Source organism: Amycolatopsis keratiniphila subsp. keratiniphila (assembly GCF_001620365.2).
Lineage (GTDB): Bacteria > Actinomycetota > Actinomycetes > Mycobacteriales > Pseudonocardiaceae > Amycolatopsis > Amycolatopsis keratiniphila.
The window spans coordinates 439837-483523 of record NZ_LQMT02000005.1 but is presented as its reverse complement, the minus strand read 5'-3'; the positions used below and the strand labels follow the sequence as shown (position 1 = coordinate 483523).

The 43687-nt window shown below is 71.5% G+C and carries 14 protein-coding genes (1 of these 14 cut by a window edge); 3 read left to right on the top strand and 11 right to left on the bottom strand.

Going from position 1 to position 43687, the window contains the following annotated elements; all coding sequences use genetic code 11:
• The 8 genes from AVR91_RS04090 to AVR91_RS04055 all read right to left on the bottom strand — a co-directional run.
• On the bottom strand, window positions 1-1764 hold a 1764-nt coding region (locus AVR91_RS04090; RefSeq protein ID WP_143253864.1), incomplete at its 3' end, for a type I polyketide synthase.
• A 3-nt stretch (window positions 1765-1767) separates the two neighbouring features.
• Window positions 1768-18900: a type I polyketide synthase gene (locus tag AVR91_RS04085; RefSeq protein ID WP_063270871.1), complete on the bottom strand. Its 17133-nt coding sequence runs from the start codon at window positions 18898-18900 to the stop codon at window positions 1768-1770.
• A 22-nt stretch (window positions 18901-18922) separates the two neighbouring features.
• Window positions 18923-30418: a type I polyketide synthase gene (locus AVR91_RS04080; protein WP_063270872.1), complete on the bottom strand. Its 11496-nt coding sequence runs from the start codon at window positions 30416-30418 to the stop codon at window positions 18923-18925.
• Window positions 30419-30771: 353 nt separating this feature from the next.
• On the bottom strand, window positions 30772-32307 hold the full coding sequence (locus AVR91_RS04075; protein WP_063270873.1) for a long-chain-fatty-acid--CoA ligase: 1536 nt from the start codon (window positions 32305-32307) through the stop codon (window positions 30772-30774).
• 12 nt (window positions 32308-32319) lie between these two features.
• Complete coding sequence (gene hemA / locus AVR91_RS04070; protein ID WP_063270874.1) at window positions 32320-33528, bottom strand: 5-aminolevulinate synthase; 1209 nt, start codon at window positions 33526-33528, stop codon at window positions 32320-32322.
• Window positions 33525-35090, bottom strand: coding sequence for an AMP-binding protein (locus AVR91_RS04065; RefSeq protein ID WP_063823074.1), 1566 nt, complete (start codon window positions 35088-35090; stop codon window positions 33525-33527). The genes hemA and AVR91_RS04065 overlap by 4 nt, the downstream gene beginning before the upstream one ends.
• Window positions 35091-35094: 4 nt before the next feature.
• Window positions 35095-36318, bottom strand: coding sequence for a glycosyltransferase (locus tag AVR91_RS04060; RefSeq protein WP_063270875.1), 1224 nt, complete (start codon window positions 36316-36318; stop codon window positions 35095-35097).
• Window positions 36319-36353: 35 nt separating this feature from the next.
• A complete protein-coding gene (locus AVR91_RS04055) occupies window positions 36354-37694 on the bottom strand; it encodes a UDP-glucose dehydrogenase family protein (RefSeq protein WP_063270876.1) in 1341 nt (446 codons plus the stop codon).
• 304 nt (window positions 37695-37998) lie between these two features.
• Between AVR91_RS04055 and AVR91_RS04050 the strand changes: the two genes are divergently transcribed.
• On the top strand, window positions 37999-38487 hold the full coding sequence (locus tag AVR91_RS04050) for a hypothetical protein (RefSeq protein WP_063270877.1): 489 nt from the start codon (window positions 37999-38001) through the stop codon (window positions 38485-38487).
• Window positions 38488-38780: 293 nt separating this feature from the next.
• Here AVR91_RS04050 and AVR91_RS04045 read toward each other — a convergent pair whose 3' ends face one another.
• Window positions 38781-39536 (bottom strand): thioesterase II family protein, encoded by a 756-nt coding sequence (locus tag AVR91_RS04045; protein WP_063270878.1) that lies wholly within the window; start codon window positions 39534-39536, stop codon window positions 38781-38783.
• 200 nt (window positions 39537-39736) lie between these two features.
• Here AVR91_RS04045 and AVR91_RS04040 point away from each other — a divergent pair, with 200 nt between their 5' ends.
• Window positions 39737-40876 carry a sensor histidine kinase gene (locus AVR91_RS04040; RefSeq protein WP_063270879.1) on the top strand — a complete coding sequence of 380 codons (1140 nt, stop codon included), beginning with the start codon at window positions 39737-39739 and terminating at the stop codon, window positions 40874-40876.
• Between the two features lie 91 nt (window positions 40877-40967).
• Here AVR91_RS04040 and AVR91_RS04035 read toward each other — a convergent pair whose 3' ends face one another.
• Window positions 40968-41636 (bottom strand): response regulator transcription factor, encoded by a 669-nt coding sequence (locus AVR91_RS04035; protein ID WP_063270880.1) that lies wholly within the window; start codon window positions 41634-41636, stop codon window positions 40968-40970.
• 177 nt (window positions 41637-41813) lie between these two features.
• Between AVR91_RS04035 and AVR91_RS04030 the strand changes: the two genes are divergently transcribed.
• The gene (locus AVR91_RS04030; protein WP_063270881.1) at window positions 41814-42353 is read left to right on the top strand and encodes a DUF1453 family protein; all 540 of its coding nucleotides are present in this window, start codon (window positions 41814-41816) and stop codon (window positions 42351-42353) included.
• A gap of 62 nt (window positions 42354-42415) precedes the next feature.
• On the opposite strand, the gene AVR91_RS04025 is transcribed toward AVR91_RS04030, so the two are convergent.
• Window positions 42416-43687, bottom strand: partial view of a flavin monoamine oxidase family protein gene (locus tag AVR91_RS04025; RefSeq protein WP_063270882.1) — the 3' portion only. It continues 390 nt past the right edge of the window; only the last 1272 of its 1662 coding nucleotides appear in the window; its start codon lies off the right edge, out of view — the gene reads right to left on this strand; the stop codon is at window positions 42416-42418.

Here is a 43687-nt window from a genome sequence, read left to right as displayed (position 1 = left end):
CGACTCCGCGAACACCGGAGCAGCCAGCACAAGGTCCTCCGCCATCCCCACCCACTGCGAACCCTGCCCCGGGAACACGAACACAGCCTTACCCGGCTCGGCGGTACCGGTCACGACCCGTGCGGTGGGTTCGCCCTCACTGAGGGAACGCAGGCCGCCGAGCAGTGCACCGAGATCTTCGGCGAGCACCACCGCCCGGTGCGGCAACGACGACCGCGTGTCGGCGAGGGCTCGCGCGATGGCCGTCGGCGCGGGCTCGCCAGTCAGATACGCGGCCAGCTTCGACGCCTGGGCGGACAAGGCCTCTTCACTGCGACCGGAAAGCACGAACGGCAAGGCCGCGGAGTCGAGCACGCGAGTGTCCACAAGAGACTCGGCTTCGACGGCCGGCGCCTGCTCCAGGATCACGTGCGCGTTGGTACCGCTGATCCCGAACGACGAGACCCCGGCCCGGCGCGGTTCCCCGGTCTCCGGCCACGGTTGTTCCCCGGTCAGCAGCGAGACCTCACCCGCCGACCAGTCCACATGCGACGACGGAGCGTCGACGTGCAGCGTGCGCGGCGCGATCCCGTGCCGGATGGCCTGCACCATCTTGATCACCCCGCCGACCCCGGCGGCGGCCTGCGTATGCCCGATGTTCGATTTGAGGGAACCCAGCAGCAGCGGGCGTTCCCGGCCCTGGCCGTAGGTCGCCAGCAGCGCCTGCGCCTCGATCGGGTCGCCGAGGGTGGTGCCGGTGCCGTGTCCCTCGACGACGTCCACCTGCCCCGGCGAGAGCCGGGCGTCGGCGAGTGCCTGGCGGATGACCCGCTGCTGCGCGGGACCGTTCGGCGCGGTGAGCCCGTTCGACGCACCGTCCTGGTTGATGGCACTGCCCCGCAGCACCGCGAGGATCTGGTGGCCGTTGCGCTGGGCGTCGGAAAGCCGTTCCACCAGAAGCATTCCGACGCCTTCACCCCAGCCGGTGCCGTCGGCAGCGTCAGCGAAGGCCTTGCAGCGGCCGTCTGCGGCGAGCCCGCGCTGACGGCTGAAGTCGACGAACGCGGCGGGATGGGTCATCACGTTCACCCCGCCGACGAGGGCGAGCGTGCATTCCTCCCGACGTAAAGACTGCGCGGCGAGATGCAGCGCGACCAGCGAAGACGAGCACGCCGTGTCGACCGAGACCGCCGGCCCCTCGAGGCCGAGGGTGTAGGCGATGCGGCCGGAGGCGACGCTGCTGAAGTTCCCGTTGCCGAGATAGGGCTCCAGCTCCGGCGGGATGTCGGTGAGCACGCCGGTGTAGTCGTTGTGGATGACGCCGGCGAAGACGCCGGTCCGGCTGCCGCGCAAGGTCGCCGGGTCGATCCCGGCGCGTTCGAGCACCTCCCACGCCGCTTCGAGCAGCAGCCGCTGCTGCGGATCCATCGCCTGGGCCTCACGCGGTGAGATCCCGAAGAACGCGGCGTCGAAATCCCCGGCGTCGTAGAGGAATCCGCCTTCGGAGACGTAGGTCTTGCCCGGCGTGTCGGGGTCGGGATCGAAGAGCCCGCCCAGATCCCAGCCCCGGTCGACGGGGAACTCCGACAGCGCGTCGGTCCCGGAGGCGACCAGGTCCCACAGCTGTTCGGGCGAGCGGACCCCGCCGGGGAAGCGGCAGCTCATCCCGACGACGGCGATCGGCTCGTGCCCGGCCTCCTCCAGCTCGACCAGCCTGCGCCGCGCGCGCCGCAGCTCGCCGGTCGCCCACTTCAGGTTCTCCAGCAGTTTCTCATCGCCCGACACGGGTCACGACCTTCCGAATTCCTTGTGCAAGATGTCGAACAGCTCGTCGGCGCTGGCGTCGGCCAGATCGCCGTCACCCTCGTCCTCGGCCGGGCCGCGGGCCTCGGTCCACCGGGCGAGTACCGCGCGCAGCCGGTCGGTGATCCGGTCCGCGGTCTCGTCGTCGGTGACCGCCGCGGCCAGTGCGGTCTCCAGCCGGTCGAGGTCGGCCAGCACCGCCACCTCGGGCTCGGCGCCGGCCGGTTCGCCCAGTTCCGCCAGGAGGTGCCGGGCGAGCGCGGCCGGACTCGGCTGATCGAAGACCAGCGTGGACGGCAGCCGCAGCCCGGTCGCCGCGCCGAGCCGGTTGCGCAGCTCGACCGCGGTCAGTGAGTCGAAGCCGAGGTCACGGAAGGCCAGCTCCGGCCCGACCTTGGCGACCGACGCGTGGCCGAGCGCGGCCGCGGCGTGCGAGCGCACCAGATCCAGCAGGAACGGCTCCCGGTCCGCGGCGGGCAGTGCCGCCAGCCGCTGGGCGAGCGACGGTCCGCTCGTGGCGGCCGCTCCCGCGACCCGCTTGGCCGGAGCACCCGCGAGAACACGCAGCAGGGCGGGCACTTCGGCCTGTCCTCGGAGCGCGGCGGTGTCCAGGTGCACGGGCACCAGCGCCGCCACGTCCCGTTCCCCCGCCGCGTCGAACAGCGCCAGACCATCCACAGAGGACAGTGGACTGACGCCGGATCGCTTCATCCTGGCCACGTCCGCCTCGTCGAGATGGCCGGTCATCGCACTTCGCTCGGCCCAGAAACCCCACGCCAGTGCCTGCCCGGCGAGCCCTTCGGCCCGGCGGTGCTGGGCGAGTGCGTCGAGGAAGGCGTTGGCCGCCGCGTAGTTCCCCTGCCCTGCGGCGCCGAACGTCGCCGCGGACGAGGAGAACAGCACGAACGCGGCCAGTCCGAGGTCGCGGGTCAGTTCGTGCAGGTGGACCGCGGCGTCGACCTTGGGGCGGAACACGGTTTCGAGCCGCTCCAGGGTCAGCGCCGGGATCAGCCCGTCGTCGAGCACGCCGGCGGTGTGCACCACGGCGGTCAGCGGATGCTCCGGCGGGACCGAGCCGAGCAGTCCGGCGACCGCGGCGCGATCGGCGACGTCGCAGGCCACGACGGTCACCGTGGCCCCGAGCCCGGTCAGGTCCGCGACCAATTCCCGCGCACCCTCGGCGTCGAGCCCGCGCCTGCTCGTGAGCAGCAGACGCCGGACGCCGCGCGCGGTCACCAGATGCCGGGCGAACAAGCCGCCCAGCACGCCGGTGCCGCCGGTGATCAGCACCGTTCCCTCGGGGTCGAGGACGGCGGGCGGTTCCAGCACGATCTTGCCCGTGTGCTTGGCCTGGCTGAGGAACCGGAACGCCTCGGGGGCGCGCCGGACGTCCCACGCGGTGGTCGGCAGCGGCCGCACCACGTCCTTGCCCGCCAGCGCCAGGAGTTCGCCGAGGATCTCCTGGATCCGGTCGTGCCCGGAGTCGATCAGGTCGAAGGCGCGGTAGGTGACGCCGGGATGGGCGGCCGCGACCTCGTCCGCGTCGCGGATGTCGGTCTTGCCCATCTCGACGAACCGCCCGCCTTCGCGCACCAGCCGCAGCGACGCGTCGACGAACTCCCTAGCCAGCGAGTCCAGCACCAGGTCGACCCCGCGGCCACCGGTCGCTTCGCGGATCTTGTCCTCGAAATCGAGTGTCCGGCTGGACGCGATGTGGTCGTCGTCGAAGCCCATCGCCCGCAGCGTGTCCCACTTCGCGGGGCTCGCGGTCACGTAGATCTCGGCTCCGAAGTGCCGGGCCAGCTGGACCGCGGCCATACCGACCCCACCGGCGGCGGCGTGGATCAGCACGGTCTGCCCCGGCCGCAGCTCGCCGAGGTCGGCCAGGCCGACATAGGCAGTCAGGAACGCGACGGGCGCCGAAGCGGCTTCGGTGAACGACCAGTCGTCCGGAACGGGCGCGATCAGCTTCCGGTCGGCGACGGCGACCGGGCCGAACGACGCGTCGAACATGCCCAGCACGCGGTCGCCCGGCACCAGATCGGTGACGCCGGGGCCGGTCTCGGTGACCACGCCCGCGCCTTCCCCACCGATGCCTTCCTGCCCGGGGACGAGCCCGAGGGCCACCACGACGTCCCGGAAGTTGAGCCCGCCCGACCGCACGGCGATGCGGACCTGCCCGTCGGCGAGCGGCGCCAGCAGATCGGGCCGGTCCCGTAGCACCAGGTTCTCCAGAGTGCCGCCGCCGAGGGTGTCGACGGTCCACGCGCGGCTGCCCGAAGGCGGGACGAGCGCGGTGTCGGCGGACGCCTTGACCAGCCGGGCGCCCAGCACCGTTCCGGCCCGCAGCGCGAGCTGGGGCTCGTCGAGCGCCAGCGCCGCGTCCAAGACGGCCTCGGAGCCATCGGTGTCGAGAAGACCGAACCGGCCGGGATTCTCCTCCTGCGCCGTGCGCACGAGACCCCAGACCGTCGCGTTGGCCGGGTCGGTGACCGGTTCGTCCGCGGCCACCGAGACCGCGCCCGAAGTGCGGAAGACCAGCCTGGCGCCGGAGAACCGGTCGTCGGCAAGCCAGTTCTGGACGAGCGCCAGCGCGTCCTTCGCGGCAGCGTGCGCGCCCTCGGCGAGGTCGCCGGTGACGGGTGCGCAGGTCGTGAGCACCACGTCGGGCGACGGCCTGCCCGCGTCGAGATCCGCGGCGAGCTCCGCGAGGTCCGCGCAGTCTTCGCCGAGCACGAGGACCGACGGTGCGATGACGTCCTTTGTGGACAGATCCGTCCATTGGACCTGGAACAGCGAATCCGCCGGATCCCGCCGGGCACCGGCGAGCTGAGCCTCGGCCACCGGCAGGAACACCACGGAGCCGATCGAGGCGACCGGCGCCCCGGCGGTGTCGGCGAGGTCCACCGTCACCGCGTCCTCCCCGGCGGGGGAAAGCCGGACGCGCAGGCTCGGCGCGCCGACGGCCGACAGCGAGACTTCGTTCCAGGAGAACGGAAGTCGCAGTTGCCCGTCGTCGGGGAGCAGCCCGAAGCCCAGCGCGTGCAGGGCGGCGTCGAGGAGCGCGGGGTGCAGGCCGAACGCGGCGGCCTCGGCGAACCGGTCTTCCGGGAGCGCGACTTCGGCGAACACGTCGTCGCCCCGGCGCCACGCGGCACGCAGCCCGCGGAACGCCGGACCGTAGCCGTAGCCCAGTTCCGCGAGGCCTTCGTAATGGCCGTCGAGGGAGATCGCTTCGGCTCCCGCGGGCGGCCACTGGGTCAGGTCCGCCACGGGGGTTTCCCCGTCCGCGGCGAGCAGACCGGTCGCGTGCCGGATCCACTCCGTGCCAGCGGTTTCGTCCCGGGAGTACACGGCGACCTCGCGAGTGCCGTCGTCAGCGGACGCCCCGACGGTCACCTGCAGCCGCGCGCTCCCGGACTCCCCGAGGACGAGCGGCGCCTCGATGGTCAGTTCGGCGATCCGGCCGCAGCCGGTGCGCTCCCCCACCGTGAGCGCCAGATCCACGAGCGCCGCGCCGGGCAGCAGCAGGGTGCCGCCGACGGCGTGATCGGGCAGCCAGGTCTGGTTCCGCGCCGAGATCCGGCCGGTCGCCACCAGGCCGTCGCTGCCCGCCAGCGGGACGACGGCCCCGAGCAGCGGATGCCCGCCGTCGTCCAGACCGGCCTGTCCGGGATCGGCCGAAGACCGCGTCCGCAGCCAGTAGTGCTCGTGCTGGAAGGCGTAGGTCGGCAGGTCGACGCGGGTTCCGGGGGCCAGCGCCGTCCAGTCCGGGCTGAGGCCGTGGACGTGGGCTTCGGCCAGCGAGGTGAGGAACCGCAGCGGCCCTCCCTCGTCCCGGCGCAGGCTGCCGACGGCGACGGCGCGTTCTCCCGCGTCCTCGGCGGTGTCGGCGATCCCGGTGACCAGGACCGGATGCGGGCTCGCTTCGACGAAGAACCGGAACCCGTCGTCGAGCAGCCGCCGGACAGTATGTCCGAAGTGGACGGTCCCGCGCAGGTTCCGGAACCAGTACGCCGCGTCCATCACCGGATCGAGCGGCTCCCCGGCCACCGTCGAGTAGAACGGGATCTCCGGCACCCGTGGCTCGATCCCGTCGAGCGCGGCCAGGACGTCCTGTTCGATGGCATCGACGTGCGCGGAATGCGACGCGTAGTCCACCGGGATCCGCTTCGCGCGCAGCCCGCTCGCCTCGCAAGCGGCCATGAGCGCGTCCAGACCGGCGACGTCACCCGACACCACCACCGACGCGGGACCGTTCACCGCGGCGAGCGACACACCCTCGGGCAGCAGCTCGCGGACTCGGGCTTCGGGAGCGGCGACGGAGACCATGCCACCCCGGCCCGAAAGCGCCGTGATCGCCTTGCTGCGCAGGCAGACCACCCGTGCCGCGTCATCGAGCGACAGCGCGCCGGCGACGCACGCCGCCGCGATCTCGCCCTGCGAGTGCCCGACGACGGCGGCCGGCTCGATGCCACTGGCACGCCACAGCCTGGCCAGCGACACCATCACCGCGAACAAGGCGGGTTGCACGACGTCGACCCGCTCCAGCGCGGTCGCGTCCGAGAGCACCTCGGTCAGCTTCCAGTCCACAGAGGACAGGAGCGCGGTTTCGCACTCGGCCATCGACTCGGCGAACACGGGTGCGGACGCCAGCAACTCGACCGCCATCCCGGCCCACTGCGAACCCTGGCCGGGAAAGACGAACACCGCCTTCCCGCTGGTCGCGGTCCCGGTCACCACCGAACCCGACGGCTCGCCCGCGGCCAGCGCGGCCAACCCGGCGATCGGGTCTTCGCCGACGACGACCGCGCGATGCTCCAATGTGGTCCGCGCGGTCGCCAGCGAGTAGGCCACGTCCACCGGACGTTCGCCGGTCAGGAAGGACTTCAGCCGTGCCGCCTGCGCGGCGACGGCCTCGGGTTCCTTCGCCGACAGCGGCCACGCGAAGACGTCACCGAGCAGCCCAGGCGAGGTTTCGTCCCGTGTCTCGACCGCTTCGGCCTGTTCGAGGACGACGTGCGCGTTGGTACCGCTCATCCCGAACGACGACACCGCCGCCCGGCGCGGGCCACCGGTCTCCGGCCACGGGGTCGGCTCGGTCGCGAGCGTGACCCGGCCGGCCGCCCAGTCGACCCGCGAAGTCGGCGTGTCGACGTGCAGCGTGCGCGGCAGTGTCCCGTGCCGCATCGCGAGCACCATCTTGATCACGCCGGCGACGCCCGCCGCCGCTTGCGTGTGCCCGATGTTCGACTTGACCGAACCGAGCAGCAACGGCCGTTCCCGATCCTGGCCGTAGGTCGCCAGCAGTGCCTGCGCCTCGATCGGGTCGCCCAGCGTGGTACCGGTTCCGTGCGCTTCGACGGCGTCCACTTCGGACGGTTCGAGCCGCGCGTTCGCCAGTGCCTGACGGATCACCCGCTGCTGCGAAGGACCGTTCGGCGCGGTGAGGCCGTTCGACGCGCCGTCCTGGTTGACCGCGCTGCCCCGCAGCACCGCGAGCACCGGATGCCCGTTGCGGCGGGCGTCGGAAAGCCGCTCCACGAGCAGCATCCCGGCGCCTTCGCCCCAGCCCGTGCCGTCGGCGCCGTCGGCGAACGCCTTGCAGCGGCCGTCGGCGGCCAGCCCGCGCTGACGGCTGAACTCGACGAACGTACCCGGCGTGGCCATCACGGTCACCCCGCCGGCCAGGGCCAGCGAGCATTCGCCCTGCCGCAACGCTTGCGCCGCGAGATGCAGTGCGACCAGCGACGACGAACACGCCGTGTCGACGGTGACCGCCGGGCCTTCGAGACCGAAGGTGTAGGAAACGCGGCCCGAGGCGACACTCGCCGAGGTGCCGGTGGCCAGGTAGCCCTCGACCCCGTCGGGGACCTCCGCCGAACCGGACACGTATTCGTTGTCCATCACCCCGGCGAACACACCGGTGCGGCTGCCGCGCAACGTGGCCGGATCGATCCCGGCCCGTTCGAACGCCTCCCACGACGTCTCCAACAGGAGCCGCTGCTGCGGATCCATCGCCAGCGCCTCACGCGGCGAGATCCCGAAGAAGCCCGCGTCGAACTCCCCGGCGGTTTCGAGGAAGGCGCCTTGGCGGGTGTAGGAGGTGCCCCGGCGGTCCGGGTCGGTGTCGAACAGCCGCTCCAGGTCCCAGCCACGGTCGGCGGGGAACTCGCCCAGCGCGTCCCGGCCCTCGGCCAGCAGGGCCCAGAGCCGTTCGGGGGTGTCGGCGTGGCCGGGGAACCGGCAGCTCATCGCGACGATCGCGATCGGCTCGTCGGCCGTCACGGCCGCCTGCCCGGTCTCGGGCCCGCCCTGCGCACCCAGGACGCCTTCGCCGATGTGGGCGGCGAGTGCTTCCGGGGTCGGGTAGTCGAAGATCAGCGTCGCCGGCAGCCGCAGCCCGGTGGCGGCGGTGAGCCGGTTGCGTAGTTCGACGGCGGTCAGGGAGTCGAACCCGATCTCCTGGAAGGACCGCGTGGCCTCGACCGCGTCCGCCGCGGTGTGCCCGAGCACGGTCGCGGAATGGGTGCGCACGAGGTCGACCAGCAGGGTCGCCCGGTCGGCGGCGGGCACGGCGAGGAGCCGGTCCCGCAACGAGTCCGCGTCACCGGTGGCCCCGGCGGACGCGGCGCGGCGGACCGGGCCGCGGGCGAGGCCGCGCAGCAACGGCGGAAGACCGTCCGCGCCCATCGCGGCGACGTCCAGGCGCATCGGCACCAGCACCGGTTCCGCCAGCGCACCCGCGGCGTCGAAGAGCTCCAGGCCGTCCTGTGTGGACAGTGCGGCGGTACCGCTTTGGGCCATCCTGGCCAGCTCGGCCTCGCCGAGCGTGCCGCCCATCCCGCCCGTTTCGGCCCACAGACCCCACGCCAGCGATCGCGCGGGCAGCCCGTGCACGGCGCGCCGGACGCTGAGCGCGTCCAGGAAGCCGTTGGCGGCGGCGTAGTTCGCCTGTCCGGCGTTGCCGAAGACTCCGGCCGCCGAAGAGAAGACGACGAACTCGGCGAGATCCGCGCCAATGGTCAGTTCGTGCAGGTTCAGCGCCGCGTCGACCTTCGGCCGCAACGCCTTCGCCAGCCGCTCCGGGGTCAGCGAGCCGACGAGGCCGTCGTCGAGAACACCCGCCGTGTGCACCACGCCGGTCAGCGGATGCGCGGCCGGGATCCCGGCGAGGACGGCGGCGAGCGCGTCGCGATCCGCCGCGTCACACGCCTCGACCGTCACCGACGCGCCCGCCTCGGTGAGCTCGGCGACCAGCTCGGGTACGCCCGGGGCGTCGTGGCCGCGCCTGCTGGTCAGCAGCAGCCGCCGGACGCCGCGTTCGCGCACCAGATGCCGGGCGAAGAGCGCGCCGAGGGCGCCCGTTCCGCCGGTGACCAGCACGGTGCCGTCGGGATCGAGGGCGGCGGGCATGGTCAGGACGTTCTTGCCGACGTGCTTGGCCTGGCTGAGGAAACGGAACGCGTCGAGGCCGCGCCGGACGTCCCAGGCGGTGACCGGCAACGGCGTCAGAGCCCCGGCCGCGAACAGCTCCAGCAGCGCGGCGAGCATCTCGTGGATGCGCTCGGGTCCGGCGTCGATCACGTCGAAGGGGTGGTACTCGACGCCGGTCTCCCCCGGTTCCCGGATGTCGGTCTTGCCCATCTCGGCGAATCGCCCACCCGGGGCCAGCAGCCGCAGTGACGCGTCGACGTAGTCGCCGGCCAGCGAGTTCAGGACGACGTCGACACCGCGTCCACCGGTGGCATCGCGGAACTTCTCCTCGAAGCCGAGGTCACGGGAGGAGGAGAGGTGGGTGTCGTCGAAACCGTTGGCACGCAAGATGTCCCACTTGCCCGGACCGGCGGTACCGAACACCTCGGCCCCGGCGTGGCGGGCCAGCTGGGTCGCCGCCATGCCGACGCCGCCCGCCGCCGCGTGCACCAGGATCGACTCTCCCGCTTCGAGCCGCGCGAGGTCGAACAGCCCGTAGTAGGCGGTGAGGAACACGATCGGGACCGAGGCCGCCGTGGCGAACGACCAGTCCTCCGGCATCTTCGCCAGCGTCCGGTGATCGGTGACGACCTGAGGGCCGAACCCGTTCGACATCAGGCCGAACACGCGGTCGCCGACATCGAGGCCGGTGACACCGGGACCGATCTCGGTGATCACGCCCGCGCCTTCACTACCGAGGGTGGCCGCGCCCGGGTACATGCCCAGCGCGATCAGGACGTCGCGGAAGTTGAGTCCGGCGGCCCGCACCGCGATCCGGACCTCGCCCTCGGCCAACGGCGCGACCGCTTCGGGCGACGGCACCAGGGCGAGGTTCTCCAGGGTGCCGCGGCCGGTGGTGTCCAGCCGCCAGGCTCCCTCGGGCGGGGTCAGTTCCGTGGACGAGGCGGTGGTGGCCAGGCGCGGTGCAAGAGCCCGGCCGTCGCGCAAGGCGATCTGAGGCTCGTCGATGGCCAGGATCCGGCCGTCGGGCACGGTCTCGGCGTCGACCAGTACGAACCGCCCGGGGTTTTCCGACTGCGCGGCGCGCACCAGTCCCCAGACAGCGGCGTGCGCGAGGTCGGTCACCGCTTCGCCGTCGCCCGCGGTGACCCCGCCCCGGGTGTGGACGACGAGCGGACCGTCCGGTTCGTCGTCGAGCCACCGCTGGACGACTTCGAGAACGGCGGCCGTCGTCTCGTGGACACGCTCGGCCGTGTCCCCGCCGCGTGGCACGGAGAAAACGGACTTCGCGGGCAGGGCTTCGCCGGTCTCCGGGAGCGGGACCGGACGCCAGGCGACCCGGTAGAGCGAGTCGTGTCCCTTGCGCGCCGAGGCGTAGATCTCGCGTAGCGTCAACTCTTCGGCTGAGACGACCGGGCGACCGGTGCCGTCGGCGACCAGGACCTCGAACCCGTCGGGACCGGACGGCCGCAGCCGGACACGGAGCCGGGTCGCGCCCGCGGCGTGCAGGCGCACCCCGGACCAGGCGAACGGAAGCCGAGTGCCGTCGTCGCCGCCCGCGAGGCCGAGGGTGTGGAGCGCGGCGTCGAGCAGCGCCGGATGCACGCCGAACCGGGCGGCGTCGGCGTGCTGGTCCTCCGGGAGTTCGACCTCCGCGAACAGGTCTTCACCCGCTCGCCACGCCGCCCGGAGGCCACAGAACGCCGGACCGTACTCGAGACCGGTGGCGGCGAGCCGCTCGTAGACGTCACCCACCGGGACGGCTTCGGCGTTCTGCGGCGGCCAGGTCGTCAACCCGGCCGGTTCGACGGCGCCGGCGGCCGAAAGCAGCCCGGTCGCGTGCCGCTGCCAGCCGTCTTCGCCTTCCTGACGTGAGTGGATCTCGACGGTCCGGCGACCGGTGTCGTCGGCCGCGCCGACCAGCACGGACAGCTGGGTCGCACCGCGTTCGGGCAGGACGAGCGGCGCTTCGAGGGTCAGGTCTTCGAGGTGACCGCAGCCCGCCTCGTCCCCCGCGCGCAGGGCGATCTCGACGAACGCGGTGCCGGGCAGCAGGACCACGCCACCGACCCGGTGTTCGGCCAGCCACGGCTGGGTGTGCCCGGACAACCGGCCAGTGAGCAGGAATCCGCCGTCACCGGGCAGTGCCGCGGCCGCGCCGAGCAGCGGGTGGTCGGTGGTGCCGAGCCCGGCCGCGGTGACGTCGCCCGCCGCTCCGCCCGCTGAGGACAGCCAGAAACGTCGGTGCTGGAAGGCATACGTGGGCAGGTCGACGGGCTTTCCACCATCGAGCAGAGCGGTCAGATCGACGTTCACGCCGTGGGCGTGCAGCCCGGCCACCGCCGTCAGCAGCGTCTCCACCTCCGGCCGGTCGCGCCGGAGTGCCGGAACGACGACCGCGTCCTCGGCGCTTTCCTTGGCCATCGCGGTCAGGACGCCGTCGGGCCCGATCTCCAGGAACCGCGTGACGCCCTCGGCTTCCAGGAACTTGACCGAATCGTGGAACCGCACCGCGTCACGGACATGGCGGACCCAGTAGTCCGAAGTGGACACCTCCGCCAGGCCACCCGACACGATCGGAATCCTCGGCGCCGCGAACACCAGGCTGTCGGTGACGGCGCGGAACTCGTCCAGCATCGGCTCCATCAACGGCGAGTGGAACGCGTGACTCACGGTGAGCCGCTTGCTCTTGCGGCCCTCGAACTGAGAGACCACCGCAGCGACGGCGTCCTCCTCACCCGAAACGACCACTGACTCCGGACCGTTGATAGCCGCCAGCGACACCCGCTCGGTCAGCAGCGGTGTCACCTCGGCTTCCGTCGCCTGCAGCGCCACCATCGCGCCGCCGGTGGGCAAGGCCTGCATCAACCGGCCTCGCGCCGACACCAGCTTGGCGGCATCGTCGAGGGAAAGCACGCCCGCGACGTGGGCGGCCGCGATCTCGCCGACAGAATGCCCGGCCAAGAAGTCCGGTCGGACACCCCAGCTTTCCACCAGGCGGAACAGCGCGACCTCAAGAGCGAACAGCGCACACTGCGTGTTCGCGGTCTGGTTCAACTCGTCAGCCGACAAGTCCCTGAGCGGCTGCTCGAACCGGGAACACACCTCGTCATAAGCCTCGGCGAACACCGGGAAACGCTCGGCCAGCTCAACGCCCATCCCGAGCCGCTGACTGCCCTGACCGGTGAACAGGAACGCCGTCCGGCCCTCCGTCGCGCGACCGGTGATGGCGACGTTTTCCAGCCCGGCCAGCAGGGTTTCGCGGTCTCCGGCCACGACTGCGGCCCGGTACTCCAGGGCAGCGCGAGTGGTGGCCAGCGAGAAGGCGACGTCGGCCAATGCGGCAGGCGTCTCGGCGAGGAAGTCCCGCAGCCGAGCCGCTTGGTCGTGCAGGGCCGCTTCACTCCCGGCGGAGAGCACGAACGGCGCCGGTCCTTCACCGGATTCGGCGGCCTCCACCGGAGCGGGCCCCTGCTCCAGGACGACGTGCGCGTTGGTCCCGCTGATCCCGAACGACGACACCGCCGCACGCCGGGGACGTCCGGCGTCCGGCCAGGGTCGCGACTCGGTCAGGAGGGAGACCGCGCCCGCCGTCCAGTCCACATGAGACGAAGGTTCGGTGACGTGCAGTGTCTTCGGCAGCACGCCGTGACGCATCGCCTCGATCATCTTGATCACGCCGGCCACCCCGGCGGCGGCCTGGCTGTGCCCGATGTTCGACTTGATCGACCCGAGCCACAGCGCGGCGTCCTCCCGGTCCTGGCCGTAGGTCGCCAGCAGTGCCTGGGCCTCGATCGGGTCGCCCAGCGTGGTACCGGTCCCGTGTGCCTCGACGGCGTCCACTTCGGACGGTTCCAGACGCGCGTCGGCCAAGGCCCGCCGGATCACCCGCTGCTGCGACGGCCCGTTCGGCGCGGTCAACCCGTTCGACGCCCCGTCCTGGTTCACCGCGGAACCCCGGACGACGGCCAGGATCCGGTGCCCGTTGCGCTCGGCGTCGGAGAGCCTCTCGACGAGCAGCATGCCGACACCTTCGGACCAGGACGTGCCGTCCGCACCGTCCGAAAAGGACTTCGAGCGGCCGTCCGGTGCCAAACCTCGCTGACGGCTGAAGTCGACGAAGGTCTCCGGGGTGGCCATCACGGTCACCCCGCCGGCCAGCGCGAGCGAGCATTCGCCGCGCCGCAGTGCCTGTGCCGCCAGATGCAGCGCCACCAGCGACGACGAACACGCGGTGTCGACGGTGACGGCCGGACCTTCGAGGCCGAAGGTGTAGGAAACCCGCCCGGACAGCACGCTTCCGGAGTTCCCGGTGCCGAGGTAGCCCTCGACGTCGTCGGGAACGACCGTGGCGCCGGTGAGGTAGTCGTGGTACATCTGCCCGGCGAAGACGCCGGTGTCGCTGCCCCGTAGCGTGCCGGGGTCGATCCCGGCCCGCTCGAAGGCCTCCCACGAGACCTCCAGCAGCAGCCGCTGTTGCGGGTCCATGCCCAGCGCCTCACGCGGCGAGATCCCGAAGAAACCGGCGTCGAAATCGCCTGCCTCGTGCAGGAATCCGCCCTCGCGCACGTAGCTCTTCCCCGCCTTGCCGGGGTCCGGGTCGTAGAGGCCGTCCACGTCCCAGCCGCGGTCGGCCGGGAAGAGCGAGATACCGTCGCGGCCCTCCGCGACCAGCCGCCAGAGATCCTCCGGCGAGGCGACCCCGCCGGGGTAACGGCATGCCATGCCGATGATGGCGATCGGCTCGTCGGCCGCCGTCGTGGGCCCCTGAACCGGGGCTTCGGGGGCTGCGCCGAACAGCTCAGCGGCGAGCAGCTCCGCGAGCGCCTTCGGGGTGGGGTGGTCGAACACCGCGGTCGCGGGCAGCCGGAGCCCGGAAGTGGCGTTGAGGCCGTTGCGGAGTTCCACCGCGGTCAGCGAGTCGAAACCCAGCTCCCGGAACGGGCGGGCCGGTTCGACGGCGCCGGCGTCCCGGTGGCCGAGGACGTCGGCGACCTGGCCGCGTACCAGCGCGAGCAGTTCCCGGTCACGCTCCTCGACGGGCAGCGACGCCAGCCGGTCACGCAGTTCCCGCGCGGCGGGGGCTGCCGACGCGGTTCGCCGGGACTTTCCGGCGAAGGCCCGCAGGAGCGGGACGTCCGTGACGCTCGTGCGCAGGGCGGGCACGTCGAGCCGCATCGGTACGAACAGCGCTTCCCCGGCTCCCACGGCGAAGTCGAACAGGGTCAAGGCGTCGCCGACCGGGAGCGGCAGCAGCCCGGAGCCCGCCATCCGCGCGCGATCGGTCCCGGCGAGCGCTCCCGCCATCCCGTCGCCGGTCTCCCAGAGCCCCCACGCGAGCGAGGTCGCGGGCAGTCCGCGTTCCCGGCGGCGCGCGGCCACCGCGTCGAGGGCGGCGTTGGCGGCGGCGTAGTTGGCCTGCCCCGCGCTGCCGAGCACCCCGGCCGCGGAGGAGAAGAACACGAGATGGGCGTCACCGGCCAGCTCGTCCAGCAGGAGCGCGGAGTCCACTTTGGACCTCAGGACGGTCTCGAACCGGTCCGGGGTGAGGACGGCGAGCAGGCCGTCGTCGAGGACGCCCGCGGCGTGGACGACCGCGGTCAGCGGAACGCCGTCGAGCAACGCCGTCAGCTGGTCGCGATCCGCCACGTCACAGGCGACGATCCGGGCCTGGGCGCCGAGGTCCGCCAGTTCGGCGGCCAGCTCGCTCGCGCCTTCCGCGGCGGGACCGCGACGGCCGGCGAGGATCAGGTTCCGCACCCCGCGTCGTGCGACGAGGTGCCGGGCGAGTTCGGCGGCGAGCGCACCGGTGCCGCCGGTGATCAGGACCGTGCCTTCCGGGTCCCAGCCCGGTCCGGTTTCGCCCCCGCGCACCGGGGTGAGCCGCGGGACAAGGACCTCGCCCTCACGCACGACGGCTTCGGTCTCGCCGGAGGCCACGATCCCGGCCAGCAGGCCGTCCGTGAGCGCGGCGGGGTCGTCGGCGTCGACGAGCACGAACCGGCCGCGGTACTCCTCCCGCGCCGAACGCACCAGTCCCCAGACCGCCGCCTGCGCCGGATCGGTGAACGTGCCGCTGGTCAGGAAGACCACGGGGGTCTCGCCCGGCTCCACGGCGAGTTCCCGGGCGTGCGCCGTCGCATGCCGGACGTCGTCCATGTCCGCAAAGGACTCAACGGTTGGTTCCCCAGCACCGGCGGGCACCGTCACCGGCGTCCAAGTGACGCGGAACAGCGAGTCGCGGGGAAGCGAAGTGGTCGCGGCGACCGGAGCCCGCAGGCTGAGCGAGCCGACCGACAACACCGGAGCTCCGGCGGGGTCGGTCGCGAGAACGGAGACGGCACCGTCGCCCGCGGGGCTGAGGCGAACTCGGAGCACCGTCGCGCCGTCAGCGTGCAGGCGGAGATCCGACCAGGCGAAGGGGATCTCCAGCCCCCGTGACTCGCCGACGCCGATGGCGTGCAGGGCGGAGTCGAACAACGCGGGGTGGATCCCGAAAGTGCCGGGAGTGTCGTCCACCTGGACTTCGGCGAACACGTCGCCGTCGCGGGTCCAGACGGCACGGACACCCTGGAAGGCAGGACCGTAGCCGAGTCCTTCGGCTGCCAGGTTCGGGTAGAAGCCTTCGAGGTCGACCGGATCCGCACCCGAGGGCGGCCACTCGGTCATCTCGTCCTGTGTGGACACTGCCGTACCGAGGTATCCGGAAGCGTGCCGCACCCAGACGTCGTCGTCCTCCGACCGGGCGTGCACGGTGACCGAGCGCCTGCCCTGATCGTCGGCGGCGCCGACCGCGACCTGCAGCTGGACACCGCCGTTGCCGTGCAGCACCAGCGGCGCTTCCAGATTCAGTTCCTCGACGGCTTCGCAACCGGCCTCGTCGGCGGCCGCGAGCGCGAGTTCCGCGAACGCGGTGCCGGGCAGCAGGACGTTTCCGCCGACGACGTGGTCGGCCAGCCACGGCAGCGTGCTCAGCGAGATCCTGCCCGTCAGCAGGATCTCGTCCTCGCCCGCCGGCCGGACCGCGGCGGCGAGCAGGGCGTGCGGCGACGCGTCCAGCCCGGCGGCGGAGACGTCGCGGTGAGCGGCACCGGATTCGAGCCAGAAGTGCTCGTACTGGAACGGATAAGTGGGCAGATCGACGCGCCGGGCACCGGCGAACAGCGGCGCCCAGTCGACGTCGGCGCCGTGGACGTGCAGTCCGGCGACCGCCGTCAGCAGCGTCGTCACCTCGGGGCGGTCCCGCCGTGATGCCGGAAGCACGACCGCGTCCTCGGCGCTTTCCTTCGCCATGGCGGTCAGGACCGCGTCGGGCCCGATCTCCAGGAACCGGGTGACGCCCTCGGCTTTCAGGAATTCGATCGAATCGTGGAACCGCACCGCGTCACGGACGTGCCGGACCCAGTAGTCCGAACTGGACACGTCGGACACGATCGGGATCCGTGGCTCGGTGAAGGTCAGCCCCTCCACCACCGCGCGGAAGTCGTCGAGCATCGGGTCCATCAGGGGCGAATGGAACGCGTGGCTCACCACGAGGCGCTTGTTCTTCCGGCCCTCGAAGTGCGACACCACCGCGGCGACGGCGTCCTCGTCTCCCGAGACGACCACCGACTCCGGACCGTTGATCGCCGCCAGCGACACCCGATCGGTCAGCAACGGTGCCACTTCGGCTTCAGTCGCCTGCAGCGCCACCATCGCGCCACCGGTCGGCAACGCCTGCATCAGGCGGCCACGAGCCGACACCAACGTCACCGCGTCGTCGAGAGAGAGCACCCCCGCGACATGAGCCGCCGCGATCTCCCCGACGGAATGCCCCGCCAGGAAGTCCGGCCGGACGCCCCAGCTCTCGACCAGACGGAAGAGCGCCACCTCGAAGGCGAACAACGCGCACTGCGTGTTCGCCGTCTGGTTCAGCTCCTCGGCGGACAGCTCCGCGATCGGTCGCTCGAACCGCGAAGAGACGTCGTCGAAGGCTTCGGCGAACACCGGGAAACGCTCGGCCAGCTCGCGGCCCATCCCGGGCCGCTGACTGCCCTGGCCCGTGAACAGGAACGCCGTCCCGCCGTCCGTCGCCCGCCCTTCCACCAAAGTGGCGGTGAGCAGGTCGTCCAGCGTGCCGACCACGGCGGCCCGATGTTCCAGCGCCGTTCGCGTGGTGGCCAGCGAGAACGCGAGGTCGGCCGCGGTGACGTCCGAATCCCGTGCGAGTTCCCGGACGCGTGCCACCTGCTCGCGCAGGGCGGCTTCGGTCTTGCCGGACAGCACGAAGGGCACCGGCCCCGCGAGCGTGGACGGCGGTTCCTCTTCCGCGGTGGGCTGTTCGAGGACGACGTGGGCGTTCGTCCCGCTGATCCCGAACGAGGACACCGCGGCCCGCCGGGGTCGATCCGTCTTCGGCCACGGCTCGGCCGCGGTCAGCAGCGAGACCGCGCCTTCGGACCAGTCCACATGGGACGTGGGCGCGTCGACGTGCAGCGTCTTCGGCAGCACACCGTGCCGCATCGCCTCGACGAGCTTGATGATCGAGGCGACCCCGGCCGCGGCCTGGCTGTGCCCGATGTTGGACTTCACCGAGCCGAGCCAGAGCGGCGTGGTCCGATCCTGGCCGTAGGTGGCCAGCAAAGCCTGTGCCTCGATCGGGTCACCGAGCCGGGTGCCCGTGCCATGCGCCTCCATGGCGTCCACATCGGACGGTGCGAGCCGCGCGTTCGCGAGCGCCTGCCGGATGACCCGTTGCTGGGAAAGTCCGTTGGGTGCGGTGAGCCCGTTCGAGGCGCCGTCCTGGTTCACCGCGGATCCGCGCACGACGGCGAGGACGCGGTGCCCGTTGCGCCGGGCGTCGGAGAGCCGCTCGACGAGCAGCATGCCCGCGCCCTCACCCCAGGCGGTGCCGTCGGCGGCTTCGGCGAACGCCTTGATCCGCCCGTCCGCCGCGAGTCCGCGCTGACGGCTGAAGTCCACGAACGCCGCCGGGTTGGCCATCACGGTCACCCCACCCGCCAAGGCCAGCGAACATTCGCCCTGCCTCAGCGCCTGCGCCGCCAGATGCAGCGCCACCAGCGACGACGAACACGCCGTGTCGACCGTGACCGCCGGGCCTTCGAGACCGAAGGTGTAGGAAACCCGCCCGGAGGCGATGCTCGCGAAACTCCCGTTGCCGAGGTACGGCTCGAGATCCGCGGGCGGCGTGCCCGCGATGGCCGAGTACTCGTTGTGGATGACGCCCGCGAACACGCCGGTCCGGCTGCCCCGCAGGGAATCCGGCGCGATCCCCGCGCGTTCGATCGCCTCCCAGGAGATCTCCAGCAGCAGCCGCTGCTGCGGGTCCATCGCCAGCGCCTCCCGCGGCGAAATACCGAAGAACGCCGGGTCGAACCGGGCGGCGTCGTGCAGGAAACCGCCTTCCCGGACATAGCTCTTGCCCGGTTTGCCCTGCTCGGGGTCGTAGAGCCCGTCGAGGTCCCAGCCGCGGTCGGCCGGGAATCCGGTGAGGCCGGTGCGTTCCCCGGCGACCAGATCCCACAGTTCCTCCGGCGAGCGGACCCCGCCCGGGTAACGGCAGGCCATGCCGATGATCGCGATGGGCTCGCCGGTCAGGCGCCGGTTCTCCCCGCGCAGGCGGTCGGCTTCCTTCAGCGCCGCCCGCAGGGCCTCGACGACCTTGTTCTCGGATGTGGACATCGCAGCTCCAGGGTGTTTCACGTCAGGCGGGGTCGGAAGCGTCGAAAGCGAGTGCGATCAGGCGGTCGGCGTCCATCTCGTCGATGTCCGCGCCGTCGGGCGACTCGGTGGGGCGGTAGCCGGGGTCGGCCAGCCGGGTCAGCAGGTCCAGCACGCCGGCTTCGCGGAGCCGGTCGGCGGGCACCGAGGCGAGGACCGCGCCGATGCGGGCGACCTCGTCGTCAACGGCGTCCTCGGCTGGTGCCAGCCGGTCGCCGAGGATCTCGGCGAGCGCGGTGGGCGTCGGATGGTCGAACACGACGGTGGCGGGCAGCCGGAGGCCGGTCGCCGCGTTGAGCCGGTTGCGGAGTTCGACCGCGCTGAGCGAGTCGAACCCCAGCTCCCGGAAGGCCTGCCGGACGCCGACCTGCTCCGGCGAGCCGAAGCCGAGCACCGCGGCGACGTTCGCGCGGATCAGGTCCAGCAGGGCCCGGCCGCGGGCGGCGGGGGCGAGTCCGGCCAACCGGTCGGCGAGGCCGTCGGTCTGGGCTCCGGTAGCCGCGGCGGCCCGGCGGACCGGTGCCTTCACCAATCCCCGCAGCAGCGGGTGCACCTCTTCGCCCCGCAAGGCGGCGAGGTCGATGTGCATCGGCAGCGGCGCCGGTTCGTATCCGGCACGAGCGGCGTCCAGCAGCAGCAGGCCGTCCTCAGTGGACAGAGGACTCATCCCGGACCGCTTGAGCCGGGAGAGATCCGCTTCACCCAGGTGGCCGGTCATCCCGCTCAACTGAGCCCAGAACCCCCACGCGAGCGAGACCGCGGGCAGTCCCTGCGCACGGCGGTGCCGGGCGAGGGCGTCGAGGAAGCTGTTCGCGGCGGCGTAGTTGCCTTGTCCGGCGTCGCCGAACGCGCCGGCGGCCGAGGAGAACAGGACGAACTCGGCGAGATCCGCGTCACGGGTCAGTTCGTGCAGGTTGACCGCGGCGTCGACCTTCGGCCGCAGCACCTTCGCCAGCCGCTCGGGGGTCAGCGTGGCGACGAGGCCGTCGTCCAGGACACCGGCGGCGTGCACGACCCCGGTCAGCGGATGCTCGGCCGGGACGGTGGCGAGCAGGGCGGCCAGCGCCGTCCGGTCGGCCGCGTCGCAGGCGGCGATGGTGACCGAAGCCCCGGCCGCGGTCAGTTCCGCTTCGAGTTCCGCCATCCCGGCCGCCGCACGACCCCGGCGGCCGACGAGCAGCAGGTGCCGGACACCTCGCACGGTGACCAGATGCCGGGCGACCAGTGCGCCGAGTGTCCCGGTGGCGCCGGTGATCAGCACCGTCCCGTTCTCGTCCATTGTGGACGGAATGGTGAGCACGTTCTTGCCGATGTGCTTGGCCTGGCTCATGAACCGGAAGACCTCGGGCGCGCGGCGCGCGTCCCACACCGTCGGCCGGGGCACGGTGAGCGACCCGGCACCGAACAGCTCCAGCAGCTCGGCCAGGATCTCGCCGATCCTCGGCCGTCCCGCGTCGAGCAGGTCGAACGCGCGATACGTGACACCGGGATGCGCGGCAGCGACCTCGTCCGCGTCGCGAATGTCGGTCTTGCCCATCTCCACGAACCGCCCGCCGTCGCCCAGCAGCCGCAGCGACGCGTCGACGAACTCCTTGGCGAGCGAGTCCAGGACGACGTCCATCCGGCCGAACCGGTCCTCGAAGTCCAGCGTGCGGGAGGAGGCGATGTGCTCGTCGTCGAAACCGAGGCCCCGCAGCACTTCCCACTTGCCGGGGCTGGCCGTGGCGAACACCTCGGCGCCGAGGTGGCGGGCCAGCTGGACCGCGGCCATGCCGACACCGCCGGTCGCCCCGTGGATCAGCACCTTCTCCCCCGGCCGGAGCCCGCCGAGGTCGACCAGCCCGTAGTAGGCGGTGAGGAAGACGACCGGCAGTGCGGCCGCTTCGGCGAACGTCCGGTCCGACGGCATTTCCGTCACCGTCCGCCGGTCGGCGATCGCGACCGGGCCGAACGCGCCGTCGAACAGGCCGAACACCCGGTCGCCCGGTTTCAGGCCGGTGACGCCAGGACCGATTTCGGTCACGATGCCCGCGCCCTCGCTACCCATCACCGCGTTGTCCTCGGGATACATGTCGAGGGTGATGAGCACGTCGCGGAAGTTGATCCCGGCGGCCCTGACCTGGATCCGGACCTCGCCGTCGGCGAGCGGCCGGGCGGCCGCGGGCGCCGGGACGAGCGCGAGCTCTTCCAGCGTGCCGCGACGGGGCGCGTCCAGCACCCAGGGGCCTTCGGGCGGGGTCAGCGTGCCGTCGGTGGAGACCTTGGCGAGCCTCGGCACGAGCAGTTCCCCGTCGCGCCACGCGAGCTGTGTCTCACCGGTGGCCAGCACTTCGGCGAGCAATGCCGGTGGAAGGTCGGCGTCGGTATCGAGCAGGACAATCCGGTCGGGGTTCTCGGCCTGCGCGGACCGGACCAGGCCCCAAGCCGCCGCGGCCGGCAGGTCGCGGACGTCCGCGCCGCGGGTGTGCAGCACCAGCCGCGCGTCGGCGAACCGCTCGTCGTCGAGCCAGGCCCGGACCAGGTCCAGCACCCGGGCGGTCGTGCGATGCGTGCTTTCGGTGAGGCCCCCGGCCTCCGCTCCCACCGGCACCAGCACCACGTCGGGGACTTCGGTGAGCGCGGTCAGGTCGCCGTCGGACAGGACCGTGACGGTCGGCGTCCCGATGACTTCCGGCGTGGCCGCCGGAGCCCAGTCGACACGGAACAGCGAGTCCGGACGCCGGGATCCGGGCAGGGCGGCTGGCCGCGTGACGAGGCCTTCGATGGTCGCGACCGGCGCTCCCGCCGGGTCCGCCGCCGTCACCGCGACGGTGTCCGACCCCGCAGTGAGCCGGACCCGCAGGGCGGTGGCGCCGACGGCGTGCACGGTGACCCCGGTCCACGCGAACGGCAGTTCCGCGCCGTCTCCGGACCGGACGGTACCGAGGGCGTGGAGGGCGGCGTCGAGCAACGCCGGATGCAGGCCGAACCGGTCCGCTCCCTCGGCGTCGGGCAGGACGACCTCGGCGAAGACGTCGGAACCCAGGGTCCAGGCCGCTCGCAGCCCCTGGAACGCCGGACCGTAGCCGTAGCCCTGCGCCTCGGCGTCGGCGTAGAAGCCGTCGAGGTCGACGCTCGTCGCGCCGGCGGGCGGCCATTCGGTCAGGCCCTCTCCTGGGGTTTCCTCCGAAGTCAGGAAGCCGGACGCGTGGCGCACCCAGGTGTCGTCACCGGATTCGGCCTGGGAGTGCACGGTGACCTCGCGACGTCCGTCCACTTCGGACCCCAGGACGACCTGGACGCGGACGCCGCCCTGCTCGGGAAGCGGCAGCGGGGCTTCGAGAGTCAGCTCGTCGATCCGGCCGCAGCCCGCGTGGGTTCCGGCCTGCAACGCCAGCTCCACGAACGCCGTACCCGGCAGCAGCACCGTGCCCTGCACCGCATGGTCGACCAGCCATGGCTGGGCGGCGGTCGAGATCCGGCCGGTGAGCAGCAGGCCGCCGGAACCCGGCAGCGCGGTCGCGGCGGTGAGCAGCGGATGCCCGGTGGCGCCGAGACCGAAACCGGCGGCGTCGCCCGGTTCCCCGGCATCGGTGAGCCAGAACTCCTGATGCTGGAAGGCATAGGGCGGCAGATCCACCCAACCCGCCTCGGGCAACAACGCGGCCCAGTCGGGGCTGAGGCCGTGGACGTGCGCCTCCGCCAAGGAGGTGACGAACCGGGTCGGTCCACCCTCGTCACGGCGAAGGCTCGCGAGCGCGACGGCGGGCACGGCGGCCTCTTCGACGAGTTCGGTCAGCCCGGCGACCAGCACCGGATGCGGGCTCGTCTCGACGAAGAACCGGAACCCGTCCGCGACGAGACGCCGTACCGCCTGGTCGAACCGGACGGTGGCCCGGAGGTTGCGGAACCAGTAGGCCGCGTCGAGCGTGCTCGTGCCGATCGGCTCACCGGTGACGGTCGAATACATCGGAAGTTCGGCCTCGCGCGGTGTGATTCCGCTCAGCGCCGTCACGACCTCCTGTTCGATCGCGTCGACGTGAGCCGAGTGCGACGCGTAGTCCACCGGGACCCGCTTCGCCCGCACGTCGAGCAGTTCACACCGCTTGAGCAGCGCCTCCAGCCCGGCGACGTCCCCGGACACGACGACGGAAGCCGGGCCGTTCACCACGGCCACGGAAACACCGTCGGGCAGCAGTTCCCGGACGCGATCCTCGGAGGCCGCGACCGAAACCATCCCGCCCAGGCCGGACAACGCCAGGATCGCCTTGCTGCGCAGGCAGACCACGCGTGCGGCGTCTTCCAGCGACAGCGCGCCCGCGACATACGCGGCCGCGATCTCGCCCTGCGAATGCCCGACCACGGCGGCGGGTTCGATCCCGCACGCGCGCCAGAGCCGGGCCAGCGACACCATCACCGCGAACAGCACCGGCTGGACGACGTCGACCCGTTCCAGCGCCGCCGCGTCGGACAGGACGTGCGTCAGCTTCCAGTCCACATGGGAGAGCAGTGCGGCCTCGCAGTCGGCCATCGCCTCGGCGAACACTGCCGACGATCCCAGCAGGTCCACCGCCATCCCGGTCCACTGCGAACCCTGGCCGGGGAAGACGAAGACGGCCTTGCCGTTCTCGGCGACCCCACCGACCACGTGAGGCGCGGGGACGGCGTCGGCGAGCGCGCGAAGCCCGGCGATCAACCCGGCGCGGTCACCGGCCACCACCACGGCACGGTGGTCCAGCGCGGACCTGGTCACCGCGAGCGCGCGGGCTACCGCTGGCAGGGAGACGTCGTCGGCGAGGTGCCCGGCGAGCCGGTCCGCCTGCGCGGCCAAGGCGGCGGACGTCTTTCCGGACAGGACGAACGGCAGCACGTCCCCACCGAGCGGCGACGTGTCCGAAGTGGACTGCTCGATCGGCTCCGCCTGCTCCAGGACGACGTGCGCGTTGGTCCCGCTGATCCCGAACGACGACACCGCCGCACGCCGGGGCCCACCGTTTTCCGGCCAGGCCACGGGCTCACTGAGCAGGGTCACGTTCCCGGACGTCCAGTCGACCTTGGTCGTCGGCATGCCGAGGTTGAGCGTGCGGGGCAGCACACCATGGTGCATCGCCTGCACCATCTTGATGATCCCGCCGACGCCCGCCGCGGCCTGCGTGTGACCGAGGTTCGACTTCAGCGAACCCAGCCACAGCGGCCGGTCGCGGTCCTGGCCGTAGGTGGCGAGCACCGCCTGCGCCTCGATGGGATCGCCCAGCGGCGTCCCGGTGCCGTGCGCCTCCACAGCGTCCACTTCGGACGGTTTGAGACCGGCGTCCGCCAAGGCCCGGCGGATCACCCGTTGCTGCGACGGCCCGCTCGGTGCGGTGAGGCCGTTCGACGCGCCGTCCTGGTTGACCGCGCTCCCCCGGACGATCGCGAGGACGCGATGGCCATTTCGGCGGGCGTCGGAAAGGCGCTCCACCAGGAGCATCCCGACGCCTTCGCTCCACACCGTGCCGTCGGCGTCGTCCGAAAAGGACTTGCAGCGGCCGTCGGGAGCGAGACCGCGCTGACGGCTGAAGTCCACGAAGACCTCGGGCGTGGCCATCACGGTCACCCCGCCCGCCAGTGCCATCGAGCACTCACCGCGCCGCAACGCCTGCGCGGCCAGATGCAGCGCCACCAGCGAGGACGAACAGGCCGTGTCGATCGTGACCGCCGGGCCTTCCAGCCCGAAGGTGTAGGCGACCCGGCCGGAGTGGATGCTGGCCGAGGTCCCGTTGCCGAGGTAACCCTCGACGTCGTCGGGCACGCGGTTCAGCCCGGTCGCGTAGTCGTGGTACATCACCCCGGCGAACACGCCGGTTCCACTGCCACGCAAGGACTTCGGGTCGATCCCGGCCCGTTCGACGGCTTCGTGGGAGATCTCCAGCAGCAGCCGCTGCTGCGGGTCCATCGCCAGTGCTTCCCGCGGCGAGATCCCGAAGAAGCCCGGATCGAACTGCCCGGCGTCGTGCAGGAAACCGCCCTCACGCACGTAGGTCGTGCCGCGGTGGTCGGGGTCGGGGTGGTAGACGCCGTCGGTGTCCCAGCCGCGGTTCTCGGGGAACCGGCTGATGCCGTCGTTCCCGTCGGCGACCAGGCGCCACAGGTCGTCGGGTGTGCTCACCCCGCCCGGATAACGGCAGGCCATGCCGATGATCGCGATCGGCTCGTCGGCTTCGACCGGACCAGGCTCGTCCCGAGCCGGAGCGGATCCGGCGGCGAGGAAGGTCGCGACCGCACGCGGGTTCGGGTGGTCGAACACCAGCGTCGGCGCGATCTTCAGCCCGGTGGCCGCGATCAGCCGGTTGCGCAGTTCCACGGCGGCGAGCGAATCGAAACCGACCTCGGTGAACGCGCGGTCCGGGTCGGTCGCGTTGGCGTCAGGGTGCCCCAGGACGGCCGCGACCGTCGTGCGGACGAGGTCGAGCAGGGCAGCCTCGTCCAGTCCGCGCGGTGCGGCCGACGGCGCCGGGCGGGTGACCCGGACGAGTCCACTGAGGACGGCCGGAAGTCCTTCGGCGGTGGCGCGGGCGCGCAACACGGCACGGTCCATCCGCATCGGCAGCAGCACCGGCCGGTCCGCCGCCAGCGCGGCGTCGAACAGCGCGAGTCCGTCCACTTCGGACAGTGCGCGCTGGCCGGAGCGCTCGATCCGGCGCAGCCCCGCCTCGTCGAGCCGTGCGCCCATCCCGGTGGCCCACAGGCCCCAGCCCAGTGCGACGCCGGGGAGGCCTTCCGCACGGCGGCGGAGGGCGAGCGCTTCGAGGAAGGCGTTGGCCGCCGCGTAGTTGGCCTGTCCGGCCCCGTCGAAGGTGGCCGCGGAGGAAGAGAACAGCACGAACGCCGACAGGTCGAGGTCGCGGGTGAGTTCGTCCAGGACGAGCGCGCCGGTGACCTTCGGCCGCAGGACGGCCGCCAGCCGCTCGTGGTCGAGCGTGGTGATGGTCGCGTCGTCGAGCACACCGGCGGCGTGGACGACCGCCGACACCGGATGCTCGGCGAGCAGTGCCGCGACGGCATCGCGGTCGGCGATGTCGCAGGCGGCGACGGTGACGTCGGCGCCCAGCGCGGTGAGGTCGTCGACGAGCGGGCCCGCGGCACCGCGACGGCTCACGAGAAGCAGGCTGCGTACCTCGTGCCGCTCGACCAGGTGCCGGGCCAGCAGCCCGGCGAGACCGCCGGTCCCGCCGGTGATCAGCACCGTGCCGCCGGTGGTGAACGACGCCGGCGCCGGGCTCGGCACACGCGTCAGCCTGGGGACCAGCACCACGCCGTCGCGGACGGCGAACTCGGGTTCGCCGGAAGCCAGTCCGGCGGCGAGGCCGTCTTCCCCTGCGACATCGGCCAGCACGAGCCGGTCCGGGTGTTCGGCCTGCGCGGAACGCACGAGCCCCCACACGGCGGCCGCGGCGGGATCGGGGTTTTCAGTGGTGACGGCGCCGTCGGTGAGCAGCGCCAGCCGGGCCGGGGCGAACCGGTCGTCGGCGAGCCACGTCTGGACGAGGTCCAGCACGCTTTCGAGAGTGGTGCGACGGACGGCGACGACCGGCGGCACGTCGTCGACGGCGGTCAGGTCCGGGTAGAGCCGGTATTCGGCGGCTCCCGACGTTCCGGGAAGCGGGATCCAGTCGACGCCGTAAAGCGCGCCGTCCTGCGCGCGAGGAGCGGTGGAAAGAGGGCGCAGGGCCAGGGACTCCACCGACGCGACGGGTTCGCCCGCGCCGTCCGCCACCTTCAGGGAGACCGAGTACGTCCCGGCTTCGGCACCCGCGACGTGGTTCTCGAGCTTGACGCGCAGAACGTCGGCGCCGCGCGCGTGCAACGTCACGCCGGACCACGCGAACGGCAGCGCCGCGGGGCCTCCACCGCCCCCGGAGCCGAGTTCGAGCACATGCAGGGCCGCGTCCAGCAGCGCCGGATGCACACCGAGCCCACCCTGGGTCTCCGGTACGGCGGCGACCTCGGCGTAGAGGTCGTCACCGGACCGCCACGCGGCGCGCAGGCAGCGGAACGCCGGTCCGTAATCGAGGCCGGAATCGGCGAGCCGGTCGTAAAGATCGGAAAGGTCGAGGGGCTCACCGGCGGGCGGCCACGCCCCGAAGTCGGGAGCGGGTGCCGCGGCGCCGAGCCTGCCCGAAGCGCAGCGCGTCCACTCGTCGTCCTCGGTGTCACGGAAGAAGATCAGGAGCCCGCTGTCCCGGACGGACACCTGAACCTGAACGCCCGCCTCGGAAAGCACCAACGGCACTTCGAGGGTCAGTTCCTCGACACCGCCGGAGCCGGCGAGTTCCGCGGCCCGCAGCGCCAATTCGAGCAGCGCGGTACCCGGCAGCACCACGTCGCCACCGACGACGTGGTCGGCGAGCCAGGGCTGGGTGAGCTGGGACAACCTGCCGGAGAGCAGCAGGGCACCGTCTTCGGCCGTGGTGACCGAGGCCCGGAGGAGCGGATGCCCGGTGTCGCCCAAGCCGTAGGCGCCGGGATCCCCGGCGGCGTCCTGGTCGATCAGCCAGTACCGCTGCCGTTCGAAGGCATAAGTCGGCAAATCGGCCCTCGGGTGTACACCGAACACCTGAGGCCAGCCGAGTTCGGTGCCGCGGACCCACAGCTCGGCCAGCGACGCGGCGAGCGCCTCCGCCTCCGGCCGCGACCCGCGCAGGCTCGGCACGAGCGCCGGTCCCTCACCGTCGAGGACTTCGGCGGCCATCGGCGTCAGCACCGCGTCCGGGCCGAGTTCCAGGAGCACGTCGACGCCGAGTTCGTCCAGCCGCCGCACGCCGTCGGCGAACCGCACCGGGCGGCGCACGTGCTCCACCCAGTATTCCGGCGCCGTCGCCTCGGTGAGCAACTCACCGGACACAGTGGACACCAGCGGGATCGCCGGTTTCCGGAAGGTGAGGATCTCGGCGAACCGGCGGAATTCGTCGAGCATCCCGTCCATGTGGTGCGAGTGGAAGGCATGGCTCACCTTGAGCCGTTTGGTCTTGCGCCCGGCGAACGCGGCGGCGAGCTCCTCGACCGCGGCCTCGTCGCCGGAGACGACCACCGACCGCGGGCCGTTGACGGCCGCGATCGCGAGGCGTTCGTCCAGCAGCGGCAGGATCTCGTCCTCGCTCGCCTGCACGGCGAGCATCGCGCCGCCCTCGCGCGTGTCCTGCATCAGGCGTCCCCGCGCGGCGACGAGCGCGGCGGCGTCGGAGAGCGAGAGCATGCCGGAGACGTGCGCGGCGGCGAGTTCGCCGATCGAGTGCCCGGCGACGTAGTCGGGGCGCAGGCCCCAGTGCTCGTACAGCCGGAACAGCGCGACCTCGACGGCGAACAGCGCGCACTGCGCGTATTCGGTGCGGTGCAGCAGCCCGGCTTCCTCGGTGCCCTCGTCGGCGAACACGATCTCGGCCAGCGGCCGGTCCAGTTGCAGGTCGAGATGCCCGCAGGCGTCGTCGAAGGCGGCGGCGAACACCGGGAACCGGCGGTGCAGTTCGCGGCCCATCCCGGCGCGCTGGCTGCCCTGGCCGCTGAAGACGATCCCGATCCGCGCCGTCCCGTGGACCAGGCTCGGCAGAGCTTCACCGGTGGCCAACGCGTCCAACCCGGCCAACAGTCCCGCGCGGTCGGCGGCCGTCACCACCGCCCGCCACTCCAGGGCGGACCGGGTGGTCGCGAGCGCGGCGGCGATGGCGGGGAGGTCACTGTCCGGCAGGTCTTCACGCAGCCGGGCGGCCTGACGGCGCAGGGCTTTCTCGTCGCGGCCGCTGACGGGGAACAGCCAGGTGGGCCACGCTTCCGGCGCCGGCTCGGGCTCGTCCTCGGCGGGGGCCTGTTCGAGGACGGTGTGCGCGTTGGTCCCACTCATCCCGAACGACGACACCGCCGCACGGCGAGGCGCACCGGTCTCCGGCCAAGCCGCGGCCCCGCCGAGCAACTCGACGGCGCCGGACGACCAGGCGACCTTCGGGGTGGGCTCGTCGGCGTGCAGGGTCTTGGGCAGCACACCGTGCCGCATCGCCTGCACCATCTTGATCACCCCGGCCACCCCGGCGGCCGACTGGGTGTGCCCGATGTTCGACTTGACCGAGCCGAGGAGCAACGGGCGCTCACGGTCGCGGCCGTAGGTCGCCAGCAGTGCCTGCGCCTCGATCGGGTCGCCGAGGACGGTACCGGTGCCGTGCGCTTCGACAGCGTCCACTTCGGACGGTGCGAGCCCGGCGTTCGCCAGCGCGCGCCGGATCACCTTCTGCTGCGCGGCGCCGTTGGGCGCGGTGAGGCCGTTGCTGGCGCCGTCGGAGTTGATCGCGGTGCCGCGGACGACGGCGAGGACGCGGTGCCCGTTGCGCCGGGCGTCGGAAAGCCTTTCCAGCACCAGCATCCCGACACCTTCGGACCAGCCGGTGCCGTCGGCAGCGGCGGAGAACGGCTTGCAGCGCCCGTCCGGCGCGAGCCCGCGCTGACGACTGAAGGCGAGGAAACCGCCGGGGCTCGACATCACCGCGACGCCGCCGGCCACCGCGATCGGGCACTCCCCCAGCCGCAGTGCCTGCCCGGCCAGGTGCAGGGCGACCAGCGACGACGAGCACGCGGTGTCCACGGTGACCGTCGGGCCCTCGAACCCGAAGGCGTACGAGACGCGGCCGGACGCGACACTCGCCGCGTTACCGGTCAGCAGATAGCCCTCGAGACCTTCTTCCGCGCCACCGAGACGCGGTCCGTATTCCTGGGTCTCGGCGCCGACGAACACGCCGGTCGCGCTCCCCCGCAAGGTGGCGGGGTCGATCCCCGCCCGCTCGAAGGCCTCCCACGACGTCTCCAGCAGGAGCCGCTGCTGCGGATCCATCGCCAGCGCCTCACGCGGCGAGATCCCGAAGAAGCCCGCGTCAAAATCCCCCGCGCCGTCGAGGAAACCACCTCGGCGGGTGTAGGTCTTGCCGGGCACCCCGGGGTCGGGGTCGTACAGCGACTCCACGTCCCAGCCACGGTCGGCCGGGAAGTCCGACGTCGCGTCCCCACCCTCGGTGACCAGCCGCCAGAGGTCCTCCGGCGAAGCGATACCACCGGGATAACGGCAGGCCATGCCGACGATCGCGATCGGCTCGTCGTCGGCGATCGCCTGGTAGCCCTCGATCTCGGCCACGGCCTCACCGGCGAGCAGATCACGCAGATGACCGGCGAGCGCCGACGGCGTCGGGTGGTCGAAGACCAGCGTCACCGGCAGCTCCAGCGCGGTGGCCGCGGAGATCCGCCGGTGCAGTTCCACCGCCGCGAGGGAATCGAACCCGAGTTCGGCGAAGGGCGTGCCGGGCGCGGCCGTCCCCGACCCCGGCTTCGCCTCCAGCACCGCTTCGGTCTCGGCGACGACCAGCGCGGCGAGCGCCCGCCGCCGCTCCCCGTCCGGGGTTGCGTCGAAAGCGGCCAGCACCGTGGCCCAGTCCGGCCGAACACGTCGAGTTCGCAGAATCAGTTCGTCTCGCATGGTCCGCATTTCGGGTTCGAGGATGGGATTCCGAAGCTAGTGCGGGAACGGACCCCTTTCGCACCCCTACGTCCCCCTGTTCACCGTCGGGCGCGGGGCGCGGGCAGGGGTCGGCGCGGCGGCGGCGTGTTGCGAAAGCCACTTTCGCAACGTTGAAGGTTGGGAAAGTGGCTTTCGCAACGTCGGCGAGCGGTCTGGGCGCACGTCGCGAAAGCCACTTTCGCGACGTGTGATGTCCCGAAAGTGGCTTTCGCAACACACAGCCCCGTATCCGACTGGGGCGAAGGCTCCCTTCACCGCGTGTGATGCGGCGAAGGGAGCCTTCAGCCCACAGCCGAGCCGAGGCGCCGGCCGCACAGGAGTCAGTGCCCGAGGAGGTCCGCCAGTTCCCGCTTGAGGATCTTGCCGCTGGGCCCGAGCGGCATCGCGTCCAGGAACTCCACCCGGCGCGGATACTTGTAGGCCGCGACGCGCTTCTTGCTCCACGCCACCAGTTCCGCCGCCAGCTCCGGCCCGGGCTCCCGGCCGGGAGCCGTCACGACGACGGCACAGACCTCCTCGCCGTACCGCTCGTCCGGCACGCCGACGACCGCGACCTGGGCGATCGCGGGATGCCTGGCCAGCACTTCCTCGATCTCGCGCGGATACACGTTGTAGCCGCCACGGAGGATCATGTCCTTCTTGCGGTCCACAATGGACAGATAGCCGTCGTCGTCGAGGAAGCCAAGGTCACCGCTGCGGAACCAGCCGTCCACGATCGCGGACGCCGTGGCCTCGGGGCGGTTCAGGTAGCCCGCCATCACGTTGTGGCCCCGGACGACGATCTCGCCGACCTCGCCCGGCGGCACGGGCTCGATCCGGTCTTCGGTCTCGGCACGCGCGATGGCGACGTCCACGCCCCAGATCGGTTTGCCGACGGTGCCCGCGCGGGTCGGCCACGCACGCTGGTTGTAGGCCACCACGGGCGAGGTCTCGGTGAGGCCGTATCCCTCGTAGATCGGGCAGTCGAACACGGCCTCGAACCGCTCCAGCAGCGCCACAGGCAGCGACGAACCACCGGAGAAGGCCCGGTCGAGTTTGGGCCGCCGCGGCTCGTCCTCAGCGGCCTCCAGCAACGCGACGTACATCGTCGGCACGCCCATGAACAGCGAGCAGTTCTGCTCCACCATCAGTTCCAGCGCGGCGCGCGCGTCGAACCGCGACATCAGCACCATCGTCGCGCCGGCGCGGAAACAGGTCGCCATCCCGCAGATCTGGCCGAAGGTGTGGAACAGCGGCAGGCAGCCGAGCAGCACGTCGTCGGCGTGGAAGTCGAACGGCGACAGCATCGTGGTGGAGACGTTCAGCACGATGCTCAGGTGGGTCAGCATCGCGCCCTTGGGTTTGCCGGTGGTCCCCGAGGTGTAGAGGATCAGCGCGAGGTCCGAGGGTTCGCGCGGTTCGTACCGCTCGATCTCGGCGGCCGCCCCGGCGAGGACGTCGAGGCGGAGGCGGCCGGTGTCGAAGTCCTCCAGCATCGTCAGGACTTCGACACCGGCCGCGTCCGCGGCCTCGCCGCCCTGCTCCAGCAGGGCGGCTCCGCAGATCAGCACCCGGGCGTCACAATCGCTGAGGATGTAGTGGATCTCCTCCGCGACGAGCAACGTGTGCACCGGCACGACGACCGCGCCGAGCGCCAGCGCACCGAAGTAGACCATCGGGAACTCCGGCGTGTTCGGCAGGAGCAGCACGACCCGGTCGCCGGCGGCGACTCCCTGGTCCCGGAGCGCGGAGGCGTACCTCTTCGCCCCGGCCCAGAGTTCCCGGTAGGAGAACGGTTCCCCGTCGAACACGAGCGCGGGGTGGTCCGGCCGCCTGCCCGCCGAATCGGCGAGGACGGCCGCGAGGGACAAGGACACCGGTCTCCCCTCTCAGCCGCGCGGCAGGCCGAGATCCAGCCAGATCTGGTCCAGCGCCTCGACCATTTTCTGCACGTCGCTGCCGGTGTGCACCGCCGACGGGGCCGTGCGCAGGATCTCCTGTCCGAACGGGACACTCGGCGCGTTGATCGACTGGATGTAGATCCCGTGCCGCTGCAACAGCAGTTCGTGCACCTTCTTGCACAGCGCGTCGTCCCCGACCAGGATCGACACGATATGCGACTCGTCCGAAAGGAACGGGATGCCGCGTTCGGCGAGCAGTTTGTGCAGCAGCTGCGCGTTGTCGGCGAGGATCTCGCGCTCCCGCTCCGACGAACGCAGGTGCCGCACGGCGGCGAGCGCTCCGGCGGCCACGGCGGGCGGCAGCGCGGTGGTGAAGATGAACGAACGCGAGTGGGTGCGCACGGCGTCGATCAGCGCGGCGGGCCCGGCGATGTACCCGCCGGTGGTGCCGAAACCCTTGGCCAGCGTGCCCATCACGACGGTGAACTCGTCGGCGATCCCCTCGCGCGCGGCGATCCCGGCGCCTTCGGGCCCGTACATCCCGACGGCGTGCACTTCGTCCACATAGGTCATGGCGTCGTACTGCTTCGCCAGCGCGGCGAATTCGGCCAGCGGCGCGATGTCGCCGTTCATCGAGTAGACCGACTCGAACACGATCATCTTCGGCCGGTCCGCCGGGGCGGCGGCGAGCAGCTCGGCCAGATGCGCGACGTCGTTGTGACGGAAGATCTTCTTCTCCGCACCGCTGTGCCGCAACCCGTCGATGATCGAAGCGTGGTTCTTCTCGTCGGAGAACACGATGCAGTCCTCGGGACGGCCCGCCAGCACGGTCAGCGAACCGTCGTTGGCGGTGTAGCCGGAGGTGAACAGCAGCGCGTCCTCTTTGCCGTGCAGTTCGGCCAGTTCGCGTTCCAGCGCCACGTGGTAGTGGTTGGTGCCCGCGATGTTGCGCGAACCACCCGCCCCCGCGCCGAACCGCTCGACGGCCTCCTTCATCGCGGAGAGCACGTCCGGGTGCTGGCCCATGCCGAGGTAGTCGTTGCTGCACCAGACGTTGATCTCGGCAACCGCCTCGGCCTCCTCGTACCGGCTGGCCGCCGGGAACCGGCCCGCCTGCCGCCCGATCTCCAGGAAGTCGCGTTTCTGCAGCACTTCGCCTTGCAGGGTGCGCTGGAAGGACTCCAGGTAGGTGGTCATGACGTCAACTCGCTCTCTGGCTCGGCGTGGCTGGACTTGGTGGCGGGTTTCGCCTCTTCGCGGAGGCGGAGCTTGTCCGGCTTCCCCGCGTCGGTCAGCGGAAGCTCGGCGCGGAGCCGGATCTCCGCCGGTACGTGGCTCGGGGACAGCACCCGCGCGACGTGCGCGGCCAGGTCGGCGGGATCCACGTCCCTGCCCCGGCGCGGCACCGCGATCGCGTGCATGTACTCGACGTTGTCCTCGTCGGCGACCCCGAACACCGCGGCCTGCGCGACGTCCGGATGGGCCAGCAGCGCGTTCTCGACCTCGGCCGGATACACCTTGATGCCGTTGGTCTTGATCATGTCGGCGAGCCGGTCGACCAGGTACAGGTAGCCGTTCTCGTCGAGATAGCCGACGTCGCCGGTGTGCAGCCAGCCGTCGATGAGGACCTTCGAGGTCAGGTCGGGCCGCTTCCAGTAGCCGTCCATCATCATCGGCGACCGGACGCAGATCTCCCCGGTCTTCCCGGCGGGCAGCTCGTGCCGCACGTGCGGGTCGCGGATCCCGACCTGGACGAACGGGACCGCCTTGCCGACCGTGGTGAGCAGTTCCGGTTTCAGGTGCTCTTCCGGCGAAAGCGCGGCGATCACCCAGCTTTCGGTGGTGCCGTAGATCTGGATCAACTTCGCGCCGAACACCTCCGCGGCCCGGGAGAGCCGCACCGGGGAGGCCGGGCTCCCGCCGTAGTACAGCTCGCGCAGGCTGGAATGGTCGGTGGCGCCCAGTGCCGGATGGTCGAGCAGGTCGTAGAGCTGCGGGGTGGCCAGGTAGACCCGGTTGACCCGGTGGCGTTCCACGGCTTCGAGCACGGCGCCGGCGTCGAATCCCTCGTGCAGGACGATCATCCCGCCGGAGGCGACCGCGTCGTCCACTGTGGACGAGACGGAATGGCTGAGCGGCGTGGTGACCAGCATCGTGCAGCGTTCGGTCATGTGCCGGGCCTTGGTGACCACCGCGCCCAGTCCGCCGAACCCGCGGCCGATGCCCTTGGGCCTGCCGGTGGTCCCGCTGGTGTAGGTCAGCACGGCGGTGCCCTCGGCTCGCGGCTCGACCTCGCTCGCGGTCCCGGTGAGGTCGGCGACGTCGTCGCCGAAGTCCCCGAAAGCCGCCAGCGCCGCCGGTTCCGCCATGGCGTCGCGGATCTTCCTGGCCCGGTCGAGGTTCGCCGCGTCGGTGAGCAGGACGGTGGTGCCGGTGTCGTCGACGATCTCGACCTGCGTGGCGACCGGGAGTTCGTCCAGCGGATCGGCGGCGTTGATCCCGCGCAGGTGCACCACGGTGGCGCCGATCAGGTTGGCGGCGTACCGGCCGATCAGTGTCGCCGGGCTGTTCCCCACGGTCAGCAGGGCCACCACCCCGCCTTCGCCGGTCCCGCGGTCGCGCAGCGCGGCGGCGGCACCGGTGATCGCCGCGGCGAATTCCGCCGACGTCAGCGCTTCGTCGCCGTAACGCAACGCGATCTCGTCCGAGCGGGTGGAAAGCACGTCCAGCAGCTGGCTGACGTAGTGGTCGATCTGCACCGCGCTACTCCGTTCCCGCGGCCCGGCCGGCGAGCTTTTCGAGATGGGCCACGGCGGATTCCACGCCCGGCATGGTCAGGCTCCGCCGCTGGGCCCGTGCGACGGTGGCCGCGATCGTGGCGTCGGCCAGCACCGCGCGGCAGGTCTCGGCGACCGCCTCCGGTGTGGTGGCGGGGATCTGCTTGCCGAACCCGAGCTCCTCGATGCGGCGCGCGTTGTGCGGCTGGTCGCCGAACTGCGGCAGCGTGGCCATCGGGACTCCGGCACGCAGCGCCTCGCGGATGCTGTTGTACCCGGCGTGGGTCAGGAACAGCTGCGCGCATTCGAGCAGCAGCGGCTGCGGCATCCGTTCGACCACGAGCACGTTGTCGCCGACCTGGACGTCGCCGATCGGGAAACCGGCCGTCGCCACCACCGCCGAACAGTCCACACTGGACAGTCCTTCGATCAGGGCGCGGACTGTGACGTCGGGGTCTTCCATCTCCTCCGGCGGGTCGATGCCGAACGCCTTGAACGCGCCGAGCATGGGCAGCGCGGTGCCGACCGAGGCGAGCACCAGCGGCCGGTCCGCGGGCAGCGCGGCGATCTCCGCCGGCAGCACCTCGCCGGTGGCCACCTCCGACGGCTGGCGGTAGGTGAACGGCGTCGGCAGATCGAAGGCGGCGAACGAGGTGTCGGCGGGCAGGCAGTCGAACCGGCCGTAGCGGTGCACCATCCCGGCGTCGGGTTCGGTGGCGAGCCCCAGCTCCTGGCGACGCTCGTTCAGCGGCTCCACCAGGCCCGCCGGGTCGATCAGGTTGCCCGCGCCCGACGGCGCGCTGATGTAGGGGACGCCGAGTTGCTCGGCGACCAGCGCGCCGGACAGCTCCGCGCCGTCGCGCAGCACGATGTCGGGCTGGAACTCCTTGGCCAGTGGATAGAGCTTCTGGTAGGCGGTGGTGACGTGCGGGCCGCTCGCGGTGGCGATCAGCTGTTCGCGCGTGTCCAGCACCCGGCGCGGGGTCCCGGCCGCTTCGGCCTCCTGGCGTTCCTGGACCATCCGCCCGATCGCCTCGACCATCCCCGGGAGCACCGGTTCGATCCGCATCAGCCCGGGTTCGAAGACGTCGGCCAGTTCCGGCGGGGTCACGACGAGCACCTCGTGGCCCGCCTTCGCCGCCGCCCTGGCCAAGGGCAGCACCGCCCGTGCGTGGCCCTGCGAGCCGGTCACGGTGCACAAAACCCGCATGGGGTCCACCTTTCTTTTCTGTCCTTTGAGGACGATCAGGGAACGGGGTCGAGGGACGGCGTGCGCACCGGGTCGACCGGGGGCCTGCCGAAGCCGCGCCAGGCGATGCCGGACCGGCTGAGCGCGTCGGGGTCGAGGTGGTTGCGGGTGTCGACGACGACCGGTCCTTCGAGCAGGCCGGCGATCCGCGGCCAGTCGAGGGCACGGAACTGCGGCCAATCGGTCAGCAGGACGAGCGCGTGCGCGTCCTTCGCGATGTAGTAGGGGTCGTCGACGACCCGGACGCCGGGGATCGGCGGTTCGGCGCCGGTGAGGCCGGGGTCGTATCCGGTCAGCTCCGCGCCGCGCTCGGCCAGCAGCCGGGCGACGCTGAGCGCCGGGGAATCCCGGAGGTCGTTGGTGCCCGCCTTGAAGGTCAGCCCGAGCAGGCCGATCCGCAGACCGGCGAGGTCCGCGTCCGCGTCGAGTCCACAGGCGACGGCGATCCGTTCGACCACCCGGGACGCCTGTTTCGCGTTCCCGGAGATGACCTCGTCGAGCAGGCCGAACTCGAAACCCGCGACCTCGGCGACCTGTTTGAGCGCCATGGTGTCCTTGGGCAGGCAGGAACCGCCCCAGCCCGGACCCGGCGAGAGGAAGGTCGGGCCGATCCGGCGGTCGTAGCCCATGCCTTCGGTGACGTCGCCGATGTCGGCGTCGAGCCGCTCGCACAGTTCGGCGATGGCGTTCACATAGGACAGTTTCGTGGCGAGGAAACAGTTGGCGGCGTACTTGACCATCTCCGCGCTCGCCGCGTCGGTCAGCACCGTCGGGGCGCCGAGCCGGGCGTAGAGCGCCGCGACCCGTTCCGCCGGGCCGCGGGTGTCGGAACCGACGACGATCCGGTCCGGGTTGAGGAAGTCGTGGACGGCGGTGCCCTCGCGGAGGAACTCCGGATTGCTCACCACCGCGACGTCGTCCCGGCCGAGCAGCGCGGCGACCCTGGCCGCGGTCCCGACCGGCACGGTCGACTTGTTCACCAATACACAACCCGGCGAAAGCACGTCACGGACCTTGGTCGCGACGTCGATGACAGCCGACAGATCGGCCATCCCGCCCTCGCCCATCGGAGTGGGTACACAAAGGAACACGGCCTCCGCGGTCTCGACGGCCTCCGCGGCCGACTCGACGAAACCGAGCCGTCCGGCGGCGATTCCCTCGGCGACCAGACCGGGAAGGCCCTTTTCCAGGATGTCGACCTCACCGCGGTTGAGCCGGGCCAATTTGCCGCGATCGGAATCGGTGCATCGGACCCGGTGCCCGAGCGAGGCGAGACACGCCGCGGTGGTCAGCCCGACGTATCCGGCGCCGACGACGGCCACTTGGTAGGAATGCAACGTGAGACACCTTTCAGTCGGCGAAATCCGGCTCCGAATTCCGGGAAAGGGGATTCGGAAGCGAGAGCCGATCGGGCCGGGAATCGGCGGTCCGGCCGATGAACCCGACAGTAGGATCGGCCTCGAAGCGCCAACAACCCCTAGCGACCGGTGCCCACCCCTAATCGCCGGATCCCCGGTTCGGGTGGACCGGGGAATTCCACCCGGACGTCAACCCGTGGTTGGTCGCCGCGGCGGGTCCCGGCTCCTACGCTCGTGATCGATACCGAACGAACAGGTCGCCCACAGCCGAGGAGAGTGCGCAGTGGACACCAGCACGCTGATCAACATCGCGGTCGCCATCGCCGTCGTCGTCTACGTGATCTACCAGCGCATGAGCTGGAAGCCGCTGGAGAACGTGGAGATCTGGGGCGGGCCGCTCACCCTGGTCGCCATCGGGGTCATCCAGATGCGGCATCTGGACACCACCATCAGCGTGACCGACATCGTCTTCCTTGGCGCGGGCCTGCTGGTCTCGCTGCTGGGCGGCGCCGCGATGGGCGCGATGACGCAGCTGCAGCGGCGCGGCGACAAGGTCTACCAGCGGATCGGCGTGGTCGGCCTCGCCGTCTGGGTGGGCCTGCTGCTCGTCCGCGGCGTGCTCGGGGTGATCGGGCACTTCGCCGGCGCGACGCTGACCTCCGGCGGCGGCACCATCCTGCTCTCGCTGGGCGCGAACCTGATGGCGATGACGCTCGTACTGTCCGCCCGCCTCGGCGGTGCCAAGATCCCCGGCGGCAGCCCGCAGCGCTGACCCCGGACGTCACGCTTGGTACAGCGGGTCGTGAGTGGCAACCGTGTCCTCTGTACCTCCTTGTCCGAATTCCGTGAAGGCCTTCTTGAGGGACTCTGGGTCCCTCAAGGAGGCCTTCACGGAATTCGGAAAACAGGGCGCGGCGTGAGCGGAGGCGTGACTCGCGTGATCAGGGACGTAACTCGCGTGATTGGAGGCCGCACTCGTGTGTTCCGCCGCGAATCACGCGAGTTCCGCCTTCGATCACGTGAGTGCGGCCGATGGTACAGGTGGTGCCGGGCGACGATGCCGCTTCACCGCCGCCGGACCGCGGCGGTCACCACCTCGGCGAACTCCTCGGGACGCGCCTCCGGGAAACCGTGCCCACCAGGGAAGACCTGGAGGTCGAACGGGCCGGTGGTGTACTCGTGCCAGGCGCGCGCCTCGTCGAGCGACACCGTCGGATCGCTGTCACCGACGAGCACCGTGACCGGGCAGCGCAGCGGCGGCGCGGGCTCGGGCCGGTAGGCGGCCAGCGCCCGGAAGTCGGCCCGGATGGCCGGGAAGGTGGCCTTGAGCAGCTCCGCGTCCCGCGCGCCAGGCGAACCGGCGTCGCGCTGCGAGTACAGCTCGGCCACGAGGTCCTGATCCGGAAGCAGGTGGAGCCCGGCGGCGCCGGACCGGGACGGGGCCGGGCAGCCGGACACGATCAGCGCGACCGGGCTCCCGGTCAGTGCCCGCTCCAGCCGTCTGGCCACCTCGAAACCGACGACCGCGCCCATTCCGTGGCCGTACACCGCGAACGGCGCGCCTTCCCAGAGCGCGAGCGCCCCGGTGACCCGGTCGGCCAATTCCCCGATGTCTTCGGCACACGGTTCCGCGACCCGATCCTGGCGTCCCGGATATTGCACCGCGTGCACCTCGATCCCCGGCGCGAGCGCGGCGGAAAGCGGGAAGAACGCATTCGCGGCCGCACCGGCGTCGGGCAGGCAGATCAGACGCGGTACCGACGGTCCTCCGGGCCGGAAAACACGGACCCAGTCCCCGGCATCGCCGCTTGGAGCGGTCATCGCAGGATTCCTCCGAAAGGGATGGGAATTGTTCGGCGGAGGGTCGGAGAGACCGCTTTCTTTCGCCTCGGCGAACACTAGCCGGACGCTTCCTGCGGAAACAACCGCGAGAGAGCGACCTCCTACCAACGGTGACGGTATTTCCACCCTCGGATTGATCGCCCGCGAGCGGAAAAGCGCCGTGGCCCTACGATCGTCGTATGACCGAAGCAGTGTCCGAAGAGGTCGAGGAACGTCGCTGGCGATGGGCCGCGCCCGCGGCCGGGACGGCGCTGCTGGCCGTCACGCAGATGACCGCGACCGTGCCGGACGGCGCCGGCTGGCTGTGGGTGCTCTACGCGGTGTCGTCGGCGAGCTGGCTGCTGTGGATCGGCATCAGCGAGCGCTTCCCCCGCGCCGCCCTGCTTCCGCTCGCCGCGGCGAGCGCGGTCCCCGCGTTCGGTACCGGCGCCGCCACCGACGGCACCGCCGTGATCATGACCTGCATCACCCTCGCCGCGTTCGCTTCACGGCTGGAGCCGGACACCGTCGCGATCATCGCGCTGATGGTCTTCGACGCCGCCGCCATCGTGGCCTCCAGCCTGCTCGGCCACCGCCCTTCGGAGGCCTGGCTGGGCGCGCTCGGCGCGGTCGTCATCGTGGTCCTCGTCGGATTCACCCGACGCGGTCATCTGACCAGGGTCGCGCAGGCGGAACGGTTGCTGCACCAGGAACGGCTGGCGCACACCCGCGGCGTGCGCGCGGCGACGCTCGACGAGCGCACCCGCATCGCCCGCGAGATCCACGACGTCGTCGCCCATTCCCTCGGTGCGCTGCGGGTCCAGCTGGAGGTGATGCACACACTGCTGGTGGAGGAGAACGACACCGAAGGCGCCCTGCGTTCGCTCGCACTGTCGCGCAGTCTCGCCGACCAAGGGCTCAGCGACGTCCGGGACGCCGTGGCGGCGCTGCGCGAGGACGTCCGCGCCCTGCCGGACGCGCTGACCGAACTGGTGCGGACCTTCGGCCGGGAACACGACACCCCGGCGGATTTCACCATGCTGGGCGAGCACCGCGATCTCCCGTCGGCACAGACGATCGCGCTGCTGCGGATCTGCCGGGAAGCGCTGACGAACGCGGCCAAGCACGCCGCGGGCGAGGCGGTGAGCGTCGAACTGGAGTACCCGCCGGACGAGGTCCGGCTGCACGTCCGCAATCCCCTCGCCGCCGCACCGGACCCCGGGCACACGCCGGGCTACGGCCTGACCGGGATGCGCGAACGGATCGAACTCGTCGACGGCACGCTGGTCACCGGGCCGGACGGCCGGTTCTGGGACGTCACGGCCCGGGTCCCGGGGTAGGCCCCGAAGCGCGTTGGCGTTGTTGCGAAAGCCACTTTCGCAACGTTGAAGGTTGCGAAAGTGGCTTTCGCAACGTCGGCGGAGCGCCGCGTCAGTCCCGCGCGTAACCCGCTTGGTAGGCATAACGGACGGCCTGCGCGCGATCCCGGCTCCCCGTTTTGGCGAAGATCCGGTTGATATGGCTCTTGACCGTCGTCTCGCTGACGAACAGTTCCGCGGCGATCTCCTTGTTGCTGCGACCCGCCGCGATCAGCGTCAGCACATGGGCTTCCCGCTTGGTGAGCTTCGCGTCGTCTTCCGGTGGCGGTGCCGAAGCCGGCGCGGGCGCCAGGGCGGCGCCGAGCACCCGCCGCTGCACCTGCGGATCGAGCAGGGCCTGTCCCGCCGCGGCCGCGTGCACCGCGCGCCCGATTTCGTGCTTGTTGGCCGATTTCGTCAGGTATCCCAACGCCCCGGCCTCCAACGCGCGCAACACCCAGTCGTCGTCGGCGTAGGTGGTGAGCACGACGACCTCGATCTCCGGATGCCGTTCCTTGATCCGCCGGGTCGCCTCGACGCCGTCGCACCGGGGCATGGAGAGATCCATCAGGACGACGTCCGGGCGCAGTTCCCCGGCCAGCCGCACGGCGACCTCGCCGTCGGGCGCCTGGCCGACCACGGTGATCCCCGCGACCGTCCCCACCAGGAGGGCCAGTCCTTCGCGTACCGCCGCCTGGTCTTCGGCGATCACGATCCGGACCGGGGGCACTTCTTCGACCATGCCTGCATCATCTCCTGCGCTCACCGGTCCGCGCCACACGGCACTCCACCTCGAGGTGGACGCCGATCTCCAACCGGATTCCCACCCGCACGCCGATGATCGTCCCGGCCGTTCGCCCTAGATTTCGGGACAACCGGCATCGAACTGCCGGATGGGGAGTCTTTCGAAGGAGTTCTGATGAGTGAAGCCATGCGAAACGCCCTCATCCTGAGCGGCGTACTGCTGGCGCTGGTGCTGTTCACGCACATCGGTCGCCACAAGGCCCACCTGGTCATCCTGATCCTGCCGTTCTTCACGTGCGCGCTGGTGGGCTGGGCGGTCCTCTACGACCTCAAGCTGACCACGCCGAACACAATGGCCGGGCTGGTCGGCATCGCGGCGGGCGTCCTGATCGGCTGGGGATTGCTGAAGGGCACGAAGGTCGAGTGGGACCAGGAGAAATCCGCCGTCTACACCAGGGCGGGCTGGGTCTACTTGGGACTGTGGCTGTTCGTCCTGGTCGGACGGCTCATCTTCGTCTACACCCTCGAGCACAGCCACTCGTTCGCGGCCGACTTCGGCAAGTTCCTGATGGACACCGGGATCGACGCCGGCGGCGTCTCCGCCTTCTTCGTCACCATGGCGCTGACGATGGTCATCTTCCGCACCGCCGGGGTCTGGGTCTACCGGGCCAAGGTACTCAGGCAGGCTCAGCGAACCCCCAGCTACGCGAGCTGAGCACTGTCTCGCCTGCCCGGTCCGTCGGCTCCCCCCAGTCGCCGGACCGGGCCTCGGCCCGTTCAAGGCTCGGGCAGTTCGATCGGCGCGATGTGGTCGAAGACGTCACCGGGGCCGGGATTGCGCGGGTCGGTGGCCCCGCCGAGATGACGCAGCGTCCCCCACACCGCGTTGAGCGCGCTGGTGACCGCCCCTTCGGCGAAGCCGCCCATCCACGAGATGTCGTCGCCGGCGAGGAACAGGCCGCGCTGGGCGGCGGGAAGATCGTCCTGCCGGAAATGGGTGAACAGGCGGCGCTGATAGCGGTACTGCCCCGGCAGGTTCGCCTTGAACGCGCCTTGGAAGTTCGGCTCGTTCTCCCAGGTGACGGTGACCGGGTCGCCGGTGATGTGGGAGCGGATGTCGACACCCGGGTAGATGTCGGCGAGCGCGTCGAGCGCGAGTTCGAGCCGGTCCGCCGGGCCGAGCGTCGCGAACTTGAGCGAATCGTCGTTCCAGGTATAGGAAAGGCACAGCGCGGCAGGCGAATCCGGTCCGTCGTCGAACAGGTAGACGCTGCGCGGGGTCCGGTCGGTCAGGGTCATCCCCATCAGTTCCTCGCCGGTGCGGGGATCGACGTCGTGCCAGAACGGCCGGTCGACCGGGACGAACAACTTCGAAGCGCCCATGTAGTGCGTGCGTTCCAGCGCGGTCCACACGTTCGCGGGCAGCAGCGGGCGGACCCCGGCGATCTTGGTGAGCAGCACCCGGTGCTGCGCGGTGAAGACCACGGCCGGATAGGTCCGCACGTCACCGTTCGCGTCCTCGACGGCGAACCCGTCCGCAGCCGGGCGCAACGCGAGGACGGCGGGACGCGGCGATCCATTGTGCAGCGACGCGACCGACGTCCCGGCCGGCCAGAAGCGGGCCGAAGCGGGTGCGTGCTCCCACAGCCGCCGAGGAAGTTGCTGGCAGCCACCGATGATCTGCCGCGGCCCCTCTTCGACGCCGGTGTAGATGACGCGGAGGATTTCCAGCACGGAGTTGGGGAAATCGGTGTCCCAGCCGCCGGTGCCGAAGCCGACCTGGCCGAAGATCTCGCGATGGCGGAAGGAGGCGAACGCCGTCGACCGCGCCAGGAAACCGTAGAAGGACTGGTCGTCGAGTTCGGGCAGCAGCCGGTTCCAGATCGCCTTCACCATGGCGGTGTCGCGCATCCGGATGGCGTCGCGCATGGTGGACAGATCGGCCAGTTCCTGCAGGGCCTTGTGCCAGGCGTCGTCGACTTCGTGGAACACCGACGGGAGATCCGCCGGCGTCCGCGCGCGGTAGGTCACCCCGTCGAGGTTGATCAC

Bases quoted from the DNA above. Each gene is read 5' to 3' on its own strand.
- AVR91_RS04085 (WP_063270871.1), bottom strand. From the start codon at position 18,900: ATGTCCACATCCGAGAACAAGGTCGTCGAGGCCCTGCGGGCGGCGCTG.
- AVR91_RS04080 (WP_063270872.1), bottom strand. From the start codon at position 30,418: ATGCGGACCATGCGAGACGAACTGATTCTGCGAACTCGACGTGTTCGG.
- hemA (WP_063270874.1), bottom strand. From the start codon at position 33,528: ATGACCACCTACCTGGAGTCCTTCCAGCGCACCCTGCAAGGCGAAGTG.
- AVR91_RS04060 (WP_063270875.1), bottom strand. From the start codon at position 36,318: ATGCGGGTTTTGTGCACCGTGACCGGCTCGCAGGGCCACGCACGGGCG.
- AVR91_RS04045 (WP_063270878.1), bottom strand. From the start codon at position 39,536: ATGACCGCTCCAAGCGGCGATGCCGGGGACTGGGTCCGTGTTTTCCGG.
- AVR91_RS04040 (WP_063270879.1), top strand. From the start codon at position 39,737: ATGACCGAAGCAGTGTCCGAAGAGGTCGAGGAACGTCGCTGGCGATGG.
- AVR91_RS04035 (WP_063270880.1), bottom strand. From the start codon at position 41,636: ATGGTCGAAGAAGTGCCCCCGGTCCGGATCGTGATCGCCGAAGACCAG.
- AVR91_RS04030 (WP_063270881.1), top strand. From the start codon at position 41,814: ATGAGTGAAGCCATGCGAAACGCCCTCATCCTGAGCGGCGTACTGCTG.